The sequence below is a fragment of the Fibrobacter sp. UWCM genome (assembly GCF_900129735.1).
Lineage (GTDB): Bacteria > Fibrobacterota > Fibrobacteria > Fibrobacterales > Fibrobacteraceae > Fibrobacter.
In genome coordinates, this window is record NZ_FQWR01000021.1 from 1 (window position 1) to 57,146 (window position 57,146).

Below are 57,146 nucleotides of genomic sequence, written 5' to 3' on the forward strand. Positions count from 1 at the left end.
GTATACCACTTAACAAGAAAAAAGGATATATTTTAACTTAACCGGTAATGAATATGGTTGTTCATGAACCCACTATTAAAAAACCTACAAATCCATTGTCTTTTTCTTCGTATTTGGAAAATGATAAAGGGAAGGAAGTCTTTGAAATAATAGATGAAATGTTCAATTTGATAGATGATGACCATTTCGCAGCAATCAATAGTTCTAAACAATACATTCAGATTAATCAAAATAATTCAAATACATCTTCTGTTAAGAAGGTGTTGGATTATACATTGGCTGTTGATCTGAATCATGTGGGGCGATTTTTTGCGAGTAATCCTGAAATGGAACGCTTATGGACGGGGATTCGACAATATATCTTTACATACCATTATCATTCATGGATAAATTATGGGGAGTTTTATGATATATCACTTTATAATTGGAAGAATTTATTTGAAACATGCATAAAAAACGACATTAATGCTGAATTGTGCGAATATATATACAATGAAAAAAAGTATGCTTCTTCTTTTGAGGATGGACAAGACCCTATAAATTTATTCGTTATCCGTATTTCTGGACTCTTGATTTTAGCAGGCATAGCCGCAGGGAAACATTCGAAACTAGTTTCAGATTTGGCTTCATTGCGCTCAAGGCTAATCAAGAAAATTGCAGAATTTGATGGAAAAGTGACTTCAGATGAAGAAGAACAAGTTGATGATTTAATATCGAATATGGACGAGGTCTTTGATTTAGATCTTAGTGGCAAAAAGACCAAGGCTGAAGAAGAAATGAAACAAGCTTTAGAATCTTTAAACTCAATGATTGGCCTTGACTCCGTTAAACATGAAGTCCTGTCCTTGAAAAATATTGTTGAAATGCAAAAAAGGCAATCGGAGCAGGGGCTTTCGGTGGTTCCGATGTCATATCACTGCGTGTTTACTGGCAATCCTGGCACTGGAAAAACAACGGTTGCCCGAATTATTGCTCAAATATACAAAGGCCTTGGAATATTGAAAAAGGGGCATCTCGTAGAATGTGATCGTTCTTCTCTCGTAGCGGGATATGTCGGACAAACTGCCATAAAGACGAACGAGGTTATAGATAAAGCGCTAGATGGCGTTTTATTCATTGACGAAGCATATTCACTTGCAAAAGATGGGGATAGTTTTGGTCAAGAGGCCATTGACACTCTGTTGAAACGCATGGAAGATGACCGTGATAGACTTGTTGTCATTGTGGCTGGTTATACGAATGAAATGAAAACTTTCATTGATAGTAACCCAGGCTTAAAATCGAGATTTAATCGGTACATAGAATTTGAAGATTATTCGGCAGAGGAAATGCTTACCATATTCAAGAATTTGGCAACTAAACAGAACTATACGCTTTCCGAAGAAAGTGAAAAAGTTTTGCTTGGCATTTTCAAGGATGTTAAAGAAAACGAAGACAATTCCTTTGGAAATGCTCGCGGTGTGCGTAACTTGTTTGAAAAGACCCTTGTGAATCAGGCTAACAGAATCGCAAAGAATGGCTGTGTAGGTTCAGAAACGCAAATTCTTTTGCCAGAAGATTTTGAGGACGGTAGGCCTAAAAAGATAAAGAAAGTCGATGCAATGGCTCAACTTACATCGATGATTGGTTTACGGTCAGTTAAACAGGAAATTCTTACATTGAGAAATATTGTTGCTGCTCAGAAAAAAAGAGCTGCTGCGGGGCTTCCTGTCCTTCCGATGTCTTATCACTGCGTGTTTACGGGAAATCCCGGAACGGGAAAAACAACTGTTGCCCGAATTGTTGCTGAAATCTATAAAGATTTGGGTGTTTTAAGAAAGGGGCATCTTGTAGAATGTGATCGTTCGTCACTTGTTGCCGGATATGTTGGACAAACTGCCATAAAAACAAATGCTGTTATCGATAAGGCTCTTGATGGCGTATTGTTCATTGACGAAGCCTATACACTTGCAAAAGAAAACGATAGCTTTGGTCAGGAAGCCATTGATACTCTGCTAAAACGAATGGAAGATGATCGTAAGCGGTTGGTCGTTATTGTGGCTGGTTATACGAACGAAATGAAGTCTTTCATAGAAAGTAACCCGGGCCTTAAATCACGATTTAGCCGCTACATAGAATTTGAAGATTATTCAGAGGATGAATTAGTGGCGTTGTTTAAGAAATTGGCTGAAGGGCAAAAATTTATTCTTTCAGATGGATTTGAAGAACAACTGAGGCTTATTTTAAGAATTGTCCTTTCTGAAAATGCAGCAACTTTTGGAAATGGTCGCGGTGTAAGAAATTTGTTTGAGAAAACAGTTCTTAAACAGGCTAATAGACTTGCTATGATTGATGATGACAATGTGGATATGCAGTTGCTTATGCCGGAAGATTTGCCAGAAAAAGTGTAGGCTGAATTTTCAAAATTAAAGAATAAACATTCTAATCAAGGGGCAAACTATGAAAGTTGTTTATTGTCAAGCAAAAAGAGGGGGTAGAACATGTTATGGACCTCTCTATCGCTGTAAAAAATGTGGTCATGTAGGTTGCCAAAATCCTGATTGTCCACAGAAGGGATTTAAAATGGTTAGTGGTCCTTGTGTTATTTGCGGTGGATTTGGTGAACCTATTAAATAGCAATGGTTGAATTTTTTCCTTGCATTCGCGTTAGGGATTGTGACCCCTTGGGGCAAAGACTTGCGGGCGGTTCTTGTTTGAAGTTCTTGGGAGCAAGGCTTTGTTGCAAGAGCAACGCGGGTGTGCCGCAGGTGCGCACGGGTTGCCTTGCAATATAGCCCGACCCACGCCAGTGGGGAACGCCCAAAAGAAAGGTAATTTCCCGATTATCCACTGGGAAGACGGCGAAATCTCTACCGTCGATGATTCCGAACTGCCGGTGCTGTTGCCGGAGCTCAAGGACTACAAGCCGGGTGACGGCGGACAGTCCCCGCTCGCAAACGCCACCGAATGGCTCCAGGTCACCGACAAGAACGGTCGCAAGGGTATCCGCGAGACGAACACCATGCCGCAGTGGGCAGGATCGTGCTGGGATTACCTGCGCTACATTGACGCCTGCAACGGTGACGCGTTTGTGGCTAAGGAACTCGAAAAGTACTGGATGCCTGTGGATCTCTACGTGGGCGGTGCCGAACACGCCGTGCTCCACCTGCTCTACAGCCGCTTCTGGCACAAGGTCCTGTTCGACCTCGGCCTCGTCTCTACCGACGAACCGTTCCAGAAACTCTTCAACCAGGGCATGATTCTCGCCTTCGCTTACGAAGATGCCGCTGGCTCCAAGGTCCCGACCGACGAAGTCGAAGAAAAGAACGGCAAGTTCTTCAAGAAGGGAACCGACATCGAGCTCAAGCAGATCGTGGCGAAGATGAGTAAGTCTTTGAAGAACGTGGTGAACCCGGATGACGTTGTCCGTGATTACGGTGCTGATAGCCTTCGCTTGTACGAAATGTTCATGGACCCGCTCGATGCTGTGAAGCCGTGGCAGACCAAGGGCATCGAAGGCATGAACCGCTTCCTCGGCCGCGCCTGGCGTTCTGTTGTCGGTGACGACGATGCCACTCCGGTCTACGTTGATGAAACCGCTCCGGAAGCTATCGAGAAGGTGATGCACCAGACCGTCATCAAGGTGACAAGCGACATCGAGAACATGAGCTTCAACACCGCGATTAGCCAGCTGATGATCTTCAACAACGAAATGATGAAGATGGACAAGCGCTACCGCGAACCGTGCGAAACGTTCGTCAAGCTGTTGCACCCGTTTGCCCCGCACATCGCCGAAGAAATGTGGAGCATCCTCGGCCACAACGAATCGCTCACGAACGTCGCCTGGCCCGAAGCCGACCACTCCAAGGCCGTGGAAAACACCGTGGAAGTCGTGTTCCAGGTGAACGGCAAGGTCCGCGCGAAGGCATCTGTCGCGAAGGACATGGACAAGGCCGCTTTGGAAAAGCTCGCTCTTGAAAACGAAAGAGTGAAGGAATTCATGAACGGCAAGACCGTCGTGAAGTCCATCGTGGTCCCCGGCAAGCTCGTGAATATTGTGGTGAAGTGACGCGACCTTCGGTCGTGTCATCCTGAGCGGAGCCCGTAAGGTCGAAGTCGAAGGATCCAGACCCGAGAGTCGTCCTGGAGGCTTGTCATTCTGGAGCGGAGCGATAGAATCAGCCGATAGGATCCAAAAGCATTAAAGGCGTTCCTTACGGAATGCCTTTTTTGTCACCAAAAATGCCGCCAAAGAATTGTAAGTTCGGAGAAAACTATGCCTTTATCTCCCCTTCAAAATGTCCTTAATCATCTCGCCGGCATTCTTGTAGGCTTTCGTCTCGCGTTTGCCTGAGGCGATTTCATTTGCTTCGGTTATGGCGGCTTGTGTCTCGGAATGATCAACTTGTAACCATTCAGATAAAAGGGCTTCCAACTTCTTGAAATCACAACACCAGAGGTTTGCAAATTCGTCCTTGAGCATTTCGCTGTTGATGACGCATGTATTAATTAGGCTCTCGTCAACGGGAACCATGTTGCCAAACAAAAGCACTGCAATCTCGTTCCCTTTAGGGCCGGATATCGTCATTGTAAACGTGCTTGGGCGTTTGCTGCGCCCTTTCTTTTGTCGAACGTTGTTGGTTTGCGAGGTGAGAGGAATGCAATAGAAATGCTCGGCGATTTTTATTGCCAAGAAGACGTAAGGCCTTCAAAAAACAGGGATTGTAACCTTTTAAAATTGTCCACTAAGGCAGGACCTCGCACCTTTTGAGTCTGTCCACTAAGGTAGGACCACTCGCCTTTTGTTTCTGTCCACTGAGGCAGGACCACGCACTTGTTGCCGATATCTCGACAATAGTTAATATATATAAATTCCTTGAGAAAGTCAATATCGTGTTGCCAGGCCATAGCCTGAATATACACCAAATGACAAAAACCCGCAATAGGGGAGACTTTCCAACGTATCAATTCCTTTATCATATCAACTCCATCTGCTTACAGGCGTAAAAAACAGAAACTACTGCTCAAATGTATAAATTTTAAAGTCGGTTGTCAAGAGGTTTCGGTACTTTATAATGAAAAAATCACCCTCCACAGAACATTAAAGATGCGAAAATCCCCACGAAAATCAAGAATGGCAGCACTTTCAACAGCAAGGTGATGGCGCATGCGTCCCCTGCGTCGCCAGCCCCGAAAAGGGCCGGGATTCCCAAATTTTTACGGGCGTGATTCTCGAAAAACTTATATATTTATGACAAACGCGTGAAAAGGAAGTGTCGCAATGAAAAGAATCGTTCCGTTGGCCTTGCTGGGCGCCGTGCTATTGCTTTTGGCGTGCGCCCATAGTTACAAGTACAAGAATGAGGCTGCGTTCAAGGGCAAGACTGGCGTTGTCGGCGTGTTCAGGCAGGCGGCCTTCTACTGCAGCGAGGCGACTCCGCACTACGCACAGATTGGCGATTCCACCATTGTCGTGAAGCCCACGTGGAGCGAGGAACAGGATAACTTCTTCTTTGCGGAACTCAAGTCCGGCCCTGCGACGCTCTACAGTTACAGCTACAACTGCGGTGAAAACGAGAACAAGTTCGCGCTCGATACCACGTCCGAAAACAAGGGGCCTTCGGGCATCGTGATTCCCGAAAGCGGCCTCTGCAAGATAGTGATTTCGTTCGTGCAGGGCGACAGGTTGTTCGACCACAATGACGCCCTTATCGAGGAAGAGTTCAAGAAGGCGGAAATCGCGCTCGACCCGTCCAAGATTCCGTATTGCGAGGTGCTCAAGACCGACGGCAGCAAGGTGAGTTTTGCGAACCGCGATTCCCTGCTGGCCGAAAACTACAAGGCTGCGGTCGAGGCGGCGAAGAACGGTTCCTGTGAAGATATCCGCCCGCTCGTCTCGCTGGATACAAATTCAGACAAGGTAACATGGAATGCCGAGAAGGACAAGGCCCTGATGATTGCGGCGCATTCCACTCCGGACCAGTTCGAGAACGGCGCTCCCTATACGGTCACGAAGGACATGCGCGTATTCTCGGACAAGGAATTCCTGGAATGGTACAAGATGAACAGCAAGGGCGTGCGCAACTGGCCGCTTCGCCTGCGCCAGCTGCTCGGGCTCCCGCGCGAGGAGAATATCACGCACTTCACCATGTTCTGGGTTTCCCCGAAGGACATGATCCGCCCGGCGTATATCCCGGATGTCACGAGTTCCGAGATGACCTGCCGCTTTAACGAGGAAGACGATTCTCAGCTGGATAGCCTCGGGATGTGGCTGCGCAACTGGTTCGACAATACCTGGAGTGCGAGTTACAAGTCTGAGGGCGGTTACCCGTGGACTCGCCTGGGCTACACGTATGACTGGGGCTCCAGCGGCGACAAGTACGGGCTTTCGGAATTCCTGGTTCGCGAGGAATCGCAGGTAACTGTCCAGACGACAAAGGACCTCAAGGCCTTCGTGCGGTGGATGGGTGACCGCCGGTAACCTGATCTATACGTGATTGATGGTAACCCGCCACAGTTGCTGGCGGGCTTCCTTGTACTTGCGCTCGAATGCGGTGATGGGGTGCTCGGGCTCAAAAGGCTCGCGGGCGATTCTGCCCGTATTGTCATCCCCGGCGCCTGTCCTCGCTTGACGGGGATGACCGGGCGGACAGCACTTGGCAACTTGTTGCTTAGTGCGCATGGCCACCAAGGTGGGGATCTCTCTTAAGACGCGTGCCGCCTCCGCGAATTCCCTCGCGTATATTTCCCAGTTGGTGCGCAGTTCGAGCGTATCTCCGAGTTGCAGGAGCGTCGGGAAAATCGGGTGCAGGTGGAACCTGCGGGTGGCTTCGCTCTGCTTGGGCCAGGGGTTCGGGTAGTAGAGCGCGTGGTAGGGAATGTGCCACTGTCCCGCCTTGACCTTCCCGAGGGCGAGTCGCCAGAAGTCGAGCAGTTCCGCCCGCACGAGGAAAGCGTTTTGCGGGGCGGCGCTGTTTAATTCCGCGGCGCCGTTAAACCCTGCGCCCGCCTTCGTGAGGCGTGCTGCCGACTTGTCGATGCCGATTACGGGAACGTCCGGGTTTGCTATCGCGATGTTTAGTGTGCTTTCGCCGGTGCCGCATCCCGAATCTAGAATTACTTTGTATGCAGTGTGGCCCGCGATATCCCCTTCGTGGCCCGCGCTCTCGTAAAAGTTTAAAACAAACTTTTCCGCTTCCGCAAACGCAATGCGCGTATGATCCGCAATCGGGCGCAGGTATTCGGTCGATGCGTACTTGCGCACGACCTCTTCGAGTTTGTCGTATATATCGGGTTGGTTTGTGGTGACCGCGCGAGCCCCGGACATTACCGCTTCCAGATGCTCAGACGCTTGCCGCCGGTAAGCTCGATGTCGTCAAGCCAGAAGATGACGGTCTTTTCTTCGTTGTTGGGCTTGAATCTCCACACGAGCTGGTTCACGCAGGTGTACGAGAAACGCGAGTCGATGATTTCTGCCAGGGGCACGCTGAAGCGGGCCCAGTCCTCGCCGAGCGTGATTTCGTACTGCGCGATGAGCTGGTCCTCTTTCTTCTGCGTCTCGTCTACGAGGCCGAAAACAATGGCGCCTTCGCCCTTCGCTCGGAACGCGATGGAATCCACGGAAGAAATGTCGTTGCACAGTGCCTTGTTGCTCTTGCCGAGCTCAATGCCGACCGTTGCCCAGGGCCAGATGGCTTCGCCGGTAGAATCCTTGATGGTCTCGCCGAATGTCGCCGCCACGTGGGCCGCGATGTTCCCGTCTTCTTCGACCGCGAGCTCGAACCTGTGCTGGACTGTGTCGGTGATGAATTCTGGGGTCACGTTTTCTGCGGAATAGGCGAAATACCACCAGCCGCCATCGTAGGTGCGTGCGGGCATGAATCGGTTCTGGTAGTTGGAATCCTGGAAGTCGTCAAGCAGTAGTGCGCGACTTTCTTCGGCGAACGTGCTCGCGGTGGAACTTTCGCCCGCGACAACCTTCATGTAGGTGCTGCTCGTGTCGGCGCCCTTCTCGTTCGGGATGAACACCAAGCTGATGGGCCCTGCGGGCAGCGAGTCCATGGAGAACTTGCCGTCCGTAACTTTTGCCGAATGCGACATGCCGCGGACCTTCACCGTGCCTTCCATGCCCTTGCCCACGGAACCTTCGATGGAAACCGTCTCTTCGAGGGATTCCTTGCCCAGGTCCACGTCGTCGCCCTCGACGGAAACTTCCTTCTGGAGAGCCTTGTTGTCGAGTTTCGCTTCCAGCGTGTATGTGCCTTCGGCCACGTTCTCGAAGACGATCTTGCCGTTGGAATCCGCTTCGGCGAATTCGCTCTCGCTTGCGTCAAGGCTTTCGCTTTCGCTGAGTTTTACGCGTGCGAATGCGGCCGGCTGGCCCGCGACGGTAATCTGCGCCGTGATGGCGTTACCCGCCTCGGTGCCGCTCGGGCCTCCGCCTGCGGTTTTGTCGCTATCGGAACATGCAGAAAGCATCGCCGCTGTTGTTAGCGCGATGAGTCCCAGGCCGAATGTGGAAAAATCTTTCTGCACCTTCGAAAGATACATATTTTTGAAAAGTCCGCGCATCGCCTAGCCCTCCTTTTTCGGGGTGGCCGGGCTATCTTCCGCTGTTGCGGGGTCATCGACCCTGTCGGAGAGCGGGAACATCGCGATATTCAGGGCGTAAACGCGGTCGGCGCGCTCGCTCTTGCGGGCGAACTGCAAAAGTCCCCTGCGGAATTCCTCGATGCGGTGCTTGATTTCGGGCAGGTCCTCTTCAGCCGCAGTAAACACGACGCTCGAGATGTCGCGTTCTTCGGGCTGGTGGCGGTCGATGGATTCCTGCGCAAGTTCTATCGTGTGCCTGTGGAAGTCGCGGACCGCGCGGCTCTTGACCTCGCCGCCGGTAGAAAGTATCTGGTCGGTGATGTTCCAGCCGCCGTTACCGTCCGGTGCGACAAGCCCGAGTTTTTTGAGGATCTCGAGTGCGCTGCGCGCCTCGTCGTGCGAGATGGGCGGGTTCAGGTGTCCTGCAAGTTCCGGAATGTCGCTCGTGTCCTTCGTGATTCCGATGAGCGCGCGGAGTGCCGCACAGCTCCAGCTCCCGAAATAGGCGAGTTCGGGCTCGGTGAGCACGCGCGTTTCCATCTCGCGCAGTTCCATTAACTTGTAGTAAAGTTCGCTGAGCGCCTGCTTGGCCTTCGTCTTGTTGAAGCGGTAGAGCGTCTTGAAGTACTCCGCCCTGCGGTCGTCGAGCTTGCAGAGGCGAATGAATACCGGGAGCGAGTCCTCGTTCAGGTGCCCGCCCTTCTGGAATACGCGCACGAGCCAGGCCGGGTCCACGCCGGTCTTCTGGCTCAGGTAGCGATAGCTGGTGAACGGGTTGTCCTTCTTGCTCTCGGCAAACCAGTCCTTCAGGAAATCGCGGTATTCAAGGTATTCGAGTACGTCAACCATGCCCATAATTTACCTAAATAAAGGGCTGAACGTCCCGGGGGAGGGCCTGCCCGGTAAAGTTTCCGTTGCATAATGTTCAACGAAGGGTTGTGATAAACTGCGTCGCAGGCCCGGATTTGTCGTTTTTCCCAAAAAATCGCAGTTTTCCCCTCGTCATACCGCAGTCGCGAAGCGACAAGAGTATCCACTATCGGTTTTATCCTGCACCCAGTCCGAACTTCTTCACCTTGTAGTGCATCATGCGGGGGCTCACGGAAATGTCGCGGCCGGCGGCGCTCAGGTTCCCGTTGTTGCGGCGGAGCGCCTCGGTGAGGATTTCCTTCTCGTAGCTTTCGAGGAGTGCCGTAAGCGACGCGGTGCCTTCGGGGATAAGCGCCGTGCCGCTCGTGATGTCGGTCTGGAGCGTGGGCGGCAGGTCGTAGGCGTTGATGGCGATGTCGGTCGTGGCGAGGCAGGCGTGCTCGATGCAGTTCTCGAGTTCGCGCACGTTGCCCGGCCAGTGGTAGCTCATGAGCATGTCTATGGCGGGGGTGCTGAGTCGCGCGATGTTCTTGCCGTACTTGAGGTTCATCTTCTCGATAAAGTGGTCGGCGAGCAGGAGAATGTCGGTCTTTCTCTGCGAGAGGTCGGGCAAGTTTATCTGGAATATGTTGAGGCGGTAGTAGAGGTCTTCGCGGAAAAGCCCCTGCTGCACGAGGGCCTCGAGGTTCTTGCCGGTGCTTGCGACGATGCGGATGTCGGAGCGCTGCTCGATGTTGCTCCCGAGCCTCTTGAAGGTGCGCCCCTGCATGAACTCCAGGAGCCGCGCCTGGCTTGCGGGGGAGAGTTCCGCGACTTCATCTAGGAACAGCGTGCCGCCGCTTGCCTGCTCTGCCTTGCCGATGTGCCTGCTGGTAGCGCCCGTGAACGCGCCGCGCTCGTAGCCGAACAGTTCCGCCTCGAACGCGCTGGTGGTGTTGCCTTCGAGCGTGTCGCAGTTGAGGATGGTGAACGGCCTTGCCTTGCGGTCGGAAAGCTCGTGGATATAGCGTGCCACGTGCTCCTTGCCGGTGCCCGCGCCGCCGCGGACGAGAACGACTCCCTCGGTGGGGGCGATGTGCCTTGCCTGCCGCGCGACCTCCTGCATTTCGCGGGTGTTGCCGATGATGTCGCCCGCGCGGCCTTCCACGATGTCGCGGATCTTTTCGCATTCCGCCTCGTGTGCGGCGCGCAGGTCGGCGAATGCCTTGTCGAGAACGTCGTGGATGTGCGCGGAAAGGGCCCGCGCGGAGCGTCCGTGCAGTTCACGCTTGATTTTTTCGAGAGCTTCCTTTTCGATGCGTTCGGTTTCCATGCTTAAAATATACGTTGTTTCCACGGGTTTGTCGCCGGTTTTCTCATTTGCGCTTTACAAAAACGTAATAAAATGGTCTGATTTTACAAAAGTGTAATAAAACGGGGCTGAAAAAGGCGAAAAATTCCGTGCAATGCGTGCCCGCTCTTTCTAATTTTGCCGCGTAATAAAGAAAAGGAACGTGAAAATGTCCACTACGCGTACAAAAACCATCTACGATATCGCGACCGCCACCCCGGCCCCCGCGAAACCCGCCGAACCCGTCAATGTTGATTTTTACGGCGAGGACGTGTTCAATGCCGAAGCCATGCGTAGCTACCTCCCGAAGGATATCTGCGAAAAGCTCCTGGCGACCATCGACGAGGGCGCACCGCTCGACCCGAACATCGCGGGCGATGTCGCGCACGCCATGAAGAAGTGGGCGATGGACCGCGGCGCCACGCACTTTACGCACTGGTTCCAGCCGCTCACCGGCTCCACCGCCGAAAAACACGATTCCTTCCTGGAACCGAGCGGCTGCAAGGCCATCATGGTACTGAGCGGCAAGAACCTCATCGTCGGCGAACCGGATGCATCGAGTTTCCCGAGCGGCGGCCTTCGCTCTACGTTCGAGGCCCGCGGCTACACGGCCTGGGACCCGACCAGCCCCGCGTTCATCAAGCGTCACGGCAACGGTGCCACGCTCTGCATCCCGACCGCATTCTGCAGCTACACCGGCGAGGCGCTCGACAAGAAGACCCCGCTTCTCCGTAGCCTCCAGGCGCTTTCCAAGTCCACCCGCCGCCTCATGACCTGCTTCAAGGCGGGCCCCAAGAAGACGACCGTCACGCTTGGCGCCGAACAGGAATACTTCCTCATCGACAAGCGCTTCTACCTGCAGCGCCCCGACCTCTACCAGTCCGGCCGCACTATCTTCGGTGCCACTCCCGCGAAGCACCAGCAGATGAACGACCACTACTTCGGGAGCATCCCGAGCCGTATCCTGAACTTCATGAACGATGTGGAGAAGGAACTCTGGAGGCTCGGCATTCCGGCGAAGACTCGCCACAACGAGGTGGCTCCCGCGCAGTTTGAACTTGCCCCGATTTTCGAGGAGGTGAACCTTGCGTGCGACCACAACATGCTCATCATGGAAACGCTCCGCAATGTGGCCGACCGCTACGGGTTAGTTTGTCTGTTGCACGAGAAGCCGTTCGCCGGCGTGAACGGTTCGGGCAAGCACAACAACTGGAGCCTTTCTTACGGCAAGGGAAACCTCCTGAACCCGGGCAAGGACCCGCACCAGAACGCCGTGTTCCTCACCGCGATCTGTGCCATTATCTATGCAGTGGATACGCACGCCGACCTGCTCCGCATGACCTGCGCGGGTGCGGGCAACGACCATCGTCTCGGTGCGCACGAGGCTCCTCCGGCGATTATCTCCATCTACCTGGGCGACCAGCTGATGGACGTTATCGACCAGATCGAGCAGGGCTCCGCGAAGTCCAGCAAGCAGGCGGGCGCGATGAAGCTCGGGTCCGACATGCTGCCGCCGCTCCCGCGCGACGCTACCGACCGTAACCGTACATCGCCTTTCGCGTTCACCGGCAACAAGTTCGAATTTCGCGCGCCGGGTAGTAGCCAGAGCTGCTCCGAACCGAACGTGGTGCTCAACACGATCGTGGCCGAGGCGTTCGACATGATTGCCGAACAGCTCGAAAAGCTCGACGACAAGAACTTCCACACGGGCCTGCAGAAGATTCTGCAGAAGATCGTGAAGGAACACAAGCGCGTGCTCTACAACGGCAACGGCTACACCGACGAATGGGTGAAGGAAGCGGAACGCCGCGGACTCCCGAACATCCGCACGTCTCTCGAGGCCCTCAAGGCGCTCACGAAGGACGAGAATGTGGAACTGTTCGAAAAGTACGGCGTGATGAACCGCCGTGAGATGCTTTCGCGCTACGAAATCAACGTGGAGGATTTCCACAAGAGAATCCACATCGAAGGTGAAGTCGCCCGCGACCTCGCGAAGAACGTTATCTTGCCGAAGGTGGTGGAAGCCTACGAGAAGTCGTTACGTACAAACGAAATGGCCCTGAACCAGGGCTTCCCGGGGCTCGATACCTACGTGAAGTCCATCGGGGAAGGTTGCCGCTCGCTTACCGAATCGATTGCTGCGCTTGAAGCATCTCTCGAAGGCGAACACGAGGGGATCATCGCTGCCGTCGCTGGCCTCCGCAAGGTGGTGGACAGCCTCGAGAAGATTGTGCCCGACGAGATGTGGCCTCTGCCGAAATACCGCGAGATGTTGTTTATTTACTAATAAACAACATCAGCCGAGCGTCGAAGGTGCTCGGCTCAATGCCACTTCATTTACTAATGAAAACTTTTGTCCCTGCCCTCGGGCAGGGATTTTTCTAGATTTGGCTCTGCCATGTTGATTAGGAAATGTTTGGGAATTTTCTTGGGGCTTGCGACAGTGGCGGCGATGCTTGTCACGGCTTGGTGGTCTTTGCGCCCCGAAATCCCGCCGGAAGTTCAGGAACAGATTGAAGACGATCTTGAAAAATGCGGTGGTGAATTGAAAGAGGCCCGCTGTGCGGTAAGTGGCGAAGACGGCTGGATTTTCTTGCAGGAAAGTCTTGTCAATCTGGTGGTGGACTGGAAAGAAAACTTGAATTCTTTTGTCGCCTTCAATGATTCACTGGAAGCGCGCGGCATCAAATTGGTGGTGGTGCCTGTTCCGGATAAACTGCAAATCGAGGCGGAACATTATTCGGAAGAATTGTCGGGAGGGATTGTCGCCCCGCAATATGAGGAATGGGTGGACGCTCTGCAAGACGAAGGCGTTGTCGTTGTCGATGCGGTAGAGGAGTTTCTTGAAAAGAACGAGGAAACGCCCATGTTCGAGGCGTACGAAAGCCACTATACCAGTGCAGGTCGGCAGGTTCTTGCACAGATGATTGCCGATACCATCAACGAGATGGATTTGGATGTCCCGAGGGGAGAATGGTTCCTGCGCGATACGGTCGTTCCCGGTACCGGAAATCTTTATCACCTGAAGTACAATTCTTACCCTGATTACGCTGTGCGTGTGTTGAAGACGGTGGATGCGAAGGGAAAGCGCTATCACGGTTCCAAGGACGCTCCCATTGTGGTGATTGGCGACAGCAATGCCGATTTTGGCTGGAACAGTTCTTCCAATATCGGCGCATACATTGCGCAGGCGACGGGGATAAAGACTTTTACCCGCAGCCGTATCGGCGGGGGAAACTTGGGCCCGACCTTGTTCAAGGACCGTTCGGAATTCCTGGATGGCAAAAAGATGGTGGTCTGGGTGTTTGACGGCCGTGAACTTTACGGCGATTTCAGCATGCCGGAATTCTAGTTCCGGGATGCCTATTCCAGCATAATCGTGAAGGGGCCGTCGTTCGTGAGGCTCACCTGCATATCGGCGCCGAATTTCCCTGTCTGCACGACGGGGATTTCTTTTTTGCATTCTGCGATAATGTATTCGTAGAGCTCGTTTGCAAGTGCCGGGTTGCCGGCGCCGTTGAACGTGGGGCGGTTTCCCTTGTTGCAGTTCGCGTACAGCGTGAATTGCGAGACAAGCAGGAGCTCTCCGCCGACATCCCTGATGGAAAGGTTCGTCTTGCCGTTTTCGTCGGCAAAGATGCGCAGCGCAAGCATCTTGTGGATGAGCCTGTCGGCGATTTCACGGGTGTCATCTTCTCCGACACCGATGAGGATCATGTATCCCTTGCCAATCTTGCCGACGGTCTGCCCTTCGATATCCACCTGGGCGTTCAATACTCGCTGAATTAGGAATTTCATGTTACTCCGCGCTGGCTAATGCCTTCTTGTAAATGTCCTGCATCACGAGGCCTGCAATCATGAATCCGAAAATGGCGGTGGAGTGCGCCATGGTGCCGTTGATTTGCGCCTTGCTGCTGCACCATTCGTGATCGACCAGATTTGCATTCTGGAGTTCGGCTTCGCTCCTTTCGTGGCGCACCTTGGGGCACATGCAGGCGTCCGTTCCGCAAGAAGAATTCTTGCCGCGGTTTTTCAGGAGTTCGTCGCTGTAGACGCATAGCACTTTTTTCTTGAGAGCCATTTTCTTTTTCTTGAACTTGTCGCGCAGGGCGCGGGCGAGCGGGCATCCGGCGACTTTCCAGAATTCGGCGACCTTGATTCGCGTGGGGTCCATCTTGAGGGCTGCTCCCATCGAAGAGAAGACTGTGGCCTTTGTGCGTGTGGCGTGCCACAATAGCTGCATCTTGTTTTCGAGGCTGTCGATGGCATCGATGATGTAGTCGAAAGTGTCCAATTGGAATTTGTCCGTATTCGCTTCTTCGTAGATGTCCTGCAATGCGACAATGTTGGCGTGCGGGTTGATTTCGAGTAGGCGATTTTTCAGCACGTCAACCTTGACTTGCCCCACGGTCTTTGTGGTGGCCATCAGTTGGCGGTTCACGTTGGTGACGCACACGCGGTCGGAATCGACGAGCACGAGTTCCTTGATGCCGGAACGCACCAGGCTTTCGGCGCACCAGCTGCCCACACCGCCGAGCCCGAAGATGATGACGCGCTTCTGGTAGATGTCGCCCATCACGTCGTCCCCGAGCAGGAGCGATGTGCGGTTAAAGATGCCTTTCTCGATTCCCATACGAGTCCCGGTTAACCGAAGAGTCGGAGAACGCGCTTGATGCCTGCGATAAAGCGGTCGATGTCGCGCTTCAGGGTGTACGCGCCGAAGCTCAAGCGAAGCGTGGCATCGACGCCGAAACGGTCCATCACAGGTTGGGCGCAGTGGTGCCCGCTACGCACCGCAACGTTCTCTTCGTCGAGAATCATGGCGGCGTCGCTTACGGCGATGCCGTCGAGCGTAACGCTGATGAGGGCTCCGCGTTCCTTCGGGTTTCCGAAGATTTTAACCTGCGGAATCTGCGCAAGCTGTTCCAGCGCGTAGTTCGTGATTTCTTCTTCGTGCTTGCGGATGTTTTCGATGCCTATCGCATTAATCCATTCAATGGCCTTGCCGAGCCCGATGACTTCGGCGATCATGGGCGTGCCTGCCTCGAAACGTGCGGGAACGTCGGCGTATGTCGTCTTTTCGAAGGTCACGTTCTTGATCATTTCGCCGCCGCCGTGCCAAGGGGGCATGCTGTCGAGAACTTCGTACTTGCCGTAGAGTACGCCCACGCCTGTCGGGCCGTACATCTTGTGTCCGCTGAAGGCGAGAAAGTCGCAGTCGAGTTTTTGCACGTCAATCTTGATGTGGCTGGAACTCTGGGCGCCGTCAATCAGGATCTTTGCCTGCGGGGCGGCGGCGCGAACGGTCGCGATAATTTCTGCAATCGGGTTCACGGTGCCCACGGAATTGCTCACGTGGGTGACGGCCACCATCTTGGTTCGCGCATTCAACAACCCGGGAAGTGCTGCCAAATCCAGATCGCCGTTGTCCAAAACGGGAATCACCTTGATCTTGGCGCCCTTCATTTCAGCAACGAGCTGCCAGCTCACGATGTTGGCGTGATGCTCGAGCCCGCTAATCAGAATCTCGTCGCCCGCCTCGAAGAACTTGCGTCCGTAACTCCACGCCACCAGATTGATGCTTTCGGTGGTGCCGCGGGTGAACACGATTTCGTCTTCCGTTTTCGCGTTAATAAATTTTGCGACATTCTTGCGCGTTGCTTCGAACGCTTCGGTGGTGCGTGCGCTCAGGCGGTACACGCCGCGCTTTACGGAACTGTAGTGCTCGCGGTAAAAATCGTCCATCGCGTCGATGACGCACGCGGGCTTTTGCGTGGTGGCCGTGCTGTCCAAGAAGGCGAGGGGCTTTGCATCCTTATCGCCTGCGACAAGCATCGGGAATTCGCTACGGATTTTTTCTGCGTCGTAAGCTGTTTCTGCATCAGAATCTTTCATGAATACAAATGTAGAAAATGCTTGACAACTAATGGCCGATGACTAATGACCAATGACTAAAAAAACTATATTTGTCGCGAAAAAACAAAGAAGGGTTACTATGAGAATTTCAAGAAAGATTTTTGCCGTAATTGGCGCGATTTCGTTTGGCCTGGCTACGACGGCGTTTGCACAGCCGGAACTCCGCGAGGCAATCGATGCGGGCGATATCGCGACTGCAAAGAAAATCGTGAAGAAGGGCGCTGCCGAAGAAATCTACTGCGGTAAGCTTTCTCCCGAAGATGCGGTCAAGGTCTACGAAAAAATATTCAAGGCGATGCCGGACCAGTCCTTTAACCTGTGCCCGGCCCAGTTCTCGTATGGCTACGGTACCAAGGTGTGCTCGAACGCGAAGGCGATGAATGCCTGCACGGAAGTGATTACTTACCTGCTTATGGAAGGCGAGAACGGCAACGCCAAAGCACTCGATGCTCTTGAAGGCGTCTCGAAGGCTGCGCTGAAAACGAAGGCCTTTGCAAAGCCGTTCAGAATGGCGGTCGATACCAGCATCTGGGTTCCGTGCCCCAAGAAAGGCAAGGCTCGCGAGGCCTGCATCGAGGACTGTCTCCAGTACGCGCTCAACACGAAGGATTCCGCTCGCGAGGCGACATGCGAATCCGAGCCGGAACATTTCATCGATACGACAATCGGGGTGACCGTTCCTTCTCCTTTGTACGAAAAACTCCGTACGGGCTTGTTGGAAGGCTACTGGAAAACGCAGAAGACGACTGCCGAAAAATACTCGAAGCTCATGAAGTTGAACGCCAAGGCGCTCTCCATCCCGGATTCCGAAATCGTGGATATCGCATACGTGGCCCGCTGGGCAGATAAGCACAAGGCGGATTCTACGGCGCTTCCGGGCGGGGAACTTTTCCGGTTCTGCACGTCGTGGCAGCCTGCGGTGGATTCAATCCTGGCCGAGAAGGAATTTGCGACGCGCTGCCCGGTGTTTGAAATTTTTGAGGATGGTCGTGATGGCCAGAAGTACAAGGTCAAGGAAATCAATGGCACCCGCTGGTTTGTGCAGAACCTGAATTTTGCCGTGGAAGAAAAGTCCATGTGCTATGATCGCGAAGATGACAACTGCAAGACCTACGGTCGCCTGTACACGCACGAGGCCGCGCTTGCCGCTTGCCCCGAAGGCACGCATCTCGCGACCGATGACGACTGGAAAATGCTCGAGATTTATGCGGGCGGGGCGAATGCTGCCGCCGAGAAGCTTCGCAGCAACGGCTCCGACGATTACGCATTTACGGCGATGTTCGGCGGTTACGCGAACAAGAACGGCATTTCCGTAATCCAGGGCGAAGGCGCCTATTTCTGGACCGGCAATGACGTAGGTGACGGTCGCGGTGTGGCAAGGTCCATGTTCAGTACCGACAAGGAAGTCTCCACGATTCCGGTCGATAAGGGCTTCTGGCTCTCTGTTCGCTGCGTGGTAAATAATTGATAATTGATGATTGATGATTTAGCTCACACTATGTTCGCTCCTACTTGCAATCGTGATACCTGGGTAAAGCGCCAAGCTTTGATGAACAAGGTGCGCGCGTTCTTTGAAGCCCGCGGAGTGCTTGAGGTGGAAACGCCCGTGCTTTCCAATGCGGGAGGGACCGACCCCCAGCTGGATTACTTCGAGGTGGAAGGCGGCCATTACATGATGACGAGTCCGGAATTCCACATGAAGCGCCTCCTGGCGTCGGGATTCGGGGATATCTTCCAGATAACGAAATCCTTCCGGAAAGATGAATCCGGCAGCCATCACAACTGCGAGTTCAGCATGGTGGAATGGTACCGCGTGGGCATGCCGCAGGAAAAGTTGATGGACGAGGTGGAAGCGCTCGTGTCCGAAATTATCGGGCGGCCGATTCACGCGCGTCGCACCCGCTGGATAGATGCCTTCAGGGAGTATGCGGGCGTTGACCCGTTCTGCGAGAGTATGGACAACTTTGTCTGTGCCTGCAACGAACGTGCAATCCCCGTTCCCGAGGGTCCGGAACGCATGAGCCGCGAGGACTGGTGGGATTACCTGATGGTCTTTGCGGTGGAACTTGCCCTCGCGAAAAACGGCCCGGAGTTCATTCTGGATTATCCGCAGTCGCAGGCGGCTCTCGCGCAGACCTACGTGGGCGAGGACGGCCACACGTGGGCGCGTCGCTTTGAACTTTTCGTGGACCAGGTGGAACTCTGCAACGGCTATACGGAACTGACCGATGCGGCAGAACAGCGCAGGCGTTTTGATGCCGACCTTGAAATCCGTCGCCAGATGGGCAAGCCGCTCCCGCGCAAGGACGAGAACTTCCTCGCGGCGCTTGAATCCGGTATGCCCGCCTGCTCCGGCGTGGCGCTCGGGCTAGACCGCCTATTCATGCTTGCACTCGGGAAGAATGAAATTAAGGACGTGATTCTTTTCCCGAGCCCGATTGCCTGACCATCGTCACACCGTAGCCTTGCTTCGCAAGGCAAGCGTGTCTACTAGCTTTACTTTACTAGCGCTTTGATCGCGCGCCTCATGCGGTTCTCGTCGATGATGCCCGCCTCGATGTAGTCGAACTTGCCGTCGCTATCTACAAGGTAGCTCACGGGAATCACCCGCGGGTTTCCGAGAGCGTTCATGAGGTCGTAGTTCCAGTGGACCATGGTCCAGGGCATCGCGTATTTTTTCTTGAACCGGGATGCGATTTTCACGTTGTCGTCTTCGCTCACCATCAGGATGCTTAGCCCCTTCGCGGAAAATTCCTTGTGCAGGTTCTTGAGCGTATTGAGTTCCGCGATGCATGCGGGGCACCAGCTGGCGCTAAGCACCACGAGCGTCGCCTTGCCCTTGTGTTCGTCGAAGGTCGTCCTGCCGCCGTCTATCTTGATGGCGCTGAAGTTCGCGATGCGGCTCGGGATTTCGCGGAACGGTTCCACGTTTGCGGTAATGGCCCTGTAGGCGACAAGCAAAAGTGCCGCCAAAACGATAAAACCTGCGATTTTAAAGGACTTATTCCGCATTTATGACAAGAATTTATGTTTTTTTCGGGCACTTTTAAATTATATTCTGCAATATGGCATACAATATTCAAGATCTTCTCTCTGAAATGGTTAAGCGTGGCGCGTCTGACTTGCATATTACCGCAGGTTCGCCCCCGCTGGTGCGCTTGTCCGGTAAGCTTACCCCCCTCGGCGACGACAAGCTCAAGCCCGATGAAACCATGCGCATGACGTACAGTTTGATGAACGAACTGCAGAAGAAGTCGTTCGAACAGAATAAGGAATGCGACTTTTCTTTCGGTATCGCGAACCTCGCGCGTTTCCGTGCGAACGCCTACCTGCAGCGTGGCTGCGTGGCGCTTGCGCTCCGTATTATTCCGCTTGAAATCAAGACCTTCAAGGAACTCGGGCTTCCCAAGATTCTGGCCGAGTTCACGACCCGCCCCTCCGGCCTCGTGCTGGTGACGGGTGCTACGGGTTCGGGTAAGTCTACGACCCTGGCCGCCATGATCGACAAGATCAACAAGGAACGTCACGACCATATCTTGACCGTGGAAGACCCGATTGAATTCCTGCACAAGCACCAGGGATGCATGATTAACCAGCGTGAAGTCGGTAGCGATACGAACAGCTTTGCGATAGCCCTGAAGATGGCCTTGCGCCAGGACCCGGACGTGGTGCTCATCGGCGAAATGCGTGACAACGAGACCATGCGTTGTGCCCTGACGATTGCCGAAACCGGTCACTTGGCTTTTGCGACCCTGCATACCAACTCCTGCGTGCAGACTATCAACCGTATTATTGACGCGTTCCCGAAGGGCGAACAGCAGACGGTGCGAACCCAGCTTTCGTTCGTGCTTCAGGGCGTTATATGCCAGACGCTTGTCCCCAAAATTGGCGGTGGCCGCGTGATGGCCTACGAAATCATGAACGTGACTCCCGGTATTCGTGCGCTTATCCGCGACGACAAGGTTCACCAGATTGAATCCATGATTGAAATCGGCCAGAAGTTCGGCATGAACACGATGAACATGTGCCTCTGCGAACTGGTGAAGAACCGCAAGGTGGACCGCTTCGAGGCGCTCGCTCGTTCCCCGAGCCCGGACCAGCTGGAACAGTTGTTCGTGAAGGAAGGAGTTTAACCGATGGCAGAGTTTTTGTACAAGGCGCAGAACGCGCAGGGTAACAACTTCGAAGGTACTCTCGAGGCGAAGGACAAGGCCGAGGCCGAAGCGCTCCTCATGCGCCGCAGGCTTGCGATTGTGAGCCTGAAGAAAAAGCCGAAAGAAATCAGGATTAACATCGGCAACGGCATCAAGCACGAGGACCTGACCCGCTTTACGCGTATGTTCTCCTCGATGTGTTCTGCCGGCCTTCCGATGCTGCAGTGCTTGACCATCCTGGAAGAGCAGTGCGAAAACCCCGCATTGAAGGATGTTATTCACAAGGTGACCCAGTCCATCAACGGCGGTTCGTCTCTGGCGGATGCACTGGCGCAGCACCCGAAGGTGTTTGACTCCCTTTACTGCAACATGGTGGCGGCCGGCGAAGCGGGCGGTATCTTGGAAGGAATCCTGCAGCGCCTTGCCGAGACGATGGAAAACAGTATGCGCCTCAAGCGCAAGGTGAAGAAGGCGCTTACCTACCCGGTGATGGTTATCATCGTGGGTATCGTGGTGGTGATTGCACTTATGACGTTCGTGGTGCCGACATTCGCCGAGCAGTTCGCGGCGCTGGATGCAGAACTCCCTGCCCCGACGCAGGTGGTGATGAACATCTCCGACTTCCTGTTGAATAACGGCGGCTTTTTGTTCCTTGCCTTGATTGCGTTGATTATCGCCTGGAAGGTCGTGATGAAGATTCCGCAGGCGCAGTTCGCGTTCGACAAGTTCCTGCTGAAGGTCCCGAAAATCGGTGACTTGCAGATAAAGTCATCTACGGCAAGTTTTTCGCGTACGCTTGGAACTCTCTTGAACGCCGGTGTGAGCGTGATGGATGCCTTGAAGGTCGTGGCCTCGACTGCAGGTAACAAGGTCGTGGAAAAGGCAATCGGCAGGATATCTATCGGTATTGCCGGTGGTAAGAGTATTGCGGACCCCATGACCGAAGTAGGGATTTTCCCGCCCATGGTTATCCAGATGACCGGCGTGGGCGAGAAGACCGGTAACTTGGGCGGCATGCTCCTGAAGCTCGCAGACTTCTATGACGAAGAAGTGGACGCCGCAGTGGATGCCGTCGTGAGCATGATTGAACCGCTCATTATCGTGTTCCTCGGTGGCGCGGTCGGCGGCCTCCTCATTGCTATGTATATGCCGATGTTCTCGATGGGCGACGCCATCAAGGGCTAATAAACTGCGTAATACTTCGTTACTCCCCCTCTCGCCGTAGGTTTAACTACGGCTTCGGGGGTCGTGGCCTCGTCTTACTTGTTTTTTACCCCTTGCTGAATACTGCGTCTTGTCTCGCTCGTTTTTTTGCCATCGTCACCCTCGCAAAGGCGAGGGTCTTTTAAATTTTGAACATCATTCCCCTCTTTTTTTTACCGTCGTCACCCTCGCAAAGGCGAGGGTCTTTTAAATTTTGAACATCGTTCCCCTCTTTTTTTTACCGTCGTCACCCTCGCGAAGGCGAGGGTCTTTTAAATTTTGAACATCGTTCCCCTCTTTTTTTTACCGTCGTCACCCTCGCAAAGGCGAGGGTCTTTTAAATTTTGAACATCGTTCCCCTCTTTTTTTACCGTCGTCACCCTCGCAAAGGCGAGGGTCTTTTAAATTTTGAACATCGTTCCCCTCTTTTTTTTACCGTCGTCACCCTCGCGAAGGCGAGGGTCTTTTAAATTTTGAACATCGTTCCCCTCTTTTTTTTACCGTCGTCACCCTCGCGAAGGCGAGGGTCTTTTAAATTTTGAACATCATTCCCCTCTTTTTTTTACCGTCGTCACCCTCGCAAAGGCGAGGGTCTTTTAAATTTTGAACATCGTTCCCCTCTTTTTTTTACCGTCGTCACCCTCGCGAAGGCGAGGGTCTTTTAAATTTTGAACATCGTTCCCCTCTTTTTTTTACCGTCGTCACCCTCGCGAAGGCGAGGGTCTTTTAAATTTTGAACATCATTCTCCTCTTTTTTTTACCGTCGTCACCCTCGCAAAGGCGAGGGTCTTTCTTAAATTTTGTACATTGTCACCCTCGTTTTTATTACATTGTCACCCTCGCGGAGGCGAGGGTCTTTAACATAAAAGGGGAGCATATGGGCAGCAACGATGTCACGCCGTTTGCAACATATATTTTGAGCAATTATAAGAAGACAGTTCTCTATATTGGAGTGACTAATGACTTGAATAGGAGAATCCTTGAGCATAAGTCAAAAATTGATCCCAATTCGTTTACTGCAAAATATAATGTAGACAGGCTTGTTTATTTTGAAAAGTTTCAATCTGTGAATGATGCTATTGCTAGAGAGAAACAGCTGAAGCATTGGAATCGTGAGTGGAAGGAAAGGCTTATAAACGAAAAGAATCCTGAATGGAAGGATTTGTTTGACTATGCGTAAAGATCCCCACCTTGGTGGCCATGCGCACTAAACAACAAGTTGTTAAGTGCTGTCCGCTCGCCTTCGCGAGGATGACGTTTCCTGTGCGAGAATGACGAAGTTGGTTTGCATTAGAAGATCCTCGCCTTCGCGAGGATGACGTTTCCTGCGCGAGAATGACGTATTCATTACGAGGATAACGCTTTCAAGGCGAGGGTCTTTATTTCTTCCAGCCCGTGTATTTTGCGGTTTCGAGAATCTCGTTGGCGTTTGCGACGCGCTCTGCGGTGGGGGACTGCGTGTCCTTGAGCGCGTACTCGATACCGAGCTCGGCATACTTGCCGAGGGCAAACGCGTGATAGGGGAGTACCTCCACGCGCTCTACGTTGCCTAGCGTGCGGATGAAGTCGCGGGTCCTTACAAGCGCCGCGTCGTCGTCGCTTATCCCGGGCACGAGCACGTGCCTTATCCAGATAGGCTTGTGGATTTCGTCCAGGTAGCGGAAGAAGTCGATGATGTTCTCGTTCCCGTGTCCGGTAAGTTCCTTGTGGACAACGTTGTCTATGTGCTTGATGTCCACGAGAAGCAGGTCGGTCACCTGCATCAGGCGCTCGATTTTTGCGAACGTTTCGCCGGAACGCCTGAACGTGACCCCGCTCGTGTCGATACACGTGTGGACTCCTGCCGCTTTCGCGAGCGTGAAGAATTCCAGCATGAAGTCGAGTTGTGCAAGCGGTTCGCCCCCGCTGACGGTAATCCCGCCGTCCTTGCCCCAGTATGTCTTGTACCGCAGGGCCTTTGCAAGCAGGTCGCTAGCCGAAATCTCGTAGCCCGCGCTTCCATTGCCCGAAATCCCAAGCGAGCCGGCTGCATTCCCGAAACTCCATGTCTCGGGATTGTGGCAGAACTTGCAGCGCATGGGGCACCCCTGCGTAAAGACGACGAACCGGATTCCCGGTCCGTCGACCGACCCGAAGGTTTCGAACTTGTTGATCCTGCCGAGTGCCATAGGGGTGCGGGGGTTGTGCGCCTTGCAGACTAGCCCTTCGCGAGCATGTCCATCAGTTCGCGGTCGAGCCTTTCGGGGTTGTTGTACTGCGGGAGGCTCTCGTGCAGCGATTCGCCCTTCGATACAAGCCCGAAGTCGAGGTTCTTGTAGTTCCAGTAGCTGAATCCCACGTCGGCCTCGCGCAAGATGTCGAGGAAGTCGCGCATCCATGCAATCTGGTACTGGCGCGGAACCTGCACGTACACGCCGAACTCGTTGCAGCTTACCGGCAGGTCATATTTCGCGCGGAAGTCGAGCGCATTCTGGATGCTCGCCTGCAGGCGTGCCTTGTCCCACTTGCCGAATTCCACGTTCAGGCGCGTTTCCGCATCGCCTGTCGGGGCGGCGTAGTCGCCGGGCCACGGGCGTTCCATGTGGAAGAACGGGTCCTGAATCCATGCGGCGCCCTGGTGCGTGAACGTCACCGGCGTGTAGGTGTGGAAACTGTAGATGGCGTTGTCGTCGTCCATCGGGGTGAGGAATTCGAATTCCTTCGCGCTGTTCCACTTGTTGCTGCCCACCACAATCGTGTTCTTGGGGGCGTGCTTGCGGATAGCCCAGAAAATTTCGTCCTTTACTTTATCCCAAACGCGGGAATCGCTACCGGCGGGCTCGTTCAAAAGCTCCATCATCACGCGGGGCTCGTTGCTGTAGCGCTCGGCCATGTATGCCCAGATGTCGCAAGTTTTCTTGCGGGCGGCCGGGTCTGCAAAGAACGCCTGTTCCGTAGAGCAGCCCAGGTGAAAATCGTGACCCGGGCACTTGTGCAGGTCCAGAATCACGTCGAGGTCTGCCGCCTGGATTTCCCTGAGGGCCTTGTCCAGGAGCGAGAATTCCTCTGCCTTCGGCTTGCCCGCGTCGTCGGTTTCGAACAAGTTAAAGTAATCCACGGGTAGGCGCACGTGGTTGAACCCCGCCTCGCGGATGCGCTTGAAGTCGCTCGCACCGAGGAAGGTCCTGATGTGTTGAATGACCCCAGGGAAACCCACGGGATCTTTTTCCTGGATGCAGTCCACCTGACTGAACCAGCCGCCCAAATTCACTCCGCGCAGTCTTTCCTTTTTCATTGTGTCATCCCATTTTGTTCGTGGCCTGGATTGGCCGCGCTTGCTTTGTACAAGTTCTACGTGTTAACGATATTCAGGTCTTCGTTCGCGATATTGAGGCCCATGATGACTTCCATATCGTCCGGAAGGTTGTAAAAATCCACGACGAGGCCGATTTTCTTGTCTTCGTCCTTCTGCTTGTCGAACTGGACTACGTCGTATATCTTCATCGGGACTACGGTTCCCTGTGTTACGGGAATCTCGATGGTCATGCCCTTGCTGATGGGGCCTTCGAGAATCTTGCCCTTGAATACGAGGCTTTTCTGGTCTTCGCCTACAGATGTTTTCTTAACGTGAAATACGCCCATTGCAGTTTTAGTCGATAGTCTTTTATTTGCGGTTGTTTTCTTTTTGTAGCCTACCAAATGCTACGGGCAAAAGTTAATTTTTTTACATGGCATTACGTGTAGGGAGAATTCCTTTTTTGGTGTGTGCGCCGTTTTTTCATGCCTTCCTGGGGCGTGAAAGCGAATTGTGCGATGTGGAGTTTGTCGATAGCCCGCCGAGCGTGCAGAGTGCGGGCCTCATGGACGGTTCCATCCACCTTTCTCCCGCATCCTCGATTACGTTTGCGCTCAAGCCCGGCGCGTTCGTGCTCTCGCCCGTGTTCTGCACGTCGTGCTCGTTCGAGGTGCGCTCGGTCAAGCTGTTTTCCCGCTACCCGATAGAGTCGCTTGCGGGCCGTCGCGTGCGCGTTACCTCGCAGAGCCGTACCTCGGTGGCGCTCCTCCGGATTCTGTTCGAGATGCGCTACGGGATTAGGCCCGAGTACGTGGGTGGCCTTGCCGCCGAAGAGAGTGACGATGCCTGCCTGCTCATCGGTGACCTCGCCCTCGAGGAGAACGAGCGCGGGCGTTTCGCATACAGTTACGACCTGGGCGCGCTCTGGCAGGAATGGCAGGGGCTCCCGTTCGTGTTCGGGGCCTGGATCATTTCGAAAAGTGCCCTGCAGGCCCCGCTCCGCCCCGTGCTCGACAGTTACCTGCAGCAGACGGAACAGAGCATTCTCGCTTTCCGTGCCGACGTGAAGGGCTCGCTCGACCGCTGGCTTTCTCGCTATCCGGTGGACTTGCCGCGGGCCGTTCTCGAGGATTACTACCGCGCGCTCGACTACCGCTTTACCGATGAACGCAAGCGGTCGCTGTCGCTTTTTCTGGAACTTTCCTGCCGCATAGGCCTCGTGGAAAGCGCCCCCGCTCTAGAATTCCTGTAATGTTCCCATATATGTTCCATGTTGGAATGTTGCTGGGCATTGACACTGCGGTATCTAAGAATATAGATTAGGTCGAAAGGAGTACCGTCTATGGTCGAAGAAAAGATTCTCGTGGTCGATGACAGCGCCGAGGTGCAGCAGCAGGTGAACGAGATGCTGTCGCAGGTGGGTTACAGCGTCGTGACGTGCAGTTCGGGCAAGGAGGCGCTGGATTTCCTCGATACGGAACGTGTCGACCTGGTTCTCTTGGACATAAACATGCCGGACCTGAACGGTTACGAGGTATGCCTGCGCATACGCCAGAAGTTCGCGCTCGACGACCTCCCGGTAGTGTTCCTCACGAACAGGGAAGATTACGACAGCATCACGAAGGGGTTCCATGCCGGAGCGTCCGATTTCGTGAGCAAGACGGCGGTACCCGATATTCTTTTGGCCCGCGTGAACGTGCATATACGGCTGGCCCGCACGCTCCGGTACCTGAGGGACATTTCCCTGACCGACGACCTGACCGGCGCGTACAACCGCCGCCATGCCATGTATTCCCTGCGCGAGTGGTTTGCCCGCAGTGCGCGGTACGGCACGCAGTTTGCCCTGATTTACTTTGACCTGAACGGTTTGAAACAAATTAACGACAGTTACGGCCACCAGGCGGGCGACCTGCTGCTGCGTGCGGTAGTGAGCGCGGTGAAGAAGCTGTTGCGCGAATCCGACCTGCTGTTCCGCATGGGCGGTGACGAGTTCATGGTGATTTGCCCCGATACCGACAAGCGCGGCGCGTTCATCTGTGCCGAGCGCATGCTCGAGGCGGTGAAGGCGGTGACTATCATCGAGCGGACGGTTTCGTTCGCCTACGGTATCGCGCATTCGAGCGAGGGCTACAAGGACACGGACGAGATGCTCCACAGCGCCGACGCCACGATGTACATGAACAAGCAGAAAATGCGCGACGCCCGCAGGTAGCGAGCGTGCCTTGCACCCGCAGGTAGAATTTTCCCTTAAATTACGGCCTTGACGGCATCGAGAAGTACGGTGAGTTTCTTCCCGATTTCGTCCCATTTCTTTTCGCGCATGAGGCCTGCGTTGAAGATGCTCCCGCCGAACGAGACGATGTTGCTCCCTGCGCGGAAGTAGTCGCCAACGTTCTCTGCGTTCACGCCGCCGCATGCCATGAGCTTTATGTCGCGGAAGGGCCCGCGCAGTGCCTTGATGTATTCGGGGCCTCCCACGCAGTTGACGGGGAATACCTTCACGGCGGTTGCGCCCAGGTCGTGCGCCTTCTGGACTTCGGTCGGGGTGAGTGCCCCCGGGATAATCGGGACCCCGGCCGTGCACGAAAGCCGGATGATGTCGTTTCTCGTATTCGGCGTGACTATGAATTCCGCTCCGGTATTGAGTGCCCGTTCGAGGTCGCCTCCGGTACGGACCGTACCCGCGCCCACGGAAATGCCGTACGGGCGGGCGGCTGCCTTCAGATCCTTGATGATGCCTTCGGCGCCATCCGTGTTCATGGTGACCTCGATGGCCTTGAGCCCGCAGCTTGCCGCCGTCTTGACGCAGGCTTCTTCTTCGCCGCGGGGAATGTCGCGCAGTATGCCTATAACGGGCATGTCTTTCAGGAATTCGATAAGATTCATGGCTGGCCTCCGCTGTTTTGAACTTTTCCGGTAAAAAACATAACAAAAATGAGGCCCGTGCCACGGGTGATTTTTTTTATAAAAAAACATTTGACATTTATCCGGCATAACTCGATAGGGATATAGAAGATATTGTTCGGAATTTGTAAAAGGAAACCTATGGCAAAGATTGATTATTTCAAAAACGTCTACGCAAGCCTCAAGAAGAGTGCCACGGACAGGCCGAAGAAGTCCCGTTTCGATTTCGCGGGACTCAAAATCCTTGAATACTGGGTCCGCATTCTGGACCGTCATCCCGAGTGCATGAACAAGGAAACCCTTTTCCGCCTGATGGACCTGGATACCCGCCTTTCCGTGGTCTACGACATCCTCAGCATCTTTGGCTCCTTTGTTACTCCGAAGCCGAAGCGCAAGAAGCTGTGCAATGCCCCCGATGACGACGATATTCCGGTCGATTTCGAGGACGACTTCCGCGACGAGGACTTTGTGCTGAATGGCAAGTACTGCAATACGAGGCTGTTGCGCCAGATTTGCCGCTATAGGAAGGAATCTCAGCTCGGTTGCCGTGAACGTGCCGTCGATAACCTTCTGGATGCGTTTGCGGAGGTGGGTGACGGCTCGATGGCTCCGCATCTCTACAGTGCATTCACGGGCGCTGTCCGCAAGAGGTTCAAGGAGTTCGCGCTGCAGAAGTTTCGCGAAGGCGTAAATGACAGCGATAGCGTTTACAAGCGCACGCAGAAGGTAAAGGAAGTCTACCGCCTGACGGATGCGGAACTTGAGTTCGTGCTCTACATGTGGCTCCGCTGTAGCGACGATATGCAGGTAGACCGTGACTGCGGCATGTTCGAGTCCCAGCGCGGTTTCGGCGCCCCGGAGATAAGCCCGAATACCGTAAAGGAGGTCGCGATTGCGACGGGGGTTTCCGAGAGCCAGGTTTCGGGGCTTCTCGGGAAGGAGAGCTCGTTGCGCAAACTGGGCCTCTGTAACGAGGAATTGAGCATCCCGTATGAGCTCAGGACGTACCTGAACGGTTGTGGCGATACCACGGGATTGAAGGCGTTTCGCCGTGCTGCCCCCGGGACTATTCCGTTCCGTCAGTTGCAGGAGCATAACCCGGACGCGAACCTCGCGCTCGACCTAATCAGGCACCATAGCTGGAACCGTCCGCTGAATATCCTGTTCTACGGCGTGGAAGGCGCGGGCAAGACCGAACTTGCGAAGGCGCTCGCGAAGGAATCGGGGCTGCCGCTTTGGGAAGTGAGCATTGATGCCGATAACATTGTCGAGGTCGGGCGCCGTTTCGAGAGCCGCTCGCAGAGCCTGATGCTCTACCGTATACGTGCCGCGATGCTTGCCGACTGGCAGTGCGAAAAGGAACACGGGATTATCATGATTGACGAGGCGGACCTGGTGCTGAACGGCTTCGAGAAGGGGAGCCTTAACAGTTTCTTTGAATCCGTGAAGGCGCCGATTATCTGGATTACCAACTCCATCAGCTTTACCGAGAAGAGCTCGCGCCGCCGTTTCGACTTCTCGATTGCGTTCAAGGGGCTTGCGAAGGACGAGCGGCTCAACATGCTCGAATCGGTGCTCGAGGCACAAGATGCGCAGGACCTGCTCACGCCCGAAGAGAAGATGCGCCTGGTGGTGGAATTCCCTGCGATGGCGGGTGGCTATACGCTTGCGGTGCGCTCTACCCGCGACCTCCTTGCGGATGGCGCCGACGTGAAGGCCTACCCGACGATGGCGCGGCTCCTGAACGCGCATACGCACCTTCTTGAAATCGAGAACGGTTCTCTCCGTGACGTGGACTGTCGCGCTCCGGCGTACTCCCTGGAGGGGCTAAACATGGAAGGCTCTGCTGACGAGATTCTCGAGGTGGTCCGGAACTACGATTCCGTGTGGAAGGGTCTCGACGAGAGTTCCGCGCCCAGTTCCCTCAACATCCTGCTTTACGGCCCTCCGGGTACGGGCAAGACGGAGTTCGTGCGCCATATCGCGCGTACCCTAGGGCGCAACCTGGTGGTACGCCGTGCCAGCGATTTGCTCGGGATGTTCGTGGGCCAGACGGAGGCGAACATTGCCGCCGCGTTCGAGGAGGCGGAACGCACGAAGTCCATCCTGTTCTTCGACGAGGCGGACAGCTTTTTGCGCGACCGCTCCGGCGCCATGCAGGGGCACGAGGTATCGAAGGTGAACGAGATTCTCACCCGCATGGAGAACTTCAAGGGGCTTTTCATTGCGGCGACAAACTTCGAGGGGTCGCTCGATACGGCGAGCCGTCGCAGGTTTGCGCTCAAGCTTGGGTTTGGCTACCTGAAGCCCGAGGGCGTGAACCACATCTGGAACGTGTTCTTCCCGAAGGTGGAGTGCCCTGCGGCGGTGATGCGTATGCCGATGCTCACGCCGGGCGATTTCAATGCGGTGAACGGACGCCTGCGCTACCTGCCCGAAAGCGCGCGTACGGCAGACCGCATCGAGGCGGAACTCCGCAAGGAGTTGAGTGCGAAGGATTCGCACGCCGGCCGGACCATGGGGTTTTAGATATACCGGCTTGGAAGGCTTTGTAGATTTGTTGGCTACGTGCATGTCGGGCACGCTCCAATGCGACCGCTCGTTCGTTATCTCCGGTGAATTCTCTCCGGCTTCTCACTCGCTCTCGCCATCGCGACCCGTTAATACGTGTCGCTTTTGGCTCACACGATCACTTCGTTCCAGTGTCCCGTGGCGACCCATTCGCGCTAGATGTTGAATAAACATTAGTTTATTGCGGGAGGAAACCCTTGTGACTGTTAGTCCCTGCGGGTTTCCTTTAAACTGCAGGAAATTTTTAGGAAGGGCGAAGCCCGCCATAATTGTAATTCGTGTTGTGGCAAGGGTCCGTGCGGGCGAAAGCCTGCACGGATTTTTGTTTGTACCGGCATTAGTGCTGCTTTGATATGCTTTGGTATGTTGGCTACGGGCATGTCGGGCACCTCCGCCAAAATTGTGCCAGCCTCTCCCTAGTTGCAAAGCGCCGGGAGGCGCGCATGCTCGAACCAGCAGACGTGCGTTTTAAATATGAATGGGCTGGTTCGTGCGTGTCGGGAGGGTCTTAGGGAGGGACGGCCGAGCCAGCCCCTCCCTAGTAACTACATTCTCGCGGCTTTCGCGCGGCGGCGGAAGTGCTCGATGAGCGGGGCAACGGTTTCCTTGAAGTCGTCGTGCGTCTCGATGCGCACGAAGTCAATCGACATGCGCTGGAATAGTTCCTTGGTTGCCTTGCCCTGGCGCTTTGCCTCGCGGGCGAACGCCTCGCGGAAAGCCGCATCTCCGGTATCGATAAGGAGCGTCTCCCCGGTTTCGGGGTCCTCGAGTTCCACGAGTCCCGCGGGAGGCAGTTCCATTTCGCGCGGGTCCACCACCGATACCGCAAGCACGTCGTGGCGCTTGCGCAAAATCTTGAACGCGTTCTCGAAACCTTCGTCCAGGAAGTCGCTCATCACCACGACCACGGCACGGCGGTTCAGAATCTTGCCGGCATACTCCAGCGCCACCTGCGTGTTCGTGCCGTGGTGCTGCGGCTTAAAATAAAGGATTTCACGAATCAGCCGCAGCACGTGCTTGCGGCCCTTCTCCGGCGGGATAAACAGTTCAACCTGGTCCGTATAAATTAAAAGCCCCACCTTGTCGTTGTTCTTGATGGCGGCAAAGGCAAGCAACGCCGTGAGGGTCGCCATGACCTCTCCCTTCATCTGCTTGCCGGAACCGAACTCCGAACTGCTGGAGGCGTCGACCATCAAAAGCATGGTCATCTCGCGCTCTTCGATAAACTTCTTCACGTAAGGCGTGCCGGTACGCGCCGTCACGTTCCAGTCGATGGTGCGCACGTCGTCGCCCGGCATGTACTCGCGGACCTCGCTGAACTCCATGCCGTTCCCCTTGAACGAACTGTGGTAGGCGCCGGTCATCACGGTGTCGAGCGTGCCGCGAACGCTGAGTTCGATGCGGCTGACGGTCTTTAGAACTTCTTTATCTAGCATTTTGCAAATCTCTGCGGCCCCCTGCGGGCCTTACGGCTTTCAATATACAAAAAACGGGTGCAAAAGTGCAATTTTCGGGTGTTTCAGAGAGCAGTTTTGCGAAAAAGACAGACCAAACGGTCTCCGGATGAGCATTTGGTCTGCTTAATTTTAATTTATATGTAACAAAAGTGTACCCAAAAGCCCTTTTGCACTGAAAAATTTCTGCAATTTCCCTGAAAACGCGTTGAAAAGACACTTTTTGACATGGATTTTGTGAATTTGTCTGAAATTGAGCAGACCCAAAGGGCGAAAAATCTGCATTTGGTCTGCTTTTGTCGGCAAAATTACCCGCAACGGCGGCAAAATGTACGCAAAAAAAGAACTCCCGGCGTAAACCGGGAGTCCCCTAAGGAGATCGATGAATGGAGTACACTTTTAATCGATTAGCCGATGGTCAGCTTGCGGGCTGCGGCCTGTGCCTTCTTTGACAAGTCGAATTTCAAGATGCCGTTCTCGAGCGATACCTTGATGTTCTCGGTGTCGATGTCGTCGGCCAAGCGGAAGCTGCGTTCGAAGGTGAACTTCTCGTCCTTGCTGCGGACACGCGTCGCTTTGACGGTGATGATGTTCTTTTCGACCTGGATGTTCATGTCTTCCTTCTTGACGCCCGGGAGCTCGACTTCAAGTGCGAAGCCGTTTTCGGTTTCGTAGTAGTCGGCCTTCGGCGTGTAGGTGCATTCGCCCTTGGCGGCTTCAGCGTTGAGGTTGTCAAGGAAGTTCTGGATGCCATAGAATGCGGTCGGGAGAATCTGTGCGTTGATCATAATTTTACCTCTTTTGGTTGCGGGCCCGTTTTGCGGGAACCCTTTGTTTCTTGTTCACTCCCCTATAAGCGAACTTCGTGCCAAAATGGGAGCCAGCGCGTCGTGAAAATCAAAATTGCCGTTTTTTAGCGAAAATCGGCAATTTTATGCCGGCGCCGTGCCAAAAATGTGCCAAAACCGCTCCCCGCCGTTTCAAAAAGCCGCACGCGCCGTTTCGCACCCGAAACACTCTACATTTCATTTTAAAATGCCCGCGGCATTCCCTTCCCGCGATAATCTAGAAATGGCATTCCCTTCCCGCGACAATCCGGAATCGGCATGTAAAAAGTGAACGGCCCCCTTGCGGGAGCCGTTCTGGGTTGGTTATGGAGGTAACTCTTTAGAACTGCTCGAAGAACTTGTGGACTTCTTCAGGAACCCAAGTGTTCTGCCAGCCCTGTCCGGTACCCGTGTTGGGGCCGTCATGTGCTGTCCACTGGTGTTCGCCGTTCCAACTGCACCACTTGACCGGGAAGCGCGGGTCGACAGTCGTGAAGTCATAGCAGAGGTGGCCTGCTGTGCCGTTGAATTCTTGCGGCTTTTCGCTGCTGGCATCGGTGAAGTTGCCATTGGCGTCGGCCTTGCCGTTACGCTTGAGGATTCTCGGGAGGGCGCTGGTCTTTGCGCGGTCGTAGTTGCACACGCCGTCTCTCTTGCCGTGTACGCCCATCCAGGCAATCGGCAAGTTCTTGGCGTCATAACGACCTGTTCCTGCAGACGGGAGCCAAATGTTGTAGTCTGCAGTTGCGTAGACGGCTACAGCGCGGAGTCTTTCTTGCAAGTCCTGAGCGAGGGAGTTCGTGAACATGGCGCCGAAGCTAAATCCTGTGGCGAACACACGGGTGGTGTCAACGCAGTAGTTGTCGAACATCGCGGTAATCATTTCGTCAACGAACTGGTGGTCTTCCTTGCCGTTCCAAGTACCGTTGTCGTTACCCTGCGGAGCGACGAAGATGTAGTCACCGTTCTTGTCGAGCACTTGCTGGCCGTAGTACGGAGTCGGGTGGTCGTAGTCCGGGTTGTGGTGCACGAAATCTTCGGCCTTGGAACCCATGCAGTGGTTTGCGATGAGGAGCTTGTGCGGCTTGGTGTTGTCGTAGTTCTTTGGCAAGGTGATGAAGAACGTGCGGTTCTTGCCGCCGACATTCAGGTTGTACTTCTTGCCGTTTTCGACGGAGCCAGTCGACTGCAGCGTGGAGTTCTTTCCGCAACCCTTGCTCGGACGCGGTTCGTTACCCAATGCATAGCCGAATGCAAACTGTTCTTCGGCCGGGGTGGTCTTCGTGAGTTTCACGTCTACCGTAGTGTCGAGCGTGCTGAGCGGGATGGAGAGAGTGTCGAACCCGTCGGCGACGAACTGGAGCGCTTCGCCCTGCTGGACTTCCTTGAGGAGTGCGCGCCCTTCGCTATCGAAAGAGTTGGTGTAGGTGCCGCTCGCGTTGAAGCGGATGGTTTCCTTCGCGCTACCCATGGAGACCTGCGCGAAGTAGGTGCCCTTGGCCTTCACGCCGGAGGAAAGGTCCACCTGGCCCGAACCGTAGAGCGTCTGGCTGAAAATCTTGTTGCCGAGCGGGTCGAAAATGCGCACCTGCACCGGGCTGCTCCCGTTCTGCGAATACGAGAGGATGCCCGAATTGATGCTGATGAAACCTGGGTTGTGCACCGCGGCTCCCTTCAGCCCGATAGTTTCTTCGTCCTCGTGAATGGTGAATTCGCCCTTGTTGTCCGTTGTTGTGTTCTTGTTTTCCTTGACCAGCGTGACCTGGGCCCCCTTGATGGGCATGTTGCTTTCGTCGGTGACCTTGCCGCTTACGGTATATGCGAATGCGGTCGATACCGCGAGGGACACTCCAATAACCAGAAGATTTTTCATCTTCAACACTCCTTTTTTGGTTATCCCATTACGCCACTAAGAAATTTATTCTAATAGGGGCGTTTTTCGCTTCGCGCAAACGAGAAGTTCATGGACAATTTATCCACGTAATGTAAAGTTTTATGAACGGTGCGCGGTGGTTGTCCGCGAGCCCTGGCGGTCGCCCGCGCCTTAGTCCAGCTTGCCCTGGTACAGGTCGAGCACCTTGCGGGCGAGCAGGCTCGTGTACTTCGCGTTCACGAGCGTCACCTGCGCCTTCTCGAGGTTGTTCTTCTGGGTGAGGTAGTCGGTGTAGGTGAGGGCGCCAGCGTTCCGCTGTTCCTCGGCCACCAGGAGCGCTTCGTTCTCGGCTTCCACCTGGAGTATTGCCGCCTTCCACTGCATGTCGGCGCTCACCGCGTTCAGGTAGAGCTTCTCGATGTTGTTCTCGAGGTTCTTGGCGGTCTCCTGCATGCTGAGGCCGGCCTCGCTCTCGCTTACCTGCGCGAGAAGCACCTTGTTGTTCGTGGAACCGCCGTCGTATATGGGGATGTTTATGCCGAGCGATACGGAGTTCTGCCAGCCGTACTTGAGCTGGTCGCCGTATGCGCCCGACTCCCAAGCCTGGAGGCCCGTGCTGGAGTTCGCGCCGAGCGTCACCGTGATGGAACTGCCCTTGCCCGCGACCTCGGTGTTCTTCTTTGCCGCGCGGACCGAGACGCTGTCGGACTTGAGGCCCGGGTGCTGCTCCCTGACCGCCTTCTTGAGGTCGGCGAGCGCGGGTAGCGGTTCGAGAGAATCGGGGGAGGCGATTGCAGATTCCGGTGCGGAAATATCGAACTCGGCGTCGTCGCTTAGTTCCAGCAGCTGCCGGAGCGTTGTCTTCGCGGTACTTACCGCAAGTTGCGCCGAGAGTTGCGCCACCTGCTTCTGCAGCACGTTGGACTGGCTCTGCGTGAGGTCCTTCTTGGTGATGGAGCCCGCCTCGAAAAGCTTGCCGTAGTGCTCGAATTCCGCCTGCGAGAGTTCTACGGAGGCGTCTGCCGTGCGGAGGTTTTCCTGTGCGGCGAGCAGGCTCATGTAGGCGTTCAGCACGCCCTCCTGGATACTGCGTTCGGTCTGCTTTGTGGCGAGTGCGGCGGACTGCTTCTTGAGCTGGTTCACTTCGACGGTGGCGCCGCTCACCCCGCCGTCCCATAGCGTGTACGAGCCCGAAATGCCGAGGTTCAGGCGGTAGTGGTCCTCGTCGTGGACGAACGGGTGGTCATAGAGCGTGTTCTGTATGCTTGCCGAAACGGTGGGGCGGTTGCTGACGCTCGCCTGCTTGATGTTGATTTCGGCCTGCTGTTCGCGGAGTTTCGCGGATTCGAGCGAGAGGCTCTTTTCCTTGGCCTGCTTGAGGCACGCTTCGAGAGTCCAGGTGTCTGCCTGGGCGAGGGCTGCCGTCATGAGGGCCGCGAGAATTATAGCCTTTCTGTTGTTCATGCCTTTTAGATGCCCGACCTCGTGCGCAGGTTGCAGTTTTCTTGAGCGTATAAGATAACAAAAAAGGCCCGCGTGTACGGGCCTTCCTTGAGTGGACGGTACTGGATTTGAACCAGTGACCTCTGCCGTGTGAAAGCAGCGCTCTAAACCAACTGAGCTAACCTTTAAATTTGAACAAAAAGGCCAAAATGGTATCGGTAAAGACAGAAATGATGACAAAAAAGCCGCAATCCGTTTGTTGTAAACGGGCTGTTTGTCACCTTTTTTGTCACCTCGAGGTTCGCCATGTTGGAAACCATTCATTTGAGAAAAAAAGCCTTAAAAACAAAAGGAGTATACGCACTATACCTCGATTACCAAGTTGAGGGTAAAAGAGTTCGCAAATACACCAAACTTCACTGGATAAATGGGGATAAAACCCATAATAATGCGGTGATGGCTAAAATTGAACGGCTACGGCAAGAAATAGCCGATTCCCTGAGGGGTGGGATATTTGTCGATGATGAAACCACCCTCGTCCAATACGCTCGACTTTATAATAATGGTTTCGCAGAGGAGACCATAAGAAGTCGAGAAAAAACGGTCAAAACAATCATCGAGTTTTGCAAGGATGTTAAATTGCGTGATGTGAACCGTCAATGGATGCAACGCTATGTACAATTCTTAAAATTGCGTAAAAATTCGGCCAATACGATAAATTCCCGTTGCGCTTACATAAAGACCCTGATGCATCGGGCTTTTGCCGATGGTCTTATATCCCGCCCCATTGACTTTAGCGGTCTAATGCCCGCAGCTCAACGAGAAAATGGCTGTGCGCTGACCTTGGATGAGGTCAAAAAGCTCATCAGGACTCCACTATACCGAAGCGATGTTTCCTGTGCTTTCTTGTTCTCTTGCTTCACGGGGTTAAGGATTTGTGATGTTCGGCGGTTAAAGTTTGCCGATATACATGACGGAGTTCTTGAAGTCGTTATGCAAAAGACGAAAAAGCCCATAGTTATCCCCCTAACACCAAATGCTTTAAGGTTTCTCCCCCCTAAGAAAACAGGGGAATCCTTGGTCTTTCCTTCTTTGCCCAAACAATCGGGGCACCTAAACAGGATTCTGAAACGATGGGCGAAAGACGCTCTAATCAGAAAAAGGGTTACGTTCCATACGGCTCGTAGAACCTTTGCTACAATTACAATGGAATACTCGGCAAATATCTACACCGTTTCCCAGTTGCTGGGACATTCACGCCTCAACACGACCCTACTGTATGTGAATTGTGCGTTGGGAGAGAAAAAGAAAGCTGTAGAAAGTGTCCCCGTAATAGCGTAGAGGCTCGCTCGCTAGTTGGTAGCAAGTGTCACGTCCTCCATATACCTAATTAAGTGAATCTATCAATGCAAGGTGGACTCCCCTTATATAAGGGGGTTCTTACCCTTTGCGGCACGTTTTCAGGGCGTCTTAGAGTTTTTATTAGGTATAGATTTATGCCTTTGCTGTCTATAAAGGGCTTGTTGTTGATGCTGTTCGCCCTGATAAGCGTGTTTTGCATTTTTTTTATAGTTCAATGTCAGAGTAGCTTTTTAAAAATATATAATAGTAGTATAAGTCATTCGATTGGATTTTTTCGCAATTGGTTGATGTTATAAACATATAGTAGATGATGACAATACGATTCTAACACGGTTATTAACTCAGAACTTAACACAGCTATTAACACCAGTTCCTAACACCGTTCCTAACACCAGTTCTTAACACCAGTTCCTAACATCAGTTTTAACGCTTTCATAAAAATACCTTGCTCGGAATCCTAGGCCAAATCAGGTGTAGGTGCAGTTGCTCAAAGAACGTTCAAGGTCGTGATGCCAAGAGAGGTTTGTCTGGTGTCTGCTGATACAGTATAAAAACGAATTAAACTAAAAGATATGCAGATTTCATTAGCTTCTTAGTTGATGGATTCTGTTTGCCCGCTGTTGGCCTTCAAGGATGAAATCGGAGTACAGGATAGCCGCTTCGCAAGCCTTGATTAGTGGTGTAGCAACCAGCCGCATTGACGTTGACGTTCCCGATTACCCGACTCACTAGGTATCAGTTCCCACGTCAGAAATGCCCCTAACAAGGGCATTTCTGTCTCCGAAACCCTCTAAACCCCTCGCCTACGTAGGTAATCGATTCCCACAAAGAGATTAACAAGTGAAAAGAACTGATAAAAAAGGGATAAAAAAGGGGAAAAAAGGAAGGCATTGCCTTCCTTTTCATTTTTTACTCGGTTTTAACACCCATGATGAAGTTCGCAGCCTTTTCAGCTTTGCTTGCCGCATTTATGACTAGCTGAGCATTTCCCCTTATATGCTCAAGCCAGTTCTTGATGTATGCAGCGTTACTGTTATGTGTTGTTTTTGTGTCCAGCCCTAGTTGAGCAAGTGCGAATGACGCAACCATTTCCGCCACAAGTTCTTCCTTAGAATAAGAAGCACTTCCGAACGGCTCAGGAGCATCTGTGAATCGATTGAGCCTGTTTGGAGTTCCTGTGCTATGCCCTAGTTCGTGGAAAAGGGTTTCGTAATAGGAATTGCTAGACTTGAACATGTTGATGGGCGGTAATTGAACCATGTTTCTACTGGGTGAGAAAAAAGCAATGTCTTCCGCTTTATGGGTGATATTGATGTTTTCTCTTCCAATGTAATTTTGAACAATTCTTTCGGCATTTTCGTCTATCTTGTTTTCGGATTCTTTTTTAGGTTCCTTTTGCCAGCGGGGCTTCAAATCGGTGCAGCTGCTGATGTGGAAAACGCAATAAGCCTTGAAAATGAAAGTTATTTTTTCCTCCTTCGTAATAACGCCATCTTTCTCTATCTCAAACTCCTTGACAAGGGGTTTGCAGAAGTAGATTCTACTTGCTTTGGCGCCCTTACGGATGCGCCCTCCAGCCTTTTGAACTTCTAGGAAACTAGCGTACTCCCCAGGCTCAGTCAATAACATCCTGTTAAGCAGGCTATACTGTTTGCCAGTAGCATAGCTGAGAATCTGACCGTTGCAGACCCAAGGCTTACACCAAGGGACAATACCTTGTTCAAGCTGGTTTATGATTGCGTTGGTGACCTGTTCGTAAATGCTGTTCATGGTCTTACCCCTTTTTGTTTTTAGTTGTGGTTGTTTTGGTTGCGTATATGTTCACAAGCCCCATTTTATGAGCTGTTATAATTGCCTTAATCCGCTGTTGCTTTGTCATTGCCATGTTGCCGTCCTTTTTTTGTTGGAGTGTTGTTTGTGCTGTATCTCAGCGCCTCTACCAAAACCATATAGGGTGGTAGCCTCTTCTTGATATAGGGGGGGATGTCAGAGACCTCTTCTTTGACGTTTCGTAATATGGGGGGGGTATCGTGGTCGCCCCAAAAGGCCGCCAAAACAAGGCCAAGGAGGGCAAAATAAGGCGAGGCCAATGCAAAGCAAGGCAAGGACAAATAAAGCCTATGCAAAGCAAGGCAAGGGGGTGTTTTTTGGGGAGGCGCCCTTAAGGGGTGTATAGGGGAGTTGAACTAAAAAAGTATAAGCCCCAGGGGGGAATCCAAATTCCTATTGGGAGTGGGGACTTTATTGAGGGAGGGGGGGGGCAAAAACAGAATGTAAAGTTTGTCCTAAAAATTTGAAATTAACTAACTACTTGAACACTCGATTCCGAAAAAAATCTGATATAGGGGGGGGGCTGAAAAATTTTTTAGGGGGGGGGGGCGCCTGATTCGGCTATCTTCAGGGTTTCCGCCTATCTAGGTTGCCCCTGTGGAGCGAAATTGGCTCTATGCCCTTTAAAATTGCGAGGTGTGGCTAAAGTCAAGCTCTTCTTTGGGGCAAACTTTAATTAAGTTTTAACTGTTAAGAAAGCCAAAAACTTTTGGCTGTTTCAAGGATATACTTTATGGCTGACAACAAAAAAGAGTTGGAACGGAACGAACTCCACCGTGCGATTTGGGCGCTTGCCGATGAAATGCGTGGGGCGGTTGATGGCTGGGATTTCAAGCAGTATGTGCTTGGGATGCTCTTCTACCGTTACATCTCCGAGAATATAACCAACTACATCAATGCCACGGAAGCCAAGGGCTTTGACTATGCGAAGCTTTCCGACAAGGAAGCGAAGCAAGCCAAGGATGATTTGGTGAAAGAAAAGGGTTTCTTTATCTTGCCGAGTCAACTATTCTGCAATGTTTTGGACAAGGCGGACAAGGACGAGAACCTGAACGAAACCTTGGAAAGTGTCTTCAAGGGGATTGAAGCTTCTGCGAAGGGAACACCCTCTGAACCTGACCTTGACGGATTGTTTGATGACTTTGATGTGAACTCCACCAAGTTGGGCAAGACGGTTGCTGACAAGTGCAAGATGCTCCGTAAACTGATGCACGGCATAGCTGATATGAAGTTGGGCGATTACAAGGACAATACGATTGATGCCTTTGGTGATGCCTACGAATATTTGATGGCCATGTATGCGAGTAATGCGGGCAAGAGCGGTGGCGAGTTCTTCACTCCTCAAGAAGTATCTGAACTGTTGGTTCGCATTATCACCATCGGTAAGAAGTATTTGAACAAGGCTTATGACCCCGCTGTGGGTTCCGCTTCATTGCTGTTGAAGTTCCGTAAGGTGCTTGGTAAGGACGGTGTGCGTAAGGGTTTCTTCGGCCAAGAGAAGAACTTGACCACCTACAACCTTGCAAGAATCAATATGTTCCTGCATGATGTGAACTACAACAAGTTCAGCATTGCTCATGGAGATACCCTTACTGACCCGCAGCATTGGGACGATGAACCGTTTGACGGAATCGTGTCAAATCCTCCGTATTCAATCAAGTGGGACGGGGATGACAACCCGCTGTTAATCAATGACCCACGATTTGCCCCAGCTGGTGTTCTTGCTCCGAAATCCAAGGCGGACTTGGCTTTTGTGATGCACATTCTTTCGTGGCTTTCTACGGACGGAACGGCTGCAGTGGTGTGTTTCCCTGGCATTATGTATCGTGGTGGTTCGGAAAAGAAGATTAGGCAATACCTCGTAGATAACAACTATGTGGATGCCATCATTCAGATGCCTGACAATTTGTTCTTCGGCACGAGCATAGCCACTTGCATTATGGTCTTGAAGAAATCCAAGAAGGATAACAAGATTCTGTTTGTAGATGCAAGCAAGGAATGTGTCAAGGTTACGAACGCCAACAAGCTCTCGGACGAGAATATCGAGAATATCATCAATCGCTTGGTGGAACGCAAGAACAAGAAATACGAAGCGAAGCTGGTCTCCATTGACGAAGTTGCCGAACAGGACTTCAATCTTTCTGTTTCGACCTATGTGGAGCAGAAGGACACCCGTGAAAAGGTCGATATTGACCAGCTCAACAAAGACATCGAAGATATTGTCAAGCGGGAAAACGAATTGCGTAAGGCTATTGACAAAATCATCGCCGACTTGAGGAGGTAAAAATGGTAAAAAACTTCATCTACATTTTTACAAATCCGTCATTTTCCAAATATGTCAAGATTGGAAGTGCGACAGACCCACAAAAAAGGCTCAATGACGCCAATTCCTCCACTTGGACTCCTAAGGCGTTTCGTCTTTATGGGACTTATGAGACTGCAGGCGAAAATGCCGACAAAATACTGCATAAGCTCATTGAAAGACTTGACGATGAATTGCGTGTTTCCGATGTGGTAAAAGGGCACGAACGCAAAAGAGAGTTTTTTGAAATGTCGCCTGAAAAGGCCTGGGCTATTCTCGAAGACATTGCAACTATTAGTGGAACAGAAAAGCGTCTTTGGAAAAACGAAAAGTGGACTACTGATGAAATGATAGAGGATGCCTCATCAACATCTAACGATGACAAGACTGTTTCCAAAGCAAGTAAGCGGTTTGATTTTGAGAAATGCGGCATTCCTCTCGGAAGCACTCTTAAATTCAAATATGATGATACAATCCAGGTCAAAACCCTTGCTGATGGTAATGTTGAATATAAAGGAGAAAAGATTTCTCTTAGCAAGTTAAGCGAAAATCTAATGGTAGAACGAACTGGTAAAAGGTGGAAGGGGTATCAAGGCCCTGCTTATTTCACTTTTGATGGTAAGCTACTAAAGGATATTAAGGCTGACTATATGGCCGCACAGCGGCAAACAGCGAACGAGGCAGATGATGAGCAAAATTGATGAGATGATAAAGAAACTCTGCCCCAATGGTGTAGAAGTCAAGACTCTTGGAGAACTGGGTGATTTTTACGGTGGGCTTACAGGTAAATCGAAAGAAGATTTCAAAGATGGAAATGCAAAATTCATCACCTATATGAATGTGTATTCCAATCTTAAACTAAACTTAGATACTGATGAAAAGGTGAAAATTTCGGATGGAGAAAAGCAACACACAATAGAATACGGAGATGTTCTATTTACTGGTTCATCCGAAACGCCTGATGAATGTGGGATGTCTTCTGTTCTATGCGATAAAACAAATGAAAAGCTTTACCTTAACAGTTTCTCGTTTGGCTTCCGATTTTTTGATAAAGAGCTTTTTGAACCTGAATTTACAAAATACCTTTTCCGTTCGAATGAACTTCGCAAGCAACTTATAAAGACTGCTAGCGGTGTAACAAGATTTAATGTTTCAAAAGAACGAATGAAAAAGGTGCAAATTCCTATTCCTCCACTTGAAATTCAAAGAGAAATAGCGAATATATTAGATAAGTTTACAGAGCTTACAGCAGAGCTTACAGCAGAGCTTACAGCAGAGCTTACAGCACGTAAGAAGCAGTATGAGTATTACCGAGACCAGTTGCTGTCCTTCAATAATGTTAGGGGGGGGCTAACTTTTGCGAACCCCGAATCTGTAAGGTGGATGACCTTGGGCGAGATTGCTACAGACATATATCGTGGCTCTGGAATAACAAGAGAGCAAGTCACTACAAGCGGTATTCCTTGTGTGAGGTATGGAGAAATCTATACATCTTATGGAATACATTTTGACAAATGTATCTCCCATACGAATCTTGCTAATATCGCAAGTCCAAAATACTTTGAACATGGGGATATTCTGTTTGCCATTACGGGCGAAAGCATTGAAGACATTGCAAAATCGACAGCCTATGTCGGGAACGAGAAATGTCTAGCGGGTGGCGATATTGTTGTATTGAAGCACAAGCAGAATCCAAAATACCTTTCCTATGCTTTGTCCACTACTGACGCAATCAAACAGAAGGGCAAAGGTAAGGTAAAAAGCAAAGTTGTGCATTCAAGTGTTCCAGCAATTTCTGAATTGAAAATCCCCGTTCCGCCTATTGAAATCCAAAACCGCATTGTCAAGGTGCTAGACAACTTTGATTCCATTTGTTCTGACCTTCAAATTGGCTTGCCAGCGGAGATTGATGCCCGAAAAAAGCAATACGAATACTACCGTGATTTGTTGTTGAGTTTCGAGCCGATTGGCACGGTTCTTGCTAAGCAAGCAAGCAAGCAAGCAAGCAAGCAAGCAATAATTAGTCTCTATCAGTATATTTATGGTTATGTAGAAGTTATGCTAGGTGAAGTGGCAACAATAAGTCGTGGCGGAAATTTTCAGAAGAAGGACTTTGCCGAAAGCGGAGTCCCCTGCATCCATTATGGGCAGATTTATACACGCTACGGACTGTATGCCGACAAGACCATATCCAGCATTAGCAACGAAGTCGCTCAGAAACAGAAGTTCGCACAGCCAAACGACATCGTAATGGCTGTAACGAGTGAAAATGTGGAAGATGTCTGTAAGTGTGTTGCCTGGGTAGGCAATGAACCTATAGCGGTAAGTGGACACTCTGCCATCATCCATCATAATCAAAACGCAAAGTTCTTGACCTATTACTTCCATACATCAATGTTCTTTGAACAAAAACGAAAGCTCGCCCATGGAACAAAGGTGATAGAAGTGACTCCAGACAAGTTGAGTGACATCAAAATCCCGCTCCCATCCCTTGCCGAACAAGAGCGGATTGTGGCTGTCCTAGACAAGTTTGACGCATTGGTGAACGATTTGAGCGAAGGTCTGCCAGCCGAAATAGAAGCCCGCAAAAGGCAATACGAATATTACCGAGACAAACTGCTATCTTTTAAGAAGATAGCGTAGTTAAAGGGAAAAGGTTTATGATTTACTCTACGATAGCCGAAAGCAACGAAGCGACCGTGGTTGCGGAATACACCCCGACCAAGTCCAAGTCTTCTGCGTACCAGAGCGAAGCCGACTTGGAGAAAGAGTTTATCCGCTTGCTTTCTAATCAGGGCTACGAGTACATCCAAATCCATTCCCAAGACGATTTAATCGCCAATCTTCGCACACAGATAGAAAAGCTGAATGCCTTTAAGTTCTCTGATAATGAATGGGAACGGTTCTTCAATGAGTTCCTTGCCAACAAAAACGATGGTATTGTAGAAAAGACTCGGACAATCCAAGAAGACTATGTCAAGACCCTTATAACGGACAAAAAGAAGTCCAAGAACATAAAGCTGATTGACAAGGACAACATCCACAATAACTCCCTCCAAGTTCTCAATCAGTATGAAGAGGAAGAGGGTTCACACAAGACGAGATACGATGTCACCATTCTTGTCAATGGCTTGCCGTTAGTTCATGTGGAGCTGAAAAGGCGTGGTGTCGCCATCCGTGAAGCCTTCAACCAAATCAACCGCTATCAAAGGGATAGCTTTTGGGCGGGGTGCGGACTGTTCCAGTATGTCCAAATCTTTGTTATCAGCAACGGGACGCATACCAAGTATTATTCCAATACCACCCGTAATGCCCATATCAAGGAACTGGGCTCTAGCAAGAGCGGCAAACTCAAAACGAGCAACAGCTTCGAATTTACGAGTTTTTGGGCGGATGCCAACAACAAGAACATCTTTGACTTGGTTGACTTTACCAAGACCTTCTTTGCCAAGCACACCATACTGAACATCCTTACCAAGTATTGCGTGTTCACATCGGAAGAACTGCTCTTGGTGATGCGCCCATACCAAATCACTGCTACCGAGAAAATCTTAAACCGCATCGTCATTGCCAATAACTACAAGAAGATGGGCACTGTGGGTGCGGGCGGTTATATTTGGCACACAACGGGTTCGGGTAAAACGCTGACCTCGTTCAAAACCGCTGTATTGGCGAGTAAGCTGGATTATGTGGACAAGGTGCTATTCGTGGTTGACCGCCAAGACCTTGACTACCAAACGATGAAGGAATATGACCGCTTCGAGAAGGGGGCGGCAAACGGCAACAAGTCCACAAAGATTCTTCAAGACCAGCTGGAAAATAAGACCGCAAAGGGCGCCTTCAAGGACTACCGCATTATCGTCACCACTATCCAAAAGCTCGGCTGTTTCATTACCAAGAACAAGACCCACGAAATTTACAACAAGCACATCGTTTTTGTGTTTGACGAGTGTCACCGCAGCCACTTTGGGGAACTGCACCAAAAGATAACCAAGGCTTTCAAGAACTACCACTTGTTCGGCTTTACGGGGACTCCCATATTCCCGCAGAACGCAGGGAGCAGCAAGAATCCGCTGCTGAAGACTACCGAGCAAGCCTTTGGCGATAGATTGCACCATTACACGATAGTCAACGCCATCAAGGATGGAAATGTCCTTCCGTTCCGCATTGATTACATCAATACCGTCAAGAAAAAGAACGGTGTGGCGGACAAGAAAGTTTCTGCCATTGATACTGAAGAAGCCCTTGGCGACCCGAAGAGAATCGCAGAGGTGGTCAAGTATGTGTTGGAACACTTTGACCAAAAGACCAAGCGGAATGCCTACTATCAGTTGGCGGACAAACGGCTTGCGGGCTTCAATTCCATCTTTGCCACATCGTCTATTCCGATGGCAAAGAAGTATTACTACGAGTTCAAGAAGCAAATTGAGGAAAAGCCGTTCCCCCTGAAGATTGCGACCATATTCAGCTTTGCTCAGAACGAAGAGGAAAATGGCGGTATTCTGACCGAAGAAGACTTTGAAACAGGCGCCTTGGATGCAACATCCCGTGACTTCTTGGACAAGGCGATAGCCGATTACAACAAGATGTTCAAAACCAACTTTGATACATCGGGCGACAAGTTCTTGAACTACTACAAGGATATTTCGCTCCGCATGAAGAAGCGGGAGATTGACTTGCTGATAGTGGTCAATATGTTCCTCACTGGTTTTGACGCAACCACCCTGAATACCTTATGGGTGGACAAGAACCTTAAACAACACGGACTGTTGCAAGCCTATTCACGCACCAACCGTATTCTTAATTCGGTCAAAACCTTCGGCAATATCGTCTGTTTCCGCTCTTTACAGCAAGAGACGGATGATGCCATCGCCTTATTTGGCGACAAGGATGCGGGTGGAATCGTTATTCTTCGCACATTTGAAGAATACTACAACGGTTTCAAGGATGAAAAGGGCAAGAAACAACCAGGCTACCAGCAGCTCTTGGATGAATTGCAGACCCTTTATCCATTGGGCGAGGAAATCATAGGCGAGAAGAAAAAGAAGGACTTTGTAGCCCTGTTTGGTGCGATTCTACGGCTTCGTAACATCTTGACATCCTTTGACCAGTTCAAGGACGATGAAATCGCTGAAAGGGATTTACAGGACTATCAGTCCATGTATATTGACATCCACGATGAACTGAAAGGTCATAGGGATGGAACAAAGGAATCCATCAAGGATGATGTAGAGTTTGAACTGGAACTTATCAAGCAAGTTGACATCACCATTGATTACATTCTCGCCTTGGTTGCCCAATACCACGATGGTCATTGCAAAGACAAGACCATTCTCACGAAGATTACCAAGGCGGTCAACAGTAGCTTGGAACTCCGAAGCAAGAAGGACTTGATTGAAGCCTTTGTCGCACGGGTCAATACCAAGACCGATGTGGATAAGGATTGGAAAAAGTTTGTTTCGGAAGAACGGGAAAAGGACTTGGTAGAAATCATTTCCGAAGAACGGCTCAAGGAACCCGAAACAAGGGCTTTTGTCGCCAATGCTTTCCACGATGGCGAATTGGACGAGAACGGCACGGAAATAGCCAACATACTCCCTCCGATGTCTCGGTTTGGCGGTGGCAACCGCTCTGAAAAGAAAGCCTCGGTCATTGAAAAGTTGCAGCACTTCTTTGAAAAGTATTTCGGTTTGGGCGATTTTGAAGAAACCGAAACGGTCGATTCTGACAATGTAGATAGGGCAAGGAACATTTACAAGTTGCCGCAAGCAGAGAACCCAACCAAATACGGTATGGTTGCCGAAAAGCCTGTTCCTTATTCTTCCAAGAAAGATAAGTAAGAGTTCATAAAAAGATTCACCCTATAAACTAAAAGTGAAATATGGGTGGAGCGATTATGGACTTTGAAAGTATAACGATTGAGTATGAGTTGGACGTTTGCATGCGCATGCTTCGTCTTCAAAAGATGTTAGAGCAAAATGGGGTAGTAAGCGTCTTGGATACAAAGAAAGCTCTTATAACGGTTTACGTTGAAGAGAAGGACAAGGAAATAGACAACCCGTCTTTTTATATCCTTTATGGCTATAATGATATTGGGCTTCCATTCCTTGATATTAAGGCGCTCAATCTAGTTCAAATGTGGGAGGCGTTGCATCTTCTATGGCGAGAATCAACGCTTGATTTTAAAGCGAAGATGATTAAACACATCATTGATGATGTCCGAATAGAGACTGTTACTTAATCGCTCATACACAAAAAAGGGGGTGGGTCTTTTCGACCCATCCCTTTTAGAGATTACCCTATATCAGGTTTAAAGTTTTCAGATAGCCCTCGGTGATTGATATGCCGCTGTGGTTTAGTAATTGTTTCAGGATATATATGTCCCCTTTATGGGAGTTTTCGAAGTCACCACGATACTGTGATACTGCAAAAAAATGTCTGAAATCGTGGCATGAGTATTTGTTTGCGATTGAACCCGCTTTGAACAGTTTTCCTAGCCAGTACGAAACCTGCGTCTTGATTTGGGGCGCCGTCATCCCATAGAAAGGCTTCTTTTTCCCTTGAAAGACCGTAAGGAACTTTGCTAGGGGAAGGAGTGTTTCTTTTTCATCGAAATGGCCGTTGTATGGTTTTCCCTTAGAAAAGGCGGTAAAGGAACTGTTATAGTCGATGGTCAATGTAGGCAAGGCGCCTACACGAATGCCTCTATATGCCATTATTGCTATAGCAGCCCTCAATGGCTTTGGGATTTCCTTAGAGGAGAGGATTGTTGCGACTTCTTCCTTGGAGGGAACAGACAGTTCTCTTTGAGCCTTCAATCTCGGGGTTGCCCGAGTTCCTCGAAAAGGATTCCCAAATTCGTTGTTGCTGATGCGCTGAACGAATGCGTAGAAAGCACTCAAACAGCTTGAATCCCTACGAATGGAGGCAGACGCTCTTGCTGGGGCCGATGTGTTAAGGGAATCCTTTATCAAGGGCTTAGTCAGAAAGTCGCTTTGAATCAGTTTGTCAGCGTCCAGCGTGCTTACTTCCGCAAAGGACTTGCCTTGGAAGGACAGATACATTTCGAGGCGCCTTAAAGCCAGGGAGTATGCTTCTTTGGTATGGCTGGATTTCGTATTGTTCAGAAACGTGGCCTTAATGTCTTCGTAATTGAACTTTGCGATTTTGGCCTTGTATTGTAGGCTTCGTTTGTATTCGTCAGCGGCGGCAATCTTAAGGATTTGGTTTCTAGCTTCCTCGGACAGATTGTCAAAGGACGGCATGCTGTTAAGAATCTCGATGGCCTTGGCCTCGGTGATGGAGGGGAGGTTCGGAATAATGGGCTGGATTGCCTGGGAGAACGAGTTCATAGTTTTGCCCCTTTTTCGTGTATGTCAGAAGAGAATGTTATGACAGGTTTCGTTTTTACTAAATATACATTTGAGCAGATGTCAAAAGGTGACATTTTGGGGCCGACCTAAAATGGAGGTCGGGGGGCGCCTACATGAATGTGAACTGACCGTGTAAAAACTTTTTAAGATGACAACAGCGGTTGCAAAACCTATCTATGTAAACGGCTGATTTGTCACCATTTTTGTCACCACTGATTTCGATGGCCCGTTTGAACTGGTTCAAAACCGCTTTTTTGAAACAAAAACGCCCTTCGAATGAAGGGCGCTGTTTGAGTGGACGGTACTGGATTTGAACCAGTGACCTCTGCCGTGTGAAAGCAGCGCTCTAAACCAACTGAGCTAACCGTCCGAGGTGGGTGCAAATATATAAAAGTTTGTTTCGGGTGTCAAGGGATACGTGGTTAATAGTCATTAGTTGTTAGTCATTAGTAGAAGCAAGGCCCTGATGGCGCAGATCTAATAACTATTGACCAATGACCAGTGACCAACTACAGGTACTTGTCCTCGGCGGCGCGGAGGATGGTCAGGAACTCTGCCGGGGTCTTGGCGGCGATGAGGTCCTTGCGCACGTTGCCGTCGGCCAGGAGGCGGCTCACGGAAGAGAGCGCCTTGAGGTGCGGGCCCACGGTGTTGCCCGGGCTCACGATGAGGATAAGCAGGTAGACCGGCTCCCCGTCGAACGACTGGAAGTCGAGCCCCTTCTCGATAGTGGCGGCCACCATGCACATGCGGTCCACGTAGTCGATCTTTGCGTGGGGGACGGCAAGCCCGCAACCGATACCGGTGGAACGGCTTTGCTCGCGGTTCCATACGGCTTCGAAAATCTCGTCCCGGTGCTCGAGCTTGTACGCGTTGCACAGGGTGTCAACCAGTTCGTTCAGGACAGCTTCCTTGGTCGTACTCGCGGAGTTGATCAAGATGCAGTTGTCGACGAATCTTTCAGAAAGTCGCATGTTTCTATTCCTCTATTCTATTCCACCAACATTTTAGCAAAATAAGGCCGGGTTTTGTATAGATGTATAGTTAAAATAAGATTTTGACTGCAAAAAGTGCGTTTTTTTAAGAAAAACTACAATTTTGCGAAGGAATTCAGCACGTCGGCGGGGGTGGTGAGGTCGGGGAGCTCGCGGAGGGCGCGGGCCATTTTCAGCACGTCCACCTGGCCGGGGGCCTGCGCCTGCCCGATAGACCCGTAGGTGAGGTTCGCCCCTTCCTTGAGCGACCACACGCGGCTTGCCATGCCCGTTTCGCCCATCCCGAAGGCGGCGAACAGCTCGAAGTTCTGCGAGTGGATGCGCGCGAACTTGTACAGGCGCTCGCAGTCGGTTTCGCCGTTGCTCATGGCCGCAATCTTGAGGCCGTCGGCCTTCACGCGCATGCAGTCGCGGGCGAAGTCGTCCAGTTCCTGCTGGCTCGGGATGCGCAAAAAATTGTGCTGCGATATGAGAACCTTTGTCTTGCGCAGGTCGGCGAGATTCTTGAGGTTCTTGAAGTCGTACAGGCAGTCCTGCTCCAGGTCGAGCCACTCCGGCACGTCGCCCTCGGCGAGAATCTTCGACCAGAGCGGGATGCGCGAGTACGCGTCACGGTCGGGGAACCTGCCGCCGTCCCGTTCCAGGCGGATGGTGCCTACCTGCATGGCGTGCGGGGCGATTTTCCTCACTCGCTTCGAAAGCGCGGGCCATTCCTTTTCGGGGAAGAAATCGTAGCGGATTTCGAGCGCGTTGCATGCCCCGATGTCGATGGACACGGGGTGTGTCGCGTCCGCCTCTATTGCGGAGAGGACTTCGGGGCCGACAAGGCCGACCAGGAATTTTTCGTTGCTCGCGGGCATGCGTTAAATATAGGAATTTTGCTTGCTGCAAAAAATGGGGGCGACCCCCGCGACCATTCTCGTCATCCCCGCGCTGAAAGCGTCATCCCCGCGAAGGCGGGGATCTTTGTAGCCCTCTTCTCGTCATCCTCGCGTAGGCGGGCGGACAGCACTTAGCACTTTAGTGCTTAGTGCGCGTGGCCACCACGGTGGGGATCTTTTTGTGTAAACAAAATTTTCACGCCCCGTTTGGCTCATTTTCGCTGCGAAACCGTTTTATAGTATAGATAGGGGAGTCTCTATCCGCCATCGCGGGGGCGTTCCCGCTATAAACGGAATAAAATGACAAGAGAGGAATTCGCAATCTTTCTCAAGAAACTCAAGACCGCAAACGACAACGGTCAGGACATTGACGCCATCGTCAAGGAACATGAGCATCGGAACGTCTATTTCTACAACGACGGGTGCATTAAGAAGATTCTCGCGAGCGAGAAGAACCTGGCGCTCACTACCGACCTCATCAACGCGGCGCTGAATCTCGTGGGTTCGGACCGCATCGAAAATCCGCAGCTCGTGAACCCGTACGTTCCCGGCGAACTGGGATGCCGCAGCGTCGAGCCCGACATGCTCCTGATCAACGACCGCGGCAACGGCGTGCCCCGCGACCGCATCTCCATCGATGTCCAGCACGAGAACAACGATTCGCTGTACAGCGATCGCCTGGTCCTCTACGTGGCGCGCCTTACGGGCAGCATGGAAAAGCCTGGCGACTTCACCCCGCTCGAAAACCTGCACGTGGTGAGCTTCCAGTTCTTTGACGCCTTCAAGGGCTCGCCGAACTACCTCCACACGGTGCAGTTGCGCAATCAGGAACAGCGCGTTTATTTCGAACGGCAGACCGTGACACTCGTCGAGGTGAACAAGTTCCTGAAGCACACAGAACAGTTCGCTGGCGACCGCAGCCGCATCGCCCAGTGGCTTCGTGCCATCGACACCCTCAATCGCGAGACTGATTTCAGCGAATTCGCGAGTGACCCCGTGTTCCGGGTATTGCAAAACGAGGTGAAATTGTGTAATTTTAGTGCAAGGTATATGCTCAGTAACATGATGAAGGACATCGACAAGTCGTACTGGGAGTACGGCGCAGCCCGGAAAGCGAAGAAGGAAATCGCAAAGAAAATGCTTGCGAAGAATAAGCCTATTGATGAAATTGCTGATCTTACGGACCTCCCCCAGTCAACCGTCCTTGAACTCAAGAAGGAAATCGATTCGCCGGATACATGACCCGCGACTCTTCTCGTCATCCCCGCGTAGGCGAGGATCTTTGTTTTCTCCCTCGTCACCCTCGCGTAGGCGAGGGTCTTTTTTCGTAAAGAAATTTTTTTAGCCTCTTTTGGCTCATTTTGGCCGCGAAATCGTTTTATAGTATAGATAGGGGAGTCCCTGTCCGCCATCGCGGGGGCGTTCCCGCAGAAAAGGAATGTAAAATGGATCGGAATGATTTTCCACAAGAAAATGTTGCGTTCTTCGTGAAATATAATTATATTGTAATTATATCCAGGAGTTCTATATGCAGATAGAATTCATCTGGGATGAAAGGAAAAATGCCGCAAACCAAAGGAAACATGACATTTCTTTTGAAGAAGCCAAGACATGTTTTGAAGATGAACATGCCAGGGTGTTTTTTGACGCAGAACATTCGGCACAAGAAGATCGGTCTATTCTTATTGGTTTGTCGGCAAACTTAAGAACGCTAGTTGTTGTTTTTACTGAGCGCAGTGGCATTGATGCTGAACATATCGTCCATCGTATAATTAGCGCCCGCAAAGCTACGAAGAAGGAATTTCAATACTATTGGAACGAACGGAAAGGAGACGAATTATGAAAAAGGAATACGACTTCACGAAGATGAAGGCTGTGAAGAACCCCTATGCGAAAATTCTCAAGAAGCAGATTACGATTAGACTTAACTCGTCTGCAATCGATTACTTCAAGAATATGGCAAAGGAATTGGGAATCCCGTACCAGGTTCTGATAGACTCATACTTGACGGATTGTGCTATTTCGAAGCGTCGGTTGAACCTGAAGTGGCAATAAAGTTGTCATCCCCGCGAAGGCGGGGATCTCCCTCCAAATGACAAAATCGCGATAGCAGGGCTTTTTGCCCAAAAACCCTATTTCTGCAATTTTTGTCAAAATTCTTGACTAATTTAACATCTAATATCATATTAGTCGAGAAAACTTGGGCCGGGCAGGCTGTCGGATGGCCGAAAAGCAGTCACGAGCCACGGATTCTCGATTTTACACTGCGGAAACAAGGGACTCCCGGGACGTTTATATTCAGCCCTTTACATACCGTTGCTTGCTGCTCTTTGGTTTTTCGGGGAGGGTCAGCTTCAGCGCGCCGCTTTCCAACAGCGGCTGGACAATGTGGCTCATGGTATAGAACTGTGACATTCCTGTAAAGCCCTGCAACTCTGCCCGGCTTCTTGGTACGGAACAGAAGGCCAGAATGTCGGCGGGCTTGCCGGAATATTCGGGCTGGTTCACCGAGTTATATAGTGTTGCGTAGAATTCTCCGTGACGAACGGAAAACTCGGCTGGAGGCAATCCCGCCTCTTGCATTTCCTTTTGTATGGTCGGGATGCCTGAGTAGCGGTTCTCGGTAATTTTTAGAATCTCGAGGATGTTTGCTAATACTGCGTTCCTTGTGTCCGGCCTGATTTTGCCAAGATTGCTTAGCGTGGTTTTCCCGTACAATCCTCCGCTGTTTATGACTTGTAGCCGGTTGTCGTACATTTCAATTCGAACGGGGGTGTTTTCGGAATAGACGCTATAATCGCGATGAACCAGCGCGTTCAGGACAACCTCGCGTACTGCGATAGACGGATATTCTTCTTTGTCTGTGCGTTTCCCGTTTTTGTCAATGACCGTCTTGTGACGGCTGTTCTTTTGGACGAACGAAATTGCATCTTCTAGCATTTGCGGGATGGTCCCGGTCAGCCTGGCGTTGTCGATAAACCTTTCGCCGGTCGCACCGAGGTCGCCCATTTCGTTGCCGGGAACCCGCACTGCGGTGATGCAGAGCTGGGGCAAAAAACCTTGCGGGTATTTTGAAAACGAAAGAATTCCTGCTACCGTGGGTGCACCGGAATGAATTACTCCCATTAGTTCCAAGATTTCTTCGCTGCTGACATTTTCGGAAAGATTCTTGCGCTCCCTCTTGCATAGCCGAACATAGTTTTCGACATCGGCCTTGTTTAGGGTGTCAAGAGGCGCTTCGGTAATGGCTCGGGCATCGTCGCGGATGTGTCTGCGAAACGCCTCGTAGCTGTACACTTCGTATTCGCTCATTGGCTCATCCGAATCGCCGACACGGACAAAGGAGCCTTTTGTCCGTCCCATGCCTTTGTAGAAGACAGGCCGGTGGAAAACCTCTACGCCAGGGATTTCTGCAGATACGATCTTTTTTTGGCCGATTGAACAAATTGTAAAAAGGGGGCGCACGCATGGCTCCATCTCTTTACTTTGTTCGTTAATCTTCTTTTGAATGTCTTGGGCGTCGTAGACGCCAACGATTTTGTAATCCTGCTTTTCGTCAATGCCGAAGATGATTGTGCCTCCTTCGTCTTGATTCGAAAAAGACGACAGTGTGTCGTATAAACGCTTGGGGCAACCCTCGTGAGCAGCTTTCAGCTCGATGTGCTGGGACTCGCACTTGTTTGACAGAATTTGCTTGACAAGGCTTTTTAGGTCTTTTTCTTGCATATAATGTTTCGCCGGTTGTTGGTATTCTTGTGGTAATATATAAAGTTTGCCAACAAAAGGCAATAGTTTGCCAAGTTGTTGTTTGATTTTGCCAACTGTTTCGCGAAATTAACCAACTATTTGGCTAAATTTGCCAACTATTTGGTAAAATTTGCCAACCATCATTGTCATCCCCGCGAAGGCGGGGATCTCCCTTCTAAATGACAAAACCGTGACAAAAGGGGTGTGATATATTCCACATTGGAATAAAAAAATTCGGCGGAAGTCCCCTTTTTTGCGAAAAAAATCTATAATTGTAAGCATCCGAAGCACCCCTAAAACGGCGATTTTGGTCGAAAAAAGCAATTTTTGCGTCTGCTCCAGGTTGTTATGACACAAAAATGACAAAAGTTTGACAAAACTATTGCTTTTCCGAAAAAAATTGTGTATATTAGGGAAGTAAACGAGTCGAACGCTCAATTCCGGGCCAGGACTCAAACAAGTGTGTCACAAACAACAAGGAGTACACTATGAAGAAACAAGGTTTTACCCTCATTGAATTGATGGTCGTGATCGTGATCATGGGCATCCTCGCCGCCGTCGCAGTTCCCAAGCTGTTCGGCATGATCGCCAAGTCCAAGGCCTCTGAAATCGGCCCGGCCGCTGGAGAATACGTGAAGTTGCAGAACGCATACATTGCTGAAACTGGCGATCAGCTTGGCAACTGGTTCCTCATTGGTTATAAGGGCCCTGGTGACGTGACTACGCAAGGTTCTAAGACGACTGCAGAAGTCAGTGCGTCTACCAACTTCGTTTATACTGGTGACTTCGCTGGTTCCGTGGCTCTTTCTACAGGTGGTGTCGGTTGGAAGGCTGCAAACAAGGCCAAGTTGAATGATTGTACGGGTAATGGTACAACATACAACTGGCAGATTTCGGTGGCAGAAGGAAGCGCTGCGGGCGAAGCTACTTATACACCCTCTGTTCCTGGTGGTGCTGACTGCGAAGTTCTTACTCCGAGTTTCGCGTCTATCAAGTAAGGATACTTAAACAAATAAAGAAGATCCAGCTATGTTGCTGGATCTTTTTTGTATGAATCGAAAAACACCCGCCAGGGGTTCATTTTTGTCCGTCCAAAGGCATTTGTAAAGCCATTGTCCATACAAAAAAAAGAGACCTACGCCTTCGTAGGCCTCTCTTAATTATTTAACTGGCGATCGTTAGTTTGCGGCAATTGTTGCTGCGCCAGTTGCGTCGAGCTTCCCGAAGCTAGGAGTCAAGACATTGCAATCGGCAGTAGAAACTCTTGCCGTGTATGCTGCACCATTGCCATTCTCAATCTTTGCAATTTTCAGACCCCAAGAGTCTGTAGTCTTGCAATCGTTCAGGCCGGCCTTGGGCGTTGCTTTCCAAACAGCCTTGGCGGAACCCAAGGCTTCGGTGCCATTCGAAGGCGCGTTTTGCTCTTCATAGGTGAAGACATTGTTTGTGGTTTCCATCTTGTAACCGATGTACTGCCAAGAACCCCAAGTCGTGCCTGTTTCAGAAATAAACGCATCCTGCAACTTCACGTAGTATACGGGGAAATTGCCGAGTTACGGCTAATTTTTAAACTTTTTTGTTCATTTCTTTGACCGTTAGGCTCTTTCTGTAAAGCAGGCTTTTAACTATCTAAGCCTGTTTAAAGGTCTTGATTTTTTGCAAGATCATTATGGGGCTGAGCACTTGCTTTCTTTTGACGATGCCGTAGATGATTTGACCGCTGTTTGCCAGAGGAATGGAGGCCAAATACAATGATTTTGTATCATGGTTCAAATTGCGAGATTGAAAAAATTGATTTCACTATGTGCAAGCCGTATAAAGATTTCGGTCAATCCTTTTATTTGACGACGCTTTTAACGCAAGCTCGCGAAATGGCTCGTAAAGTCGCCGATCGATTTGGCGGCGGCCCCATCGTGAACGCGTTTGAGTTCGACGATTCGAACTTGTTGACACTGAAAGTCAAAAAGTTTGAACAGCCGAACCGTGAACGGGCTGAAGTCTCGAAAACTGAACAATCAATACGCTTTCAGATCTGAGAAAGCAATCGCCTTTTTGCAAAAGAGGCCGAGCGTATGACCGCGAAGCAGGAATTCCTTGTAGAAGGGATCGTCAGTGATATGGCCAAATGGCTTATGGAAGATCGCAATCTTTCTTTGCAGGTCGCCCTTGGCCTCATCTATAATTCGAGAACCTTCGAGCAACTACAAAATCCAGCAACGGGACTCTGTACAGAAAGTTCCGCCTACAATTACGACTTGTTGGATTC

49 protein-coding genes, 2 tRNA genes and 1 pseudogene (1 of these 52 running past the window's edge) are annotated in these 57,146 nt (G+C 51.6%); 26 read left to right on the top strand and 26 right to left on the bottom strand.

The genetic code is table 11. The features are described 5' to 3' along the window. Positions 1 to 47 precede the first annotated feature (47 nt). Both BUB22_RS12335 and BUB22_RS12340 read left to right on the top strand, forming a co-directional pair. Positions 48 to 2,390: an AAA family ATPase gene (locus BUB22_RS12335; protein ID WP_073115462.1), complete on the top strand. Its 2,343-nt coding sequence runs from the start codon at positions 48 to 50 to the stop codon at positions 2,388 to 2,390. A gap of 398 nt (positions 2,391 to 2,788) precedes the next feature. After that, positions 2,789 to 4,048, top strand: a complete 1,260-nt coding sequence (locus BUB22_RS12340; protein WP_371586881.1) for a class I tRNA ligase family protein — start codon at positions 2,789 to 2,791, stop codon at positions 4,046 to 4,048. 213 nt (positions 4,049 to 4,261) lie between these two features. Here the strand turns inward: BUB22_RS12340 and BUB22_RS12345 are convergent, their stop codons facing one another. Next, on the bottom strand, positions 4,262 to 4,672 hold the full coding sequence (locus tag BUB22_RS12345; protein ID WP_073115468.1) for a type III toxin-antitoxin system ToxN/AbiQ family toxin: 411 nt from the start codon (positions 4,670 to 4,672) through the stop codon (positions 4,262 to 4,264). Then, entirely contained in the window at positions 4,663 to 4,959 is a 297-nt protein-coding gene (locus tag BUB22_RS16785) for a hypothetical protein (RefSeq protein WP_073115471.1), read from the bottom strand. The genes BUB22_RS12345 and BUB22_RS16785 overlap by 10 nt, the downstream gene beginning before the upstream one ends. Positions 4,960 to 5,260: 301 nt before the next feature. Between BUB22_RS16785 and BUB22_RS12355 the strand changes: the two genes are divergently transcribed. Then, positions 5,261 to 6,460, top strand: a complete 1,200-nt coding sequence (locus BUB22_RS12355) for a hypothetical protein (RefSeq protein ID WP_073115474.1) — start codon at positions 5,261 to 5,263, stop codon at positions 6,458 to 6,460. Between the two features lie 6 nt (positions 6,461 to 6,466). Here BUB22_RS12355 and BUB22_RS12360 read toward each other — a convergent pair whose 3' ends face one another. From BUB22_RS12360 to BUB22_RS12375, 4 genes are all read right to left on the bottom strand, one after another. Further along, positions 6,467 to 7,306 (bottom strand): methyltransferase domain-containing protein, encoded by an 840-nt coding sequence (locus BUB22_RS12360; protein ID WP_073115477.1) that lies wholly within the window; start codon positions 7,304 to 7,306, stop codon positions 6,467 to 6,469. Continuing rightward, positions 7,306 to 8,550 (bottom strand): hypothetical protein, encoded by a 1,245-nt coding sequence (locus BUB22_RS12365; protein WP_073115480.1) that lies wholly within the window; start codon positions 8,548 to 8,550, stop codon positions 7,306 to 7,308. Before BUB22_RS12365 ends, BUB22_RS12360 begins: the two co-directional genes overlap by 1 nt. Positions 8,551 to 8,553: 3 nt before the next feature. Further along, positions 8,554 to 9,420, bottom strand: a complete 867-nt coding sequence (locus BUB22_RS12370; RefSeq protein WP_072809667.1) for a TIGR02147 family protein — start codon at positions 9,418 to 9,420, stop codon at positions 8,554 to 8,556. 196 nt (positions 9,421 to 9,616) lie between these two features. Continuing rightward, the gene (locus BUB22_RS12375) at positions 9,617 to 10,753 is read right to left on the bottom strand and encodes a sigma-54 interaction domain-containing protein (protein ID WP_083535529.1); all 1,137 of its coding nucleotides are present in this window, start codon (positions 10,751 to 10,753) and stop codon (positions 9,617 to 9,619) included. A gap of 187 nt (positions 10,754 to 10,940) precedes the next feature. Between BUB22_RS12375 and BUB22_RS12380 the strand changes: the two genes are divergently transcribed. Then, positions 10,941 to 13,058, top strand: a complete 2,118-nt coding sequence (locus tag BUB22_RS12380) for a glutamine synthetase III family protein (RefSeq protein WP_073115483.1) — start codon at positions 10,941 to 10,943, stop codon at positions 13,056 to 13,058. Between the two features lie 111 nt (positions 13,059 to 13,169). After that, positions 13,170 to 14,123, top strand: coding sequence for an alginate O-acetyltransferase AlgX-related protein (locus tag BUB22_RS12385; RefSeq protein WP_083535530.1), 954 nt, complete (start codon positions 13,170 to 13,172; stop codon positions 14,121 to 14,123). Between the two features lie 11 nt (positions 14,124 to 14,134). Here BUB22_RS12385 and dtd read toward each other — a convergent pair whose 3' ends face one another. Genes dtd through BUB22_RS12400 form a run of 3 tightly spaced genes read right to left on the bottom strand, consistent with a single transcriptional unit; the run spans position 14,135 to position 16,666 of the window. Beyond that, complete coding sequence (dtd, locus tag BUB22_RS12390; RefSeq protein WP_073115489.1) at positions 14,135 to 14,569, bottom strand: D-aminoacyl-tRNA deacylase; 435 nt, start codon at positions 14,567 to 14,569, stop codon at positions 14,135 to 14,137. A gap of 1 nt (position 14,570) precedes the next feature. Beyond that, positions 14,571 to 15,404 (bottom strand): tRNA threonylcarbamoyladenosine dehydratase, encoded by an 834-nt coding sequence (locus BUB22_RS12395; RefSeq protein WP_072809449.1) that lies wholly within the window; start codon positions 15,402 to 15,404, stop codon positions 14,571 to 14,573. 11 nt (positions 15,405 to 15,415) lie between these two features. Further along, positions 15,416 to 16,666 (bottom strand): aminotransferase class V-fold PLP-dependent enzyme, encoded by a 1,251-nt coding sequence (locus tag BUB22_RS12400; protein WP_073115492.1) that lies wholly within the window; start codon positions 16,664 to 16,666, stop codon positions 15,416 to 15,418. Between the two features lie 100 nt (positions 16,667 to 16,766). Here BUB22_RS12400 and BUB22_RS12405 point away from each other — a divergent pair, with 100 nt between their 5' ends. Beyond that, positions 16,767 to 18,155 (top strand): FISUMP domain-containing protein, encoded by a 1,389-nt coding sequence (locus BUB22_RS12405; protein WP_073115495.1) that lies wholly within the window; start codon positions 16,767 to 16,769, stop codon positions 18,153 to 18,155. A gap of 30 nt (positions 18,156 to 18,185) precedes the next feature. Next, positions 18,186 to 19,133, top strand: coding sequence for an EF-P lysine aminoacylase EpmA (epmA, locus tag BUB22_RS12410; protein WP_254794747.1), 948 nt, complete (start codon positions 18,186 to 18,188; stop codon positions 19,131 to 19,133). A 50-nt stretch (positions 19,134 to 19,183) separates the two neighbouring features. Here the strand turns inward: epmA and BUB22_RS12415 are convergent, their stop codons facing one another. After that, a complete protein-coding gene (locus tag BUB22_RS12415; RefSeq protein WP_073115499.1) occupies positions 19,184 to 19,699 on the bottom strand; it encodes a TlpA family protein disulfide reductase in 516 nt (171 codons plus the stop codon). A 53-nt stretch (positions 19,700 to 19,752) separates the two neighbouring features. On the opposite strand from BUB22_RS12415, the gene BUB22_RS12420 reads away from it, so the two are divergent. The 3 genes from BUB22_RS12420 (at position 19,753) to BUB22_RS12430 (ending at position 23,224) form a co-directional block, all read left to right on the top strand. After that, the gene (locus BUB22_RS12420; RefSeq protein WP_072809440.1) at positions 19,753 to 20,820 is read left to right on the top strand and encodes a type IV pilus twitching motility protein PilT; all 1,068 of its coding nucleotides are present in this window, start codon (positions 19,753 to 19,755) and stop codon (positions 20,818 to 20,820) included. Positions 20,821 to 20,823: 3 nt separating this feature from the next. Next, positions 20,824 to 22,026: a type II secretion system F family protein gene (locus tag BUB22_RS12425; RefSeq protein ID WP_072809438.1), complete on the top strand. Its 1,203-nt coding sequence runs from the start codon at positions 20,824 to 20,826 to the stop codon at positions 22,024 to 22,026. 895 nt (positions 22,027 to 22,921) lie between these two features. Continuing rightward, entirely contained in the window at positions 22,922 to 23,224 is a 303-nt protein-coding gene (locus BUB22_RS12430) for a GIY-YIG nuclease family protein (RefSeq protein ID WP_073115502.1), read from the top strand. Between the two features lie 199 nt (positions 23,225 to 23,423). On the opposite strand, the gene pflA is transcribed toward BUB22_RS12430, so the two are convergent. Genes pflA through BUB22_RS12445 form a run of 3 tightly spaced genes read right to left on the bottom strand, consistent with a single transcriptional unit; the run spans position 23,424 to position 25,665 of the window. Beyond that, on the bottom strand, positions 23,424 to 24,212 hold the full coding sequence (pflA, locus tag BUB22_RS12435) for a pyruvate formate-lyase-activating protein (protein WP_073115505.1): 789 nt from the start codon (positions 24,210 to 24,212) through the stop codon (positions 23,424 to 23,426). A gap of 29 nt (positions 24,213 to 24,241) precedes the next feature. Beyond that, entirely contained in the window at positions 24,242 to 25,318 is a 1,077-nt protein-coding gene (locus BUB22_RS12440; RefSeq protein ID WP_073115508.1) for a glycoside hydrolase family 5 protein, read from the bottom strand. Between the two features lie 56 nt (positions 25,319 to 25,374). Continuing rightward, positions 25,375 to 25,665 carry a hypothetical protein gene (locus tag BUB22_RS12445; protein WP_073115511.1) on the bottom strand — a complete coding sequence of 97 codons (291 nt, stop codon included), beginning with the start codon at positions 25,663 to 25,665 and terminating at the stop codon, positions 25,375 to 25,377. Between the two features lie 86 nt (positions 25,666 to 25,751). Between BUB22_RS12445 and BUB22_RS12450 the strand changes: the two genes are divergently transcribed. Both BUB22_RS12450 and BUB22_RS12455 read left to right on the top strand, forming a co-directional pair. Beyond that, the gene (locus BUB22_RS12450; RefSeq protein ID WP_073115514.1) at positions 25,752 to 26,570 is read left to right on the top strand and encodes a menaquinone biosynthetic enzyme MqnA/MqnD family protein; all 819 of its coding nucleotides are present in this window, start codon (positions 25,752 to 25,754) and stop codon (positions 26,568 to 26,570) included. Between the two features lie 90 nt (positions 26,571 to 26,660). Then, the gene (locus BUB22_RS12455; RefSeq protein ID WP_072809425.1) at positions 26,661 to 27,530 is read left to right on the top strand and encodes a GGDEF domain-containing response regulator; all 870 of its coding nucleotides are present in this window, start codon (positions 26,661 to 26,663) and stop codon (positions 27,528 to 27,530) included. A gap of 35 nt (positions 27,531 to 27,565) precedes the next feature. On the opposite strand, the gene BUB22_RS12460 is transcribed toward BUB22_RS12455, so the two are convergent. Further along, positions 27,566 to 28,204, bottom strand: coding sequence for a bifunctional 4-hydroxy-2-oxoglutarate aldolase/2-dehydro-3-deoxy-phosphogluconate aldolase (locus BUB22_RS12460; RefSeq protein WP_072809422.1), 639 nt, complete (start codon positions 28,202 to 28,204; stop codon positions 27,566 to 27,568). A gap of 159 nt (positions 28,205 to 28,363) precedes the next feature. Between BUB22_RS12460 and BUB22_RS12465 the strand changes: the two genes are divergently transcribed. Then, positions 28,364 to 30,751, top strand: a complete 2,388-nt coding sequence (locus tag BUB22_RS12465) for an AAA family ATPase (protein ID WP_073115517.1) — start codon at positions 28,364 to 28,366, stop codon at positions 30,749 to 30,751. Positions 30,752 to 31,338: 587 nt separating this feature from the next. Here BUB22_RS12465 and BUB22_RS12470 read toward each other — a convergent pair. The 5 genes from BUB22_RS12470 to BUB22_RS12490 form a co-directional block, all read right to left on the bottom strand. Then, entirely contained in the window at positions 31,339 to 32,229 is an 891-nt protein-coding gene (locus BUB22_RS12470) for a DUF58 domain-containing protein (protein ID WP_073115520.1), read from the bottom strand. Positions 32,230 to 32,654: 425 nt separating this feature from the next. Further along, positions 32,655 to 33,035 (bottom strand): Hsp20/alpha crystallin family protein, encoded by a 381-nt coding sequence (locus tag BUB22_RS12475; RefSeq protein ID WP_072809417.1) that lies wholly within the window; start codon positions 33,033 to 33,035, stop codon positions 32,655 to 32,657. Positions 33,036 to 33,414: 379 nt separating this feature from the next. Further along, positions 33,415 to 34,947 carry a carboxypeptidase regulatory-like domain-containing protein gene (locus tag BUB22_RS12480; RefSeq protein ID WP_073115625.1) on the bottom strand — a complete coding sequence of 511 codons (1,533 nt, stop codon included), beginning with the start codon at positions 34,945 to 34,947 and terminating at the stop codon, positions 33,415 to 33,417. A gap of 171 nt (positions 34,948 to 35,118) precedes the next feature. After that, positions 35,119 to 36,411, bottom strand: coding sequence for a TolC family protein (locus BUB22_RS12485; protein ID WP_073115523.1), 1,293 nt, complete (start codon positions 36,409 to 36,411; stop codon positions 35,119 to 35,121). 92 nt (positions 36,412 to 36,503) lie between these two features. Next, positions 36,504 to 36,574 (bottom strand) — tRNA-Val (locus tag BUB22_RS12490). Positions 36,575 to 36,696: 122 nt separating this feature from the next. On the opposite strand from BUB22_RS12490, the gene BUB22_RS12495 reads away from it, so the two are divergent. Then, complete coding sequence (locus BUB22_RS12495; protein ID WP_073115527.1) at positions 36,697 to 37,731, top strand: site-specific integrase; 1,035 nt, start codon at positions 36,697 to 36,699, stop codon at positions 37,729 to 37,731. 930 nt (positions 37,732 to 38,661) lie between these two features. On the opposite strand, the gene BUB22_RS12500 is transcribed toward BUB22_RS12495, so the two are convergent. After that, positions 38,662 to 39,522 (bottom strand): ArdC family protein, encoded by an 861-nt coding sequence (locus tag BUB22_RS12500; protein ID WP_073115530.1) that lies wholly within the window; start codon positions 39,520 to 39,522, stop codon positions 38,662 to 38,664. Between the two features lie 793 nt (positions 39,523 to 40,315). Between BUB22_RS12500 and BUB22_RS12505 the strand changes: the two genes are divergently transcribed. The 5 genes from BUB22_RS12505 to BUB22_RS12525 are packed head-to-tail and all read left to right on the top strand — an operon-like array spanning position 40,316 to position 48,125. Then, on the top strand, positions 40,316 to 41,866 hold the full coding sequence (locus BUB22_RS12505; RefSeq protein ID WP_073115533.1) for a type I restriction-modification system subunit M: 1,551 nt from the start codon (positions 40,316 to 40,318) through the stop codon (positions 41,864 to 41,866). A 2-nt stretch (positions 41,867 to 41,868) separates the two neighbouring features. After that, positions 41,869 to 42,585, top strand: a complete 717-nt coding sequence (locus BUB22_RS12510) for a GIY-YIG nuclease family protein (protein ID WP_073115537.1) — start codon at positions 41,869 to 41,871, stop codon at positions 42,583 to 42,585. Continuing rightward, positions 42,572 to 44,527 carry a restriction endonuclease subunit S gene (locus BUB22_RS12515; RefSeq protein ID WP_083535533.1) on the top strand — a complete coding sequence of 652 codons (1,956 nt, stop codon included), beginning with the start codon at positions 42,572 to 42,574 and terminating at the stop codon, positions 44,525 to 44,527. Before BUB22_RS12510 ends, BUB22_RS12515 begins: the two co-directional genes overlap by 14 nt. A gap of 17 nt (positions 44,528 to 44,544) precedes the next feature. Continuing rightward, positions 44,545 to 47,724, top strand: a complete 3,180-nt coding sequence (locus BUB22_RS12520; RefSeq protein ID WP_073115543.1) for a type I restriction endonuclease subunit R — start codon at positions 44,545 to 44,547, stop codon at positions 47,722 to 47,724. 56 nt (positions 47,725 to 47,780) lie between these two features. Continuing rightward, positions 47,781 to 48,125: a hypothetical protein gene (locus BUB22_RS12525; protein WP_139258989.1), complete on the top strand. Its 345-nt coding sequence runs from the start codon at positions 47,781 to 47,783 to the stop codon at positions 48,123 to 48,125. Positions 48,126 to 48,183: 58 nt separating this feature from the next. Here BUB22_RS12525 and BUB22_RS12530 read toward each other — a convergent pair whose 3' ends face one another. The 4 genes from BUB22_RS12530 to BUB22_RS12545 form a co-directional block, all read right to left on the bottom strand. After that, positions 48,184 to 49,236: a tyrosine-type recombinase/integrase gene (locus tag BUB22_RS12530; protein ID WP_073115551.1), complete on the bottom strand. Its 1,053-nt coding sequence runs from the start codon at positions 49,234 to 49,236 to the stop codon at positions 48,184 to 48,186. A gap of 316 nt (positions 49,237 to 49,552) precedes the next feature. After that, positions 49,553 to 49,627, bottom strand: a tRNA-Val gene (locus BUB22_RS12535). Between the two features lie 139 nt (positions 49,628 to 49,766). Continuing rightward, positions 49,767 to 50,231: a PTS sugar transporter subunit IIA gene (locus tag BUB22_RS12540; RefSeq protein WP_072809413.1), complete on the bottom strand. Its 465-nt coding sequence runs from the start codon at positions 50,229 to 50,231 to the stop codon at positions 49,767 to 49,769. Between the two features lie 116 nt (positions 50,232 to 50,347). Beyond that, positions 50,348 to 51,112, bottom strand: a complete 765-nt coding sequence (locus BUB22_RS12545) for a type I 3-dehydroquinate dehydratase (RefSeq protein WP_073115554.1) — start codon at positions 51,110 to 51,112, stop codon at positions 50,348 to 50,350. A 321-nt stretch (positions 51,113 to 51,433) separates the two neighbouring features. On the opposite strand from BUB22_RS12545, the gene BUB22_RS12550 reads away from it, so the two are divergent. From BUB22_RS12550 to BUB22_RS12560, 3 genes are all read left to right on the top strand, one after another. Then, positions 51,434 to 52,375, top strand: coding sequence for a PD-(D/E)XK nuclease family transposase (locus BUB22_RS12550; RefSeq protein ID WP_073115557.1), 942 nt, complete (start codon positions 51,434 to 51,436; stop codon positions 52,373 to 52,375). A 286-nt stretch (positions 52,376 to 52,661) separates the two neighbouring features. Next, on the top strand, positions 52,662 to 52,976 hold the full coding sequence (locus BUB22_RS12555; protein ID WP_073115560.1) for a BrnT family toxin: 315 nt from the start codon (positions 52,662 to 52,664) through the stop codon (positions 52,974 to 52,976). Beyond that, on the top strand, positions 52,973 to 53,188 hold the full coding sequence (locus BUB22_RS12560) for a CopG family antitoxin (protein ID WP_073115563.1): 216 nt from the start codon (positions 52,973 to 52,975) through the stop codon (positions 53,186 to 53,188). The genes BUB22_RS12555 and BUB22_RS12560 overlap by 4 nt, the downstream gene beginning before the upstream one ends. 243 nt (positions 53,189 to 53,431) lie before the next feature. Here the strand turns inward: BUB22_RS12560 and BUB22_RS12565 are convergent, their stop codons facing one another. Then, entirely contained in the window at positions 53,432 to 54,859 is a 1,428-nt protein-coding gene (locus tag BUB22_RS12565; RefSeq protein ID WP_073115628.1) for an ATP-binding protein, read from the bottom strand. A 509-nt stretch (positions 54,860 to 55,368) separates the two neighbouring features. Here BUB22_RS12565 and BUB22_RS12575 point away from each other — a divergent pair. Next, positions 55,369 to 55,878: a type IV pilin protein gene (locus tag BUB22_RS12575; RefSeq protein WP_073115569.1), complete on the top strand. Its 510-nt coding sequence runs from the start codon at positions 55,369 to 55,371 to the stop codon at positions 55,876 to 55,878. A 180-nt stretch (positions 55,879 to 56,058) separates the two neighbouring features. On the opposite strand, the gene BUB22_RS12580 is transcribed toward BUB22_RS12575, so the two are convergent. Next, positions 56,059 to 56,409, bottom strand: a complete 351-nt coding sequence (locus BUB22_RS12580; protein ID WP_073115572.1) for a hypothetical protein — start codon at positions 56,407 to 56,409, stop codon at positions 56,059 to 56,061. A gap of 85 nt (positions 56,410 to 56,494) precedes the next feature. Between BUB22_RS12580 and BUB22_RS17375 the strand changes: the two are divergent. The 3 genes and pseudogenes from BUB22_RS17375 to BUB22_RS12595 all read left to right on the top strand — a co-directional run. After that, a pseudogene (locus BUB22_RS17375) lies at positions 56,495 to 56,635 on the top strand (DUF3791 domain-containing protein); the annotation flags it as partial. Beyond that, positions 56,632 to 56,916, top strand: a complete 285-nt coding sequence (locus tag BUB22_RS12590) for a DUF3990 domain-containing protein (protein ID WP_073115575.1) — start codon at positions 56,632 to 56,634, stop codon at positions 56,914 to 56,916. The pseudogene BUB22_RS17375 and the gene BUB22_RS12590, both read left to right, overlap by 4 nt. Before the next feature lie 36 nt (positions 56,917 to 56,952). Beyond that, positions 56,953 to 57,146, top strand: the 5' portion of a protein-coding gene (locus BUB22_RS12595) for a hypothetical protein (protein WP_073115578.1). Its footprint extends 40 nt past the window's final position; only the first 194 of its 234 coding nucleotides appear in the window; its start codon is at positions 56,953 to 56,955; the stop codon falls past the right edge of the window.

Coding starts and splice junctions, on each gene's coding strand:
- BUB22_RS12445 (WP_073115511.1), bottom strand. CDS start 25,665: ATGGGCGTATTTCACGTTAAGAAAACATCTGTAGGCGAAGACCAGAAA.
- BUB22_RS12380 (WP_073115483.1), top strand. CDS start 10,941: ATGTCCACTACGCGTACAAAAACCATCTACGATATCGCGACCGCCACC.
- BUB22_RS12500 (WP_073115530.1), bottom strand. CDS start 39,522: ATGAACAGCATTTACGAACAGGTCACCAACGCAATCATAAACCAGCTT.
- BUB22_RS12505 (WP_073115533.1), top strand. CDS start 40,316: ATGGCTGACAACAAAAAAGAGTTGGAACGGAACGAACTCCACCGTGCG.
- BUB22_RS12430 (WP_073115502.1), top strand. CDS start 22,922: ATGGGCAGCAACGATGTCACGCCGTTTGCAACATATATTTTGAGCAAT.
- BUB22_RS12550 (WP_073115557.1), top strand. CDS start 51,434: ATGACAAGAGAGGAATTCGCAATCTTTCTCAAGAAACTCAAGACCGCA.
- BUB22_RS12415 (WP_073115499.1), bottom strand. CDS start 19,699: ATGCGGAATAAGTCCTTTAAAATCGCAGGTTTTATCGTTTTGGCGGCA.
- BUB22_RS12590 (WP_073115575.1), top strand. CDS start 56,632: ATGATTTTGTATCATGGTTCAAATTGCGAGATTGAAAAAATTGATTTC.
- epmA (WP_254794747.1), top strand. CDS start 18,186: ATGTTCGCTCCTACTTGCAATCGTGATACCTGGGTAAAGCGCCAAGCT.
- BUB22_RS12525 (WP_139258989.1), top strand. CDS start 47,781: ATGGACTTTGAAAGTATAACGATTGAGTATGAGTTGGACGTTTGCATG.
- BUB22_RS12545 (WP_073115554.1), bottom strand. CDS start 51,112: ATGCCCGCGAGCAACGAAAAATTCCTGGTCGGCCTTGTCGGCCCCGAA.
- BUB22_RS12405 (WP_073115495.1), top strand. CDS start 16,767: ATGAGAATTTCAAGAAAGATTTTTGCCGTAATTGGCGCGATTTCGTTT.
- BUB22_RS12510 (WP_073115537.1), top strand. CDS start 41,869: ATGGTAAAAAACTTCATCTACATTTTTACAAATCCGTCATTTTCCAAA.
- BUB22_RS12355 (WP_073115474.1), top strand. CDS start 5,261: ATGAAAAGAATCGTTCCGTTGGCCTTGCTGGGCGCCGTGCTATTGCTT.
- BUB22_RS12485 (WP_073115523.1), bottom strand. CDS start 36,411: ATGAACAACAGAAAGGCTATAATTCTCGCGGCCCTCATGACGGCAGCC.
- BUB22_RS12560 (WP_073115563.1), top strand. CDS start 52,973: ATGAAAAAGGAATACGACTTCACGAAGATGAAGGCTGTGAAGAACCCC.
- BUB22_RS12420 (WP_072809440.1), top strand. CDS start 19,753: ATGGCATACAATATTCAAGATCTTCTCTCTGAAATGGTTAAGCGTGGC.
- BUB22_RS12365 (WP_073115480.1), bottom strand. CDS start 8,550: ATGCGCGGACTTTTCAAAAATATGTATCTTTCGAAGGTGCAGAAAGAT.
- BUB22_RS12515 (WP_083535533.1), top strand. CDS start 42,572: ATGAGCAAAATTGATGAGATGATAAAGAAACTCTGCCCCAATGGTGTA.
- BUB22_RS12440 (WP_073115508.1), bottom strand. CDS start 25,318: ATGAAAAAGGAAAGACTGCGCGGAGTGAATTTGGGCGGCTGGTTCAGT.
- BUB22_RS12370 (WP_072809667.1), bottom strand. CDS start 9,420: ATGGTTGACGTACTCGAATACCTTGAATACCGCGATTTCCTGAAGGAC.
- BUB22_RS12555 (WP_073115560.1), top strand. CDS start 52,662: ATGCAGATAGAATTCATCTGGGATGAAAGGAAAAATGCCGCAAACCAA.
- BUB22_RS12450 (WP_073115514.1), top strand. CDS start 25,752: ATGGCATTACGTGTAGGGAGAATTCCTTTTTTGGTGTGTGCGCCGTTT.
- BUB22_RS12530 (WP_073115551.1), bottom strand. CDS start 49,236: ATGAACTCGTTCTCCCAGGCAATCCAGCCCATTATTCCGAACCTCCCC.
- BUB22_RS12395 (WP_072809449.1), bottom strand. CDS start 15,404: ATGGGAATCGAGAAAGGCATCTTTAACCGCACATCGCTCCTGCTCGGG.
- BUB22_RS12465 (WP_073115517.1), top strand. CDS start 28,364: ATGGCAAAGATTGATTATTTCAAAAACGTCTACGCAAGCCTCAAGAAG.
- BUB22_RS12375 (WP_083535529.1), bottom strand. CDS start 10,753: ATGGAAACCGAACGCATCGAAAAGGAAGCTCTCGAAAAAATCAAGCGT.
- BUB22_RS12520 (WP_073115543.1), top strand. CDS start 44,545: ATGATTTACTCTACGATAGCCGAAAGCAACGAAGCGACCGTGGTTGCG.
- BUB22_RS12335 (WP_073115462.1), top strand. CDS start 48: ATGAATATGGTTGTTCATGAACCCACTATTAAAAAACCTACAAATCCA.
- pflA (WP_073115505.1), bottom strand. CDS start 24,212: ATGGCACTCGGCAGGATCAACAAGTTCGAAACCTTCGGGTCGGTCGAC.
- BUB22_RS12540 (WP_072809413.1), bottom strand. CDS start 50,231: ATGCGACTTTCTGAAAGATTCGTCGACAACTGCATCTTGATCAACTCC.
- BUB22_RS12400 (WP_073115492.1), bottom strand. CDS start 16,666: ATGAAAGATTCTGATGCAGAAACAGCTTACGACGCAGAAAAAATCCGT.
- BUB22_RS12495 (WP_073115527.1), top strand. CDS start 36,697: ATGTTGGAAACCATTCATTTGAGAAAAAAAGCCTTAAAAACAAAAGGA.
- BUB22_RS12470 (WP_073115520.1), bottom strand. CDS start 32,229: ATGCTAGATAAAGAAGTTCTAAAGACCGTCAGCCGCATCGAACTCAGC.
- BUB22_RS12565 (WP_073115628.1), bottom strand. CDS start 54,859: ATGCAAGAAAAAGACCTAAAAAGCCTTGTCAAGCAAATTCTGTCAAAC.
- BUB22_RS12475 (WP_072809417.1), bottom strand. CDS start 33,035: ATGATCAACGCACAGATTCTCCCGACCGCATTCTATGGCATCCAGAAC.
- BUB22_RS12425 (WP_072809438.1), top strand. CDS start 20,824: ATGGCAGAGTTTTTGTACAAGGCGCAGAACGCGCAGGGTAACAACTTC.
- BUB22_RS12385 (WP_083535530.1), top strand. CDS start 13,170: ATGTTGATTAGGAAATGTTTGGGAATTTTCTTGGGGCTTGCGACAGTG.
- BUB22_RS12360 (WP_073115477.1), bottom strand. CDS start 7,306: ATGTCCGGGGCTCGCGCGGTCACCACAAACCAACCCGATATATACGAC.
- BUB22_RS12455 (WP_072809425.1), top strand. CDS start 26,661: ATGGTCGAAGAAAAGATTCTCGTGGTCGATGACAGCGCCGAGGTGCAG.
- BUB22_RS16785 (WP_073115471.1), bottom strand. CDS start 4,959: ATGATAAAGGAATTGATACGTTGGAAAGTCTCCCCTATTGCGGGTTTT.
- BUB22_RS12575 (WP_073115569.1), top strand. CDS start 55,369: ATGAAGAAACAAGGTTTTACCCTCATTGAATTGATGGTCGTGATCGTG.
- dtd (WP_073115489.1), bottom strand. CDS start 14,569: ATGAAATTCCTAATTCAGCGAGTATTGAACGCCCAGGTGGATATCGAA.
- BUB22_RS12460 (WP_072809422.1), bottom strand. CDS start 28,204: ATGAATCTTATCGAATTCCTGAAAGACATGCCCGTTATAGGCATACTG.
- BUB22_RS12480 (WP_073115625.1), bottom strand. CDS start 34,947: ATGAAAAATCTTCTGGTTATTGGAGTGTCCCTCGCGGTATCGACCGCA.